We start from the raw sequence: 57,201 nt of genomic DNA on the forward strand, positions 1-57,201 counted from the left end.
GCATGGTCGTTGTTGGTCGACAGCACCAGCTTGCGGCCTGGGGCCACGCCGTAACGGCGCACGTAGGTCGATACGGCGCCAGCAAGCATGTTGCCCGGCAGGTCGTTGTTGCCGTACACCAGCGGGCGCTCGTGGGCACCAGCCGCCAGCACCACGCGGTTGGCGCGCACGCGATGCACCCGCTGACGCACCTGGCCTATCGGGGCGCGGTCGCCGAGGTGGTCGGTGAGGCGTTCGTGGATGGTGAGGAAGTTGTGGTCGTGGTAGCCGTTGACCGTGCTGCGCGGCAGCAGGGTGACTTCCGGCAGGCTCTCCAGCTCGGCCACCACGGCGCTGACCCAGTCGGCGGCCGGTTTGCCGTCGAGGGTTTCGCGGCTGTCGAGCAGGGTGCCACCGAACTCTTCCTGTTCATCGGCGAGGATCACCCTTGCACCGCTACGCGCGGCGGCCAGCGCAGCGGCCAGGCCGGCGGGGCCGGCGCCGACGATCAGCACGTCGCAGTGCTGGTTCATGTAGTCGTAGCTGTCGGGGTCGTTCTGCAGCGGCGCGCGCCCAAGGCCCGCCGCCTTGCGGATGTACTTCTCGTAGGTCATCCAGAACGACTTGGGGTACATGAAGGTCTTGTAGTAGAACCCGGGCGGCATCATGCTGCCGCCGACCTTGCCGATGATGCCCATCATGTCGTTGTTGACGTTCGGCCAGCCGTTGGTGCTGGTGGCCACCAGGCCTGCATACAGGGCCTGCTGGGTGGCGCGCACGTTGGGGATCTGGGTGGCTTCGCTGGCGCCGATCTGCAGGATCGCATTCGGCTCTTCGGTGCCGGCGGCGATGATCCCGCGGGGACGCGAGTACTTGAAGCTGCGCCCGACGATATCGACGCCGTTGGCCAGCAGCGCGGCGGCCAGGGTGTCGCCGGCATAGCCCTGGTAGGTCTTGCCGTTGAAGGTGAAGTTCAGCACCTTGCTGCGGTCGATACGGCCGCCGCTGGCGAGGCGATAGGTCTGGCTCATACTTTTTCCCCTTGGCCCTTGGCGGTCGCTGGCGCGCTGCTCTGTTTCGAGGCGGCGGTGACCTGAGGCTTCTCGCCGATCTTGTAGGTTTCCAGAATCTCGTAGGTCACGGTGTCGCGGGTGACGTTGAAGTACTGGCGGCAGCCGGCAACGTGATCCCACAGCTCGTGGTGGATGCCACGCGGGTTGTCGCGGAAGAACATGTAGGTGCCCCACTCCTCGTCGGAGCAGGCGTTCGGGTCCAGCGGGCGGGCGATATGCGCCTGGCCGGACGCGTGGAATTCTTCCTCGGAGCGCAGCTCGCCGCAGTGGGGACAGAAGATGTGCAACATGACGGTTGTCTCCGGGGTCAGTGGGCGACGGCAGCGGCGCCGTGTTCGTCGATCAGCGCGCCGTTGTAGAAACGGTCGATGGAGAATGGCGCGGCCAGCGGGTGCATCTCGCCCTTGGCCAGGCTGGCGGCAAACACGTTGCCCGAGCCCGGGGTGGCCTTGAAGCCGCCAGTGCCCCAGCCGCAGTTGAAGAACATGTTCTTCACCGGGGTCTTGGAGATGATCGGGCAAGCGTCGGGGGTGGTGTCGACGATGCCGCCCCACTGGCGGTTCATGCGTACGCGGGAGAGGATCGGGAACATCTCGACGATCGCCTGCAGGGTGTGCTCGATGACCGGGTACGAGCCGCGCTGGCCGTAGCCGACCCAGCCGTCGATGCCGGCGCCGATCACCAGGTCGCCCTTGTCGGACTGGCTGATGTAGCCGTGCACGGCGTTGGACATGATCACGCTGTCGATGATCGGCTTGATCGGCTCCGATACCAGCGCCTGCAATGGGTGCGACTCCAGCGGCAGGCGGAAGCCGGCGAGCTTGGCCATGTGCCCGGAGTTACCGGCGGTGACCACGCCGACGCGCTTGGCGCCGATGAAGCCCTTGTTGGTCTCGACGCCGATCACCGCGCCGTTTTCCTTGCGGAAGCCGATCACTTCGGTCTGCTGGATCAGGTCCACGCCCAGCGCGTCAGCGGCACGGGCATAGCCCCAGGCCACGGCATCGTGGCGAGCCACTCCGCCACGCCGTTGCACGGTGGCCCCGAGGATCGGGTAGCGGGTGTTCTTCGAGCAATCCAGATAGGGGATCTCGGCCGCTACCTGTTCGGTACGGATGAGCTCGCCATCGACGCCGTTGAGGCGGTTGGCGTTGACCCGGCGCTCGGAGTCGCGGATGTCCTGCAGGGTATGGCACAGGTTGTAGACGCCACGTTGGGAGAACATCACGTTGTAGTTGATATCCTGCGAGAGGCCTTCCCACAGCTTCATGGCGTGCTCGTACAAGTGCGCAGACTCGTCCCACAGGTAGTTGGAACGCACGATGGTGGTGTTGCGGGCGGTGTTGCCGCCGCCCAGGTAACCTTTCTCGATCACTGCGACATTGGTGATGCCGTGCTCCTTGGCCAGGTAGTAGGCGGTGGCCAGGCCATGGCCGCCACCGCCGACGATGACCACGTCGTAGACCTTCTTCGGCGTTGGCGTGCGCCACATGCGCTGCCAGTTCTCGTGGTGGCTGAGGGAGTGCTTGAAGAGGCCGAAGCCCGAATAACGTTGCATGGTGTTCTGCTCCACTCAGCGGTAGACCGGGAAGTCGGCGCACAGCGCGGCGACGTTCTTGGCCACATCGGCCTCGACATCGGCGTCGCCCAGGTTGTCCAGCACATCGCAGATCCAGCCGGCCAGGGCCACGCACTGGGCGACCTTGAAGCCGCGGGTGGTGACGGCCGGGGTGCCGATGCGCAGGCCCGAGGTGACGAACGGCGACTGCGGGTCGTTGGGCACGGCGTTCTTGTTGACGGTGATATGGGCGCGGCCCAGGGCGGCGTCGGCGTCCTTGCCGGTCAGGCCCTGGCGGATCAGGCTGACCAGGAACAGGTGGTTGTCGGTACCGCCCGACACCACGTCGTAGCCGCGCTCGATGAACACCTGGGCCATGGCCTGGGCGTTTTCGATGACTTGTTTCTGGTAGGCCTTGAACTCGGGCTCCAGTGCTTCCTTGAAGCACACCGCCTTGGCGGCGATCACGTGCATCAGCGGGCCGCCCTGGGCACCGGGGAACACGGCGGCGTTGAGCTTCTTCTCGATCTCTTCGTTGGACTTGGCCAGGATCAGGCCGCCACGCGGACCGCGCAGGGTCTTGTGGGTGGTGGTGGTGACCACGTCGGCGAAGGGGATGGGGTTTGGGTACAGGCCGGCGGCGACCAGGCCGGCGACATGGGCCATGTCGACGAACAGCAGCGCGCCGACTTTATCGGCGATCTGGCGGAAACGCGGGAAATCCAGGGTCTTGGAGTAGGCCGAGAAGCCGGCGACGATCATCTTCGGCTTGTGTTCCACGGCCAGACGCTCGACTTCGTCGTAGTCGATCAAGCCGGTTGCGGTGTCGATTCCGTACTGCACGGCGTTGTACAGCTTGCCCGAGGACGACACCTTGGCGCCGTGGGTCAGGTGGCCGCCGTGGGCCAGGCTCATGCCCAGGATGGTGTCGCCGGCCTGCAGCAGGGCCAGGTACACGGCGCCGTTGGCCGAGGAGCCGGAGTGCGGCTGGACGTTGGCGTAGTCGGCGCCGAACAGCTGCTTGGCACGCTCGATGGCCAGCGCCTCGACTTTATCCACATGCTCGCAGCCGCCGTAGTAGCGCTTGCCCGGATAGCCTTCGGCGTACTTGTTGGTCAGGCCGCTGCCCTGGGCCTGCATGACGCGCTTGCTGGTGTAGTTCTCCGAGGCGATCAGCTCGATGTGAGCTTCCTGGCGCTGTTCCTCGGCATTCATCGCCGCCAGCAGTGCGTCGTCGTAACCCTGGATCTGGTCTTGCTTGCTGAACATCGTGTATCTCCCGGCAGCGATCGTTTCTTGTCTGGTGAGGGTTTTCCCACCCTTTGCAGCGATGGTATGACCGGGCACGGCGGTACAGATGCCTGCGCGCGCCTTGCAATGGCGCGTTTACGACATTGTTCAAGGCACTGTGGAAAACAGCGCGGGAGCGGGCTTGCCCCGGATGGCCTCATCGCGGGCAAGCCCGCTCTCACGAGGCCTGCGCTGCCTTTGGACAACCTGTATAGGCAACCGCCGAATCGATGGTTTAGAGTGCGTGCCTGCGTCGTAAAAAGGACAGGCGTCATGACCAACAACAACCAGCAATTCGCCAGCGACAACTATTCCGGCATCTGCCCCGAAGCCTGGGCCGCGATGGAAAAGGCCAACCAGGGCCACGAACGCGCCTACGGCGACGACCAGTGGACCGAACGGGCCTCGGAGTACTTCCGCAAGCTGTTCGAGACCGACTGCGAAGTGTTCTTCGCCTTCAACGGCACCGCCGCCAACTCCCTGGCCCTGGCCTCGCTGTGCCAGAGCTACCACAGCGTGATCTGCTCCGAGACCGCCCACGTCGAGACCGACGAATGCGGCGCGCCGGAGTTCTTCTCCAACGGCTCCAAGCTGCTCACCGCGCCTAGCGTCAACGGCAAGCTCACCCCCGAGTCGATCCGCGAAGTGGCGCTCAAGCGCCAGGACATCCACTACCCCAAGCCGCGGGTGGTGACCCTTACCCAGGCCACCGAAGTGGGCACCGTCTACCGCCCCGACGAGCTCAAGGCGATCAGCGCCACCTGCAAGGAGCTGGGCCTGAACCTGCACATGGACGGCGCGCGCTTCACCAATGCCTGCGCGTTCCTCGGCTGTTCGCCGGCCGAGCTGACCTGGAAGTCTGGCGTCGATGTGCTGTGTTTTGGCGGCACCAAGAACGGCATGGCGGTGGGCGAGGCGATCCTGTTCTTCAACCGCGACCTGGCCGAGGACTTCGACTACCGCTGCAAGCAGGCCGGGCAGTTGGCGTCGAAGATGCGCTTCTTGTCGGCGCCATGGGTCGGGCTGCTCGAAGACGGCGCGTGGATGCGCCATGGCCAGCACGCCAACCACTGCGCGCAGCTGCTGGCGTCGCTGGTGAGTGACCTGCCGGGGGTGGAGCTGATGTTCCCGGTTGAGGCCAACGGGGTATTCCTGCAGATGCCGGAACCTGCGCTGGAGGCGTTGCGCAACAAAGGCTGGCGTTTCTATACCTTCATCGGTAGCGGTGGTGCTCGGTTCATGTGCTCGTGGGATACCCAAGAATCCCGCGTGCGGGAGTTGGCGGCGGATATCCGCGCCATCGTTGGTGCCTGACAGACCCTAATCGCGGGGCAAGCCCGCTCCCACGCAACTGTCGTGGGAGCGGGCTTGCCCCGCGATTGTTTTACAGCCTGAACCCACCCATCTGTCGCGCCAGGTCATCGGCCAAACCACGCAGCGCCTGGCACTCCTCGCGGCAATCCTGCACCTCGGCCGCCGTCTGCCGCGCCAGGTCGGAAATGCCCTGTACCGTCCGGTTGATCTCCTCGGTCACCGCCGACTGTTCCTCGGTGGCCGTGGCTACCTGCTCGTTCATGCCGCTGATGCGCTCGACCTGATCGGTGATCGCGCCGAGCGAGGTACCAGTGCGCTGGCTCGACTCGACACCGTTGCCGGTGGCCGTTTGCCCGGCCTGCATCGACGCCACCGCCATGCCTGCGCCCTGCTTGAGACGCTGGATCATCTGCTGCACTTCGTCGGTGGACACCTGGGTGCGGCGCGCCAAGGTGCGTACTTCATCGGCGACAACCGCGAAGCCCCGGCCCATCTCACCGGCCCGCGCTGCCTCTATGGCGGCGTTGAGCGCCAGCAGGTTGGTCTGCTCGGATATGCTGCGGATCACCGCCAGCACCTCATCGATCGAGGCAACCTCGTCGGCCAGCTGGGTCACGGCCTCGGCGGCGCGGCCGATCTCCCCGGACATGCCCTCGATGTTGTGGATCGAGCGGCGCACCACCTCCCGCGCCTGCAGCGCTTCGTCCCGCGCCGATTGCGAGGCGTGGGCGGCGGAGCCGGCGTTCTGGGCGATATCCTGCACGGTCAGGCCCATTTCATGCACCGCGGTGGCGACCATTTCGGTCATCTCCTGCTGGCGGCCCGAGCGCTCGGCGGTGTTGTCCACCACCTGGGTCACCTGCTCCACCGACCGGTGCAGGCGTTCGGTGGTGCGCAGCACCTCGCCAATCAGGCCGCGTTGACTGTCGAGAAAGCGGTTGAAACCCCGGGCCAGATCGCCCAGTTCGTCCTGGCGCGCATCGTCCAGGCGATGGCTGAGGTCGCCCGCGCCACCGCCGATCTGCACCAGCGCCGCTGTGACCTGGCGGATCGGCCGTACCAGCCCGCGCGCCAGCAGCACCACCAGCAACAACGAGATCAGCGCCACGGCGCCGCCAATCAGGCAGGTCTGCCAGATGGCCTGGCGCGCCTGGGCGTAGATCTCGGTTTCCGGCACCTCGGCCACCAGCGTCCAGTTCAGGTCGCGCAAGGGCAGGCCCAAGGCCAGGTAGTCCTCGCCATCACGTTGGAAACGGCTGCTGCGCAGGCCCTCGCCGCCCATCAGCACAGCGTTTGCCGCCTCGACGTCCAGCTGCTCGGCAAGTTGACGCTTGCCGCTGAACTGCTGGTCGGGATGAACCTGGATCAGCCCGTCGTTGCGCACCAGGAACACCTTGCCGTGCTCGCCGAAGCTGAAGTCGTGGATCAGCTTGGACAGCTCGGTCATGCGCAGGCCCATGCCTGCCACGCCCACCAGCTGGCCGGCCTTTTCCACGCGATAGTCGATGAACAGCGCCAGTTCCCCCGTGGAGCCATCGATGTCGATGTTCAGCATGCGTTCGGCGCCGCTGTCGATATAGCCGTAGAACCAGTTGTCCTTGGGGTTGGCGCGGCTGAGGGTGCGGTCAAGGCCTTTTTCGTTGTAGTAGTTGCCACTCACCGTGGAGGCGAACAGGGTGGTAAAGGCGTGGTTGCGCTGCTTGGCGGCGTCGAGGTACTCGATGAACGCCGGCAGCGCGGCGGGATCTTCACCGGCAGCCAGCCAGTCGCGCAGGAGGGTGTTGCCGGCGATATCTGCGGCCGCCACCAGCGGGCGGCCGAGCATGCGCTCGATATCGTTGCGGATGGCCTCGATACTGGCCGGCAAGGCCGTATCGACTAGATAGCGCTCGGTGAGGCGGTTGAGCGCCACCGTATAGATCGCCACCACCACCAGGATGCTCGCCAGCAGGGCGGCGCCCATGCTCGCGATCAATTGCCACTGGATGCTCCGCTGCCAGATGCGCATGTGCCACTCCCCGATAATTATTGTTTTTCGGGAAGTGTATACACTTAAGTATCCAGTTGTTCCAGTGATCTGCGACAGACTGGACGCCCGCATCGCGGGGCAAGCTCGCTCTCACGAAGGCGCACGATGACGTCAGTCAGACGTCGGAGACGGCCTTGCTGATGGCATCGACCGTAGCGTCGATCTGCGCCTGGGTGCGCTCGAGGGTGCGGTCGTGCTCGCGCTGCAGTTCGATCTGCTTGGAGCACAGGTTCAGGGCTGCCAGCACCAGCAGCTTGTCGCCGATCAGGGTCGGGTAGCTGCGCTTGGTCTCGGCCAGGGCGACATTGAGCATGCGCACGGCCTGGTTCAGGGTTTCTTCCTGGCCCTCGGGGGCCTTCAGCGAATAGTCGTTGCCCAGGATCGACACGACGTTGACCGGCTGCGCTTGCAGTCTCATGCGTTCACGACACCTGCGCTGGCGCGCTCGACCAAGGCCTGGATGCGCGCGGCGGTGGCGCCGTGCTTCTCTTCCTGCTCCATGAGCGACAACTGCAGGCTGTCGTTCTCTTCCTTGGCTTGCGCCAGTTCCTGGCTGAGGCTGGCGTTCTGTTCGGCCAGCTGTGCGTTCTTGTGCATCAGGTCGCTGACCAGTTGCTCGAGTTGATTCAGGGAAGTTTCCAACATGCGTCTATCTCGGTTGTTGCAAAGGGCGCACACGATAAGGAAAAACCTGCGCCCCCGCCATTAAATATCGGATTCAAAAGGTGTTTGCCGGGTTGAGGTTGACCCAGGATCAGCCCCCTTGTTCCGACCTAGGTCAACCGCTGGTCAGGAAAATAGTTAGCTGCCTCACAATTTCATCAAGTCAGCCTAAAGACTGGCCGGTCACGACCGATAGGCAGGCAGGTCTTCTTCCGTCGCATGGATCGCGGCACCTCCTCTGCCTTGGAAACCGCCTCCATGTCCTTACGCAATATGAATATCGCGCCCCGCGCGTTGCTCGGGTTCGCCGTGATCGGTGTGCTGATGCTCGGCCTGGGTATCTTCTCGCTGATCCAGATGGGCAACATCCGCCAGGCCGGCGTGACCATCGAAGAAGTCAGCGTGCCCAGCATCAAGACCCTCGACGAGCTGACCGCACTGAACCTGCGCCTGCGCACCCTCTCCTACCGCCTGCTGCTCAACCGCGAGCCGGCCACCCAGCAAGACACCCTGCGCCTGCTGGACGAGCGCAACGCGCAGATCGACAAGGCGCGCCGCGCCTACGAGCCGCTGGTGACCGCCGCCGACGAGAAGGCCGCCTTCGACCAGTACGGCCTGCTGCTCAACCAGTACCGCCAGCTCGAGGCGCGCATGCGCAGCCTGAGCCAGGCCGGCGACCTCGATGCCCTGCGCGAACTGCTCAACCGCGACCTGCTGGACAACTCCGAGCAGATCAACAAGGTCATGGACGCGCTGGTGCGCATCAACACCGAGCAGACCAGCGCCACCAACGCCCAGGCGGCCGAGCAGTACAGCGGCGCCTTCGCCCTGGTCATCAGCCTGCTGGTAGCGGCCACGGTGCTGACCTTGCTGTTCGCCTTCCTGCTCACCCGCAGCATCGTCAAGCCCATCGACGAGGCGCTCAAGGCCGCCGAGCAGATCGCCGAAGGCGACCTGACCCACAGCATTCACGCCGACGGCACCGACGAGGCCGCGCGCCTGCTCAAGGCCATGGCCAAGATGCAGGACAAGCTGCGCGACACCCTGCAGCTGATCGCAGGCTCCGCCACCCAGCTGGCCTCCGCCGCCGAAGAGCTGAACAGCGTCACCGACGAAAGCGCCCGTGGCCTGCAGCAGCAGAACAACGAGATCGAGCAGGCCGCCACCGCCGTTACCGAGATGACCAGTGCCGTCGAAGAAGTGGCCCGTAACGCGGTCAGCACTTCGGAAGCCTCCAGCGAAGCCAGCCGCTCGGCCGGCGATGGCCGCGACCTGGTACTGGAGACCGTGGGCGCCATCGAGCGCATGAGCGGCGATGTGCAGGCCACCGCCAAGCTGATCGCACACCTCGCCGAGCAGTCCCGTGATATCGGCAAGGTGCTCGACGTGATCCGCGGCCTGGCCGACCAGACCAACCTGCTGGCGCTCAACGCCGCCATCGAGGCCGCCCGCGCTGGCGAGGCAGGCCGTGGTTTTGCCGTGGTTGCCGACGAAGTGCGTGCCCTGGCTCACCGCACCCAGCAGTCCACCAGCGAGATCGAGCGGATGATCGGCAGCATCCAGGGTGGCACCGAGCAGGCCGTGGACTCGATGCGCACCAGCACCGAGCGCGCCGAATCGACCCTGAACATCGCCCGTGGCGCGGGCCTGGCACTGGACACCATCGCCGGCGCGGTGGCGCAGATCAACGAGCGCAACCTGGTGATTGCCAGCGCCGCCGAGGAGCAGGCCCAGGTGGCCCGCGAGGTGGACCGCAACCTGGTGAACATCAACGACCTGTCGGTGCAGAGTGCCACCGGGGCGCACCAGACCAGCGCGGCAAGTGCCGAACTGTCGCGGCTGGCGGTGGATCTGAATGGGTTGGTGGCGCGATTCCGTACCTGATCCTCAAACGCATCGCGGGGCAAGCCCGCTCCCACCAGCCTCACTGCGTGGGAGCGGGCTTGCCCCGCGATCGCATCCGATCGAGGATCAATACTCGATCCGCACATCCCCCTTTGGCACGCTGCAGCACGACAGGATGTAGCCCTCGGCCTCGTCCTCCTCGGTGATCCCGCCGTTGTGCTCCATCTCCACCTCGCCGCCGAGCTTGAGCACCTTGCAGGTGCCGCAGATGCCCATGCCGCAGGCCTTGGGGATCATCAGCCCGACCTTGGCCGCCGCCGCATGCACGGTTTCGCCCGGGGCCACGCGGATGCTCTTGTCACTGCCGACGAACTCCACCAGGTTGAGGTCGGCTGCATCCACTTCCGGCGCATCGGCCGCCGCTTCGGCGTGCTCCACTGCGTCGGCCTTGGCTTCAGGCGGCGTCGCGCCGAACGATTCCTCGTGGTAGTTCTTCATGTCGAAGCCGACCGCTTCGAGCATGCGCTTGACCGCGCTCATGTAGGGCGTGGGGCCGCAGCAGAAGATGGTGCGCTCAAGGTAGTCCGGGGCGATCAGCTCCATCAGCCGCTGGTTGAGGTAGCCGCGATAACCCGCCCACGGCTCGCCCAACCCGTGCTTCTCGCAAATGATATGCAGGCTGAAGTTGGGGATGCGCGAGGCCATCTGTTCCAGCTCGCGGTGGTAGATGATGTCTTTCGGCGAGCGGGCGCTGTGCACGAAGACCATGTCGACATTGGCGTTGGTGTCGTAGAACCAGCGCGCCATGGACATCACCGGGGTGATGCCGACGCCGCCGGACAGATAAAGGGTCTTGCCGGCCGGGAAGTCGATGGCGTTGAACAGCCCCACCGGCCCGTGCACCGGCAACTCGGCGCCTTCGTGCATGGTGTCGTGGAGGAAGTTGGAGACCAGCCCGCCCGGCACCCGCTTGACGGTGATCGAGAAGCTGTAAGGCACCGACGGCGAGCTGGAGATGGTGTACGAACGCATCACCGGCTTGCCTTCGATCTCCAGCTCAAGGGTGACGAACTGCCCGGGCTTGAAGAAGAACATGATCGGCTGGTCGGCCATGAAGCAGAAGGTGCGCACGTCCCAGGTTTCCTGGATGACCTTGACGCAACGCACGATGTGGCGGCCATTGGCCCAGGTCTGGGTGGTAACCGGATTGAGGAAGGTATCGGACATGTTCATCTCCAGCAGCCGACTGTCGGCCTTTCTTATGGCTCCGATAATGCGCATAGCGCCGTCTACGTACATTCCCATCCGCGACATCGGCGTGCTTATCGCGACCAGCCCCGCGCTACAAGGGCTGGCGCGTCGGAATTCGATGCGGCCATGTCGCCCGTGGATATGGTCCTTTCCCGGCCCGGACGCACACTCCTCGGCAAAACAACACGCTGTTTATCCCAAAGAACAGCCTTGCGGCACTACAACAACGATTAGCCACTTCAGCCGGCCGCACGCGGCCACGAGGACCACACGATGGACGTCACCGCAACCCTGAGCCTGGGCGATCCACTGGAACCTGCACGCAAGGCCACCGCCAAGATGCTGCAGACCCGCGAGCGCACCTACTCGCTGCCGCAACCGTTCTACTGCGATGAGCGCCTGTTCCAGATCGACATGCAGGAGATCTTCCACAAGGAGTGGCTGATCGCCGGCATGGTTTGCGAGATCCCGACCAAGGGCAACTACATCACCCTGCAGATCGGCAAGAACCCGATCATCGTGATACGCGGTGCCGAAGGTAAGGTGCATGCCTTCCACAACGTCTGCCGCCACCGCGGCTCGCGCCTGTGCGTGAGCGACAAAGGCAAGGTGGCCAAGCTGGTCTGCCACTACCACCAGTGGACCTATGAACTCGATGGCCGCCTGCTGTTCGCCGGCACCGAGATGGGCGCCGACTTCGACATGAACCAGTACGGTCTGAAACCGGTGAACGTTAAGGTGGCCGGGGGCTACATCTTCATCAGCCTGGCCGAGAATCCGCCGGCCATCGACGAGTTCCTCGCCACCCTCGACCACTACATGGAACCGTACGACATGGAGAACACCAAGGTGGCGGTGCAGACCACCTTGATGGAAAAGGCCAACTGGAAGCTGGTGCTGGAGAACAACCGCGAGTGCTACCACTGCAACGGCTCGCACCCGGAGCTGCTGAAAACCCTGCTGGAATGGGACGACACCAACGACCCGCGGGCCAGCCAGGAATTCAAGGACCACGTGGCCGCCTCGGCCGCCGCCTGGGAGGCCGAGAAAATCCCTTACCTGCACAAGAGCCATGGCCTGCGTAACCGCATCGTGCGCATGCCGCTGCTCAAGGGCACCGTGTCGATGACCATGGACGGCAAGGTGGCTTGCAAGAAGCTGATGGGGCGCATCAAGAACCCGGACCTCGGCTCGATGCGCATCCTGCACCTGCCGCATTCGTGGAACCACTGCATGGGCGATCATATGATCGTGTTCACCGTGTGGCCGATCAGCGCCCAGGAAACCATGGTCACCACCAAGTGGCTGGTGCACAAGGATGCGGTGGAGGGGGTGGATTACAACCCTGAAGAGATGCGCAAGGTGTGGGATGCCACCAATGACCAGGATCGGCGGTTGGCCGAGGAGAACCAGCGGGGGATCAATTCCACGGCTTACCAGCCGGGGCCGTATTCGAAGACTTATGAGTTTGGGGTGGTGAATTTTATCGATTGGTATAGTCAGCGGTTGTTGAACAACTTGGGGGCGGAGCCGGCACCCTACCTGAAGGAAGTGCTCGCTCAGTGAAAGAAATCGACCACGCCTGGCGCACCAGCCAAGGCGTGGTCGGTTCAGGGCGCAATTTCTCCATCCTCGACAAGTATAAGCGTCGCCATCATTTATACGTCGGGAATACGTACCTGCACATTCTATCTATGGGTCAACCACATGATTCCATAAACCCAATAAAATTGGGTCAACCAGAATCTCAGGAAAACTCACAGACCAGCATCCGCACCACTTGACGTATCTAACATCGCAATATCCGCGGCAGCACCGAAGTCATGTCCAGCCTCGGGATCCTCTCCACTACGCATATTCTTATTTAGATTATTCTTCATTCTTGCTCTATCCAGATCCACGCCCGCGATAAAAGTCTCAATTATAACAGACGCGGTCCCTGTTGCTGCTGCTGCGGCCTTAACAATCAAGGCCTGCGTCAAATCATCGTCCCGGTTTGATTGCTGAAACATGTTTTCAGGATCTGTAACTTTAGAAGCAAAAAATTTTCTTAACTCACTTGCACCTAACAAAGTAATAGTTGAGACTTTCAGGAATTGCGAGACTAACTCAGGTAGCTTTAGCGGATCTGTCCACGGACGTTTCGCCCCAGTGACTTCAGACCTCCAGTGCTTAAGCCCCATATTTATACCATCAAATGTAATCTTAGCTCCTGTAGCATAAACAATTACATTGACCGCTGATGTCACAGGGGCAGTCATTGGAAGTCTACCGCTAGGATCAGTCCTATTTACAGGATCACGACTACAATAGGCATATGTATTTATCCCTCCCTTGCCAAAAGGGCTTAGCCTGTCAGGAGAGTGAAAACACTTCAGTACTGTATTGTAAATTCTATGGCCGTTACCCAGTAGGTAAAAACCTACGGCGGGCTCGCATAGCTGGCCGGTGAAACCGAGACTTGGCTTCGCGGTGAGCCCATGCTTGTAACCATGTGGCAAGTACGCGGCAGTGCTAGTGCATGCACCAAAACGGGCAAGTGGACTGTGAAGGCGATCAACTGCCAGTAGCGTGCTCGACATTAACTAGAACTCCTAAGAGGAAATGACAGCCGATAAGGTCGATGCCTGCCCCGCGAAGGCCTGCACAGCCCTGTAGAAGGGCTACTGGAAGTACGCTATCACCGACGCGAAATTGTGATAACTGGTAAAAATGCCAGGTCAAGGGCAAGCTTCTTAACCTTCAGCCCCACTTTTATCCATAAGATGCCTATGTGGCGGCTGCCGCTAGCCGATTGATCAAAAAACGATCAACCAAATGGACGCCACGTAAATTAACGCCTGTAGCGTTCATCCAACACGTTATCCACAGGGACGCCAACAGCATCTGTTGAAAACAACAGGTCAACCATCACACCGCTGTGGATATCATGCGCCAGACCTATCGATGCATGGCTCTACAGCATGCTGCATAGCTTTGATCATTTTCTGATCAACTGCATGCAAGGCACCGACAGCGTGGGCTTCAAGCAACTCTTTACAAATTATCCACAGGTCGATCAACAGTATTTGTGGGCAAATACTTGCTTAAGCTATCCAATCCGGATTTCTGGCTTTCAATTCGCCAAAACCTGGGCTGATCAATTTTCGAACGACTGCCCGTGCGCCTTGAGTTTCGTGCTCTCCAGCAAATGGCGAACACTTTATCCACAGTTTGGCAAACAGAAACGGTGGGCAAAAAGCAATGATCGCTCCTACAGGCGATACGCAAGGCCAGTAGGAGCGGAGCTATACGGAGACGACGTGCCCCTGGTGGCATCAGCGCAGGACACCCTCCTCCACCAATAGCTTCAGGATCGCTTCGGCCCCCTCCTGAGCAGAAACATCCTTGAGCACCTTGCCGCCTCCGCCACTGGCCTTGGCCGTGGCGGCCTTCATGCGATCGGCGCCGCTCTTGGCCTTGATCACCTTGAGCCGCTTGGGGCGTGGGCGGGCCGGTTGCAGGGCATCTTTGGCCAGCAACGGATCGTCCACAACCTCTGCAGTGCGCGCCGCCAGCACCCCACGCCGGGCCGGGCCGAAGGCTGATTGTCGTGGCTTGGGCGCGGCGTTATCCACAGTCGCCAGCAATGGCAGGCGCACTTTCAGGCGACGCCGCTGGCCGCGTGGCAGTGCTTGCAACACTTGGGCGGTGCCATTCTCGATCGATTCCACCTCGGCCAGTCCTACCACCAACGGCCAACCCAGCTTCTCGGCCAGCAGGAACGGAAGCATGCCCGAGCCCTCGCCGGTTTCGGCCTGGCTGCCGGCCAGCACCAACTGGGCGCCGGCATCGCGCAGGTAATCGCCCAGCACGCCCAGCACATCGGCGCCAGCGGGTTGCTCCAGCACATCCAGGTGATCCAGCCCCATGCCCAGGTAGCCACGCAGCGCTTCTTCGCGGGGATCGCCGGCATGCACCACCTGCAAGTTATCCCCAGCCAGTTGCAGGCCCAGTTCGACGGCGCGGGCATCCTGCTCGGCGCGACGGGCGCGCCCGGAACTGGGGTGGGCACCGATGGAAACCAGGCTGATGACTTTCGTACTCATGCGCGTGCCCCTATGCCGCGTCGCGCTGGCCGCCGCTGCGGAAGTTATCCACAGCCTCGATCAGTGCCTGGAGAATCGCCGAGCTGTCGCCAATCACCGACAGGTCGGCCCGTTTGATCATGTCGCATCCCGGGTCCATATTGATCGCCACCACCTTGTCGCAGGCGCCGATGCCCTGCAGGTGCTGGATGGCGCCGGAGATACCCACAGCCACGTAAACCCGTGCGGTAACCCAGGTGCCGGTAGCGCCGACCTGGCGGTTGCGCGGCATGAAGCCGTCATCCACCGCCACCCGCGAGGCGCCTTCGGTGGCGCCCAAGGCAGCGGTGGCCTGGTGATACAGGTCCCAGTCCTTGACGCCGTTGCCGCCGGATACGATGAACTCGGCCTCTGCCATGGCGATGGCCGCCGGGTCCACGGCCACCGAGCCGAGGTCTTCGATGCGCGACAGGCTGCGCGCCACGCCTGTGGACAACTCCACTGGCAGGGCTTCATGGCGGGTTTCACTGACCGGCTCGGCGCATTCGGCGGCGGCCAGGATCAGCCTCGGCATGGCGCGCTGGATATCTTGCTGGCCCGCGCCAGCACGGCCGATGCACTGGCCATCCTTGACCTGCCACACCCTTGTTGCCGGGCGCTCACCCAGGGCCGCGGCGAAGCGTCGGCCCAGCTCTCCGCCGCCGCTGCGGCTGTCAGGCAATAGCCAGTGGCGTGGTGCGAACTGGTTATCCACAGCCCGCAGGCCCTGGACCAGTTGTTCCGGTGCATAACCCTCGAAGGCCTCACCCTCGACGACCAGCAGGCGGTCGACGCCGGCTGTGGAAAAGTTGCTTTCCTTGTGCTCGCCGAACACCACGGCCAGCACCGCACCGTCGCTACCGGCCAGGCTGTGGGCCAGGCCCAGCAGGTCGCGGTCGTGGCTGCCGAGACGACCGCCGACCATGTCCGGGACCACGGCGATATAGAACGCAGGCGCGGCAACTTGGTGCAGCGGCAGCTGCACCTCGGCGGCGGCTGTGCGCCGCCCACCCACACCGGTGCCCTGCTGGGCGCCGCTGCGGTCGATACGCTTTAGGCCGTTGGGGCCTATGAAGCCAGCAGCAATCGCATGGGGATTCTTGCGCATCAGCCCATTGGGGCCCATCCAGCTGGTTTGTTGCGTCTGCATGGCCGCATGCAGCGGGTGCAGGCGGTTACGGGCGATCCACTCGGCGCGTGGGTCACGGCGGATGATGTCGCTCATCAGTGCACCTCCGCAGGTTCACATTTGGCCGCTGGCGACTTTGCGCTGGCTGGGGCCTCATCTTCGATCAGTACATCGGCGACCAGCTCGGCCAGGTCCTTGATCTGCGGGCGCGGTTCGACCACGCCTTCGAGCATCGCCGTGCACTGCGGGCAGCCCACGGCCACCAACTCGGCCTCGGTCTCGCGGATATCGTCCATGCGCATGTCGGGGATACGCTGCTTGCCGGGGATATCGGTGATCGGCGCACCGCCGCCTCCGCCACAGCAACGGGAACGGAAGCCCGAGCGCTGCATTTCGCGTACCTCGATACCGAGGGCCTTGAGCACGTCGCGCGGGGCTTGGTACTCGCCGTTGTAGCGGCCCAGGTAGCAGGGATCGTGATAGGTGACGCTGCCGCCCTTGTGCTGGCCGAGGTTGAGCTTGCCGGCGGCGATCAGTTCGGCGATGTAGGTGCTGTGGTGCTGCACCTGGTACTCGCCGCCAAGGGCGCCGTATTCGTTCTTCAGCACATGGAAGCTGTGCGGGTCGCAGGTGACGATGCGCTGGAACTGGTACTTGGCGAGGGTCTGGATATTGCGCTTGGCCAGTTGCTGGAAGGTCGCTTCATCGCCCAGACGGCGCGCCACGTCACCGCTGTCTCGCTCTTCCAGGCCGAGCACGGCAAAGTCCACTCCGGACGCCTTGAGCACTTTGACGAAGGCGCGAAGGGTGCGCTGATTGCGCATGTCGAAGGCGCCATCGCCGACCCAGAACAGCACCTCGGTGGTTTTCACCTCTGAGAGCAGCTTCAGGTTGAGGTCAGCCGCCCAGTTCATCCGCCCGCCGGGGGCGAAGCCGCCGGGGTTGTCGGTGGCAATCAGGTTGTCCAGCACCTCGGCGCCCTTGTTCGGCGTGGCGCCCTTTTCCAGGGTCAGATGGCGGCGCATGTCGACGATGGCATCGACGTGCTCGATCATCATCGGGCATTCCTCGACGCAGGCGCGGCAAGTCGTGCACGACCACAGCGTCTCGGCATCCACCAGGCCGTTGACGATCGGCTGGTGCGGGTGGCCGCCATGCTCGCCGATCGGCTTGCCCGGGTACGGGCTGCCGGCGAAGCGCGCGTCGGTGCCACCGGCCAGGCCGATGACCATGTCCTGGATCAGTTTCTTCGGGTTCAGCGGCTGGCCAGCGGCGAACGCCGGGCACATGGCCTCGCATTTGCCGCACTGCACGCAGGCGTCGAAACCGAGCAACTGATTCCAGGTGAAGTCCACCGGTTTTTCCACGCCCAGCGGCGCATTCGGGTCTTCCAGATCCAGCGGCTTGAGGCCCGTGGAGCGGCCACCGCCAAAGCGTTCGGCGCGGCGGTGCCAGGCCAGGTGCAGGGCGCCGGCGAAGGCGTGCTTCATCGGCCCGCCCCAGGTCATGCCGAAGAAAAGCTCGGACACGCCCCACAGCACACCGATACCCAGCAGTGCCACCAGTACCCAGCCGCCCGTGCCTTCAGGCAGGATTCCCGCCACCGGCAAGGTGGCAATGAAGAAGCTCGCCGCGAACATCAGCAGGCTCTTGGGCAGGCGCATCCACGGGCCCTTGGACAGCCGGGAGGGCGGGTTCAGCCGGCGTTTGAAGACAAACAAGGCGCCACTGAACATGACCACCGTGGCCACCAGCAAGGCGTAACCGAGGATCTTGCTGTGCAGGCCAAAGCCATGCACCAGGATCGCCAGCACGGCCGAGAGCACGAAGCCGCCGGCGGTGGCCACGTGGGTCTTGGACATGTACTTGTCACGCTCGACCACATGGTGCAGGTCCACCAGGTAGCGCCGTGGCATGGCCAGCAGGCCGCCAAGCAGGTCGACCTTGCTCGGCCGCCCGCGCCGCCACATGCGCACCCGGCGCAGGGCGCCGAGCACCGCCAGGGCGAGGGCGGTGAACAGCAGGATGGGTAGAAGGGTGTTCAACATGGGAGGCTCCCACAACAGCGGTAAGCGTGCGTCGGTCCCTGTGGGAGAGCTCGGTGGGAGCGGGTTTGCCCCGCGATAGCGTCCGGTCGGCCAATCAGGTTGCACCTGCTGGCGCTATCGCGGGGCAAGCCCGCTCCCACCGTGTTCTCCCTACAGGAACCGCGTTGGTCCTGGGCTCAAAAATCCTTGCACAGCCGCAAGGCGTCATAGATCGCCGCGTGCACGTTGCGCTGGGCCACGCAGTCGCCGATGCGGTACAGCAGGTAACCCTCGCCCGGCTGGCTGAGGATCGGCTGCGGCTTGATGGCGAACAGCGCCTCCACGTCGATCTGGCCCTTGTTGCGCGAACCGTCCTTGAGCGCGTAGTACAGCTGCTCGTCGGGACGCACACCGTTTTCCACCACCACCTGGTCGACCACCCGTTCTTCCTTGGCGCCGGTGTACTCGTTCTCGAGCACCGCCACCAGCTTGTCGCCTTCGCGGTAGACCTTCTCCAGCATCATGTCGCCGGTCATGATCACTTCTTTCGGGTACATGCTGCGGTAGTAGGTCGGGAAGGTGGTGCCGCCCATGGCCACGCCCGGCTTGATATCGTCGGTGACGATCTCGACCTGGCTGCCCTTGTCGGCAATGAAGTCGGCCACCGACATGCCGGTGAATTCGCAGATGGTGTCGTACACCAGCACGTTCTTGCCCGGCGCGACCTTGCCGTCGAGCACGTCCCAGCTGCTGACCACCAGGCCTTCGGCAGCCCCCCAGTGCTCGTTCTGTTCAAGGAACGAGTGCCCGCCCACCGCCAGCACGATCACATCCGGGCGCAGGTCCTGGATGGTCACCACGTCGGCGGCAGTGCCCAGGCGCAGGTCGACCTTCAAGCGCGCCAGCTCCAGCTGGTACCAGCGGGTGATACCGGCAATCTGGTCACGCTGCGGGGCCTTGGCGGCGATGGTGATCTGCCCGCCAATCTGCTCCTTCTTCTCGAACAGGGTCACGTCGTGGCCACGTTCGGCTGCCACGCGGGCCGCTTCCATGCCGGCGGGGCCAGCGCCAACCACCACCACCTTGCGCTTGACCCCGGTGGTTTTCTCGATGATGTGCGGCACGCCCAGGTATTCGCGGGAGGTGGCCGCATTCTGGATGCACAGCACATCCAGGCCCTGGTACTGGCGGTCGATGCAGTAGTTGGCACCGACGCACTGCTTGATCTGGTCGATCTGGCCCATCTTGATCTTGGCGATCAGGTGCGGGTCGGCCATGTGCGCGCGGGTCATGCCGACCATGTCGACGTAGCCGCCTTCGAGAATGCGCGTGGCCTGGTTCGGGTCCTTGATGTTCTGCGCGTGCAGCACCGGGACCTTGACCACTTCCTTGATGCCGGCCGCCAGGTGCAGGAACGGCTCCGGCGGGTAGCTCATGTTGGGGATGACGTTGGCCAGGGTGTTGTGGGTGTCGCAGCCCGAGCCGACCACGCCGATGAAATCGAGCATGCCGGTGGCGTCGTAGTAGGCGGCGATCTGTTTCATGTCCTCGTGGCTGAGGCCATCGGGGTGGAACTCGTCACCGCAGATGCGCATGCCCACGCAGAAGTCGTCGCCGACTTCCTTGCGCACAGCCTTGAGCACTTCCAGGCCGAACTTCATGCGGCCTTCGAAGGTGCCGCCCCATTCATCGGTACGCTTGTTGACCCGCGGGCTCCAGAACTGGTCGATCATGTGCTGGTGCACGGCCGACAGCTCGACGCCGTCCAGGCCGCCCTCCTTGGCACGACGCGCAGCCTGGGCGTAATTACCGATCACCCGCCAGATCTCTTCCACCTCGATAGTCTTGCAGGTGGCGCGGTGCACCGGTTCACGGATCCCCGACGGCGACATCAGCGTTGGCCAGTTGAAGCCGTCCCAACGCGAGCGCCGGCCCATGTGGGTAATCTGGATCATGATCTTGGCGCCATGCTTGTGCATGGCGTCGGCGAGGTTCTGGAAGTGCGGGATGATGCGGTCGGTGGACAGGTTGACCGAGGCCCACCACTCCTGCGGACTGTCGATGGCCACCACCGACGAGCCACCGCAGATCGCCAGGCCGATCCCGCCCTTGGCCTTCTCTTCGTAGTACTTCACATAGCGGTCGGTGGTCATGCCGCCATCGGTGGCATACACCTCGGCGTGCGCGGTGCTGAGCACGCGGTTGCGGATGGTCAGCTTGCCGATCTGGATCGGCTGGAACATTGCTTCGAAGGCCATGACGCTATCTCCGGCTTACAACGGCTTTGTAACGAACAGGCCATCTTCGTGGCCTTCTTCCGACCCGCCGTAGACCTGCTCGGCCACGGTGCGGATCGAGCTGCCGCGAGCGGCGAGAATCTGGTCCATGGCGCCGGCGAACCAGCCGGTGAACATGTAGTCGACCTTGCGGCCGCACTTGCCGTACACGTACACGAACGCCGAGTGCTTGAGCTTGACGCTGCAGGTGCCTTTGTCCAGGTCGATGTCCTGGATCTCGAACAGGCCCCAGCCACGCTGGCTCAGGCGCTTCATGTAATGCTCGAACACCGCCACGCCTTCGAGGCCATGGCATTCGGCTTCCTTCTCGCACCAGTGCCAGGCGGACTTGTAGCCGGCCTTGTAGAGGATCTCGGCATAGGCGTCGGCGCCCAGCACTTCCTCGATGCCCATGTGGTTGTTGACGAAGAAATGCCGCGGCACGTAGAGCATCGGCAGGGCGTCACTGGTCCAGACACCGGTCTCGCTGTCGACTTCGATTGGCAATTGCGGGGCGATCTTGGCCATGGAAACTCAACTCCATACAAATTTTTTTTGGTGTGCCCCGGCGTTGCTGGCAGGGGCTTTCAGGCTTGGAGAGCGGCTTACTCGCCCCAGACGTCTTTCAATACGTTGACCCAGTTTTCGCCCATGATCTTGCGTACCACGCGCTCGGAATGGCCACGCTTTAGCAGCGTCTCGGTCAGGTTGGGGAACTCGCCGACGGTGCGGATGCCCAGCGGGTTGATGATCTTGCCGAAATTGGTCAGGCGCCGGGCGTAGCCCTTGTCGTGCGTGAGGTACTCGAAGAAGTCCTGGCCGTGGCCCTGGGTGAAGTCGGTACCGATACCGATGGCATCTTCACCGACGATGTTCATGGTGTACTCGATGGCTTCGGCGTAGTCGTCGATGGTCGAGTCGATGCCCTTGGCCAGGAACGGCGCGAACATGGTCACACCGACGAAACCGCCGTGGTCGGCGATGAACTTCAACTCTGCGTCGGACTTGTTGCGCGGATGTTCCTTGAGGCCCGAGGGCAGGCAGTGGGAATAGCAGACCGGCTTCTTCGACTCGAGGATGACTTCCTCGGAGGTTTTCGAGCCGACATGGGACAGGTCGCACATGATGCCTACCCGATTCATCTCGGCGACGATCTCGCGGCCGAAGCCCGACAGCCCGCCGTCGCGCTCGTAGCAGCCGGTGCCGACCAGGTTCTGGGTGTTGTAGCACATCTGCACGATGCCCACGCCCAACTGCTTGAACACCTCGACGTAGGCGATCTGGTCCTCGAACGCGTGGGCGTTCTGGAAGCCGAAGAGGATGCCGGTCTTGCCCAGTTCCTTGGCCTTGCGGATGTCGGCGGTGGTACGCACCGGCATCACCAGGTCACTGTTTTCGCGGATCAGCTTCTGGCTGGAAGCGATGTTGTCGACAGTGGCCTTGAAGCCCTCCCACACCGACACCGTGCAGTTGGCCGCGGTCAGCCCGCCCTTGCGCATGTCCTCGAACAGCTCGCGGTTCCATTTGGCAATGATCAGGCCGTCGATGACGATGCTGTCGGCGTGAAGTTCGGCTGGGCTCATCAGGCTGTCCCCTTTTATTGAAGTTTGCAGACGCCGAACCTTGTGCCGACGCTTTGGGGCCAGCATATGCCTGCGGCCCGAGGCGCCCCGATGCAAAAACGACAGGGGGTTTGCCGAAAGCGTCAATGGCTGACCTGGCACGCTCTAACGCGCCCCTCGGCAATGAGAGCGAGTCTCGACAACGCTGTTTCATGAACATTTTCTCGGGGAGCTATCGCCCGGGCCTGGGCTGAGCGAGAATCCAGCGACTCGCAGCCTCTTCAGGAGAAACCCGATGAAATCAATGGCATGGCTGGTCTTGCTGGCAGTGGCTTTCGGCGCGCACGCCGCCGAAGAGGAGAGTACCCCCTGCGACAACGTCGAGACCGACCAGCAGGGCTATGCCTGCGCCGCCTACAACAAGCAGACCGCCGAACGCGAGCTGAAGGCGGCCTATGACGACCTCATGCAGCGCATTCGCGACCAGTACGCGGATGAAAGCGACAAGGCCGCGGCGCTGAGCGGCAAGCTGGAAGCCGCCGAGAAACTCTGGACGCAGCTGCGTGACGCCGACTGCAAGGTCGAGACCTGGGCCGAGAAACCCGGCAGCAAGGCGTTCGAGGCGGCGTGGGACACCTGCGTGGCGCAGCGTAGCGATGAGCGCTCTGAGTACCTGCAGGGCATCGGCCAGCAATGACCTTTTGCCCGCGACGGGCCGCCAAGCGGCCCCCGGGGAGTTTCTGCGCCGGGCGCTAGCGCCTGAAGTCAGGCCGCAGCTCCTGGCCATCGATGCTCAGCGTCTTGTAACGCGGCGCCACCAGCTTCACCGCCCCCTCGCGAATACCGTTGGCCAGGCCTTCGAGGTTTTCCATGTTGCCGCTCAGGCTGCCCACCTCACGCCACTCGCGGTCCTCCCAGGTGAAGACGAACAGCTGCGATGCATAGGTGTGCCGGGGGATCATCAACACCTCGTTGTGCCCGTCGCCATCCAGGTCGACTGCCCACAGGTAGCAGCCCTTGCCACCGCACTGGCTTTGCGCAAGCGTGGCGTCGGCCAATGACTCGCTGCTCGATTGCACCGACCCGAGCCACTCGAACTTCGGGCCATGGTCTTCGGCCACTGTCGGTTGACGCACCTGGGCCATCTGCGCCAGCAACTGCTGGCGGCGGCCCGCATCGAACAGCTCATCCGTCTGCAGCCGCTGCTCGAGCTGCTCGAAGGCTTCACGCCCCGGCTGGCCGAGGTCGCGATACAAGGTCTCGGCGTCGAACTCGGTGATCGGCGTGTGCCCGTTGACCAGGCGCTGCACCTGGCTCCTCGCACTCAATGCCTGCGGATCGAGCAGAGGCGTATAGAACACCACCACCAGCAGCGCACTGAGCAGGGCGATCCATGGATTGCTCAGCCGCAGGCTGTGCAGCCAGGCCTGGCGCGAACCCAGCACCGCCCATACCGCCGCCAGGCCATGCGCCAGCATTACGGCCACCAGCATCGACGCCATGATCCGTGTCGGTGTCAGCCCGTACTGGTCGATACGCAGCCAGCTCGCATAGGCCGCCAGGCCCACCAGCACCGGCAGGCACAGCAGGCTGGCCTCCACCAGGCGCTTGAGCGGCGCGGGGTAGACGCTACCTTGCCGGCCATCCTGGAACACGCCGTTGACCAGGAACAGGTTGATGCCCGCCAGTACCAACAGAAGAGTGGTCGAATAGCCGGTGTCCCACACCGGTTGCAGGCCGGAGAACGGCAATGTCAGGGTGAACAGCACGGCGATCAGCGCGCTGAGCGGCAGCAAGAAGCGGCACAGCGTCAACAGGATGCCGCGCAGCAGGCCGATGATCTTTTCGTTTTCCCGGCCCATGCGCATGCCCAGCGAAAACACCACCGGCAACACCAGCCAGAGAAACACCGGTGACTCCACCGCGTCCTTGACCTGCGCAACGCCCAGCATGCTGAACAGCAGCGCGCACAACCACAGCAGTTGCCAGAACAGTCCGGTCAGCAGCTGTGCCAGGAAGACGATGAAAACGTTGTTCCAGGCATGCCGGAACAGGTCTTCGTAGCGCGGGCGCAACCCTTCGCCGGTCGGCCAGGCGAGAATGAACGCGGTTCCGATATAGGCCAGCACGATGGCGGCCAGGCACCAGGTCTGCTGCAGCCAGTCCATATGCCCGGTATCGAGGAGCCAGGCACTGATCCCGCTGAGCAGCACGGTCAGGCCCAGTACCAACCAGCCGGTGCCACGCTGCAGCACCGCGCTGCCAAGCAACTGCAGGTTCACGCCCGCTACCGCCACCGCGACGCACAGGGCTACCGACAGGCTGAAACCCAGCAGCTGACCCTCCCCCTTCACGGTGGTGAGCCACACCAGGCCCTGGATCAGGCCGATGACGACGTAGAACAATAAGGAGCGACTTGGCGCTGGCATTGCAAATCCTTTTGGCCAGTGAGGTAGGAGGCGCGCAAGTCTACCGAAACCGGCTCGTACCACGCCAAGGCCTTTACCTTGCGGGCTGGCGGAAGCCAATTATCACAACGCCATTCCCTCACGAGCGCGGCGGTGTAGAATCGGGCTATTCATCGCCAGACATCCCCGGCGGGTTTATGAGCTCTGGTCGAGCCTGCGGCGATCCCGCGCGGTCCTTCGACCCCCATCCGTGCCTGTGGCAACCGGCCTTCGGCGTTTTTAGGACAAGAGAAGCTCACTCCCTTATTTGGCTTTGCGCGAAAAGTCGCCGAGCGGCGATCAGGCAAGGCGAGAACAGGCGAGGAAGCGGAGTTGACTGGTTGTCAATGCGCATTCCGAGCCTGTTTTCAACGCAGCATGATCGTCGCGCAGGCATTTTTCGCGCAAAGCCAGTGACCTGATTAAGCCGCCAGGAGCGCTATATGCCTGATTATCGTTCCAAGACCTCCACCCATGGCCGCAACATGGCCGGCGCCCGTGCCCTGTGGCGCGCCACTGGGATGAAGGACGAAGACTTCAAGAAACCGATCATCGCCATCGCCAACTCGTTCACCCAGTTCGTCCCGGGCCACGTGCACCTGAAGGACCTGGGCCAGCTGGTTGCCCGCGAGATCGAACGCGCCGGTGGCGTGGCCAAGGAATTCAACACCATTGCCGTGGATGACGGCATCGCCATGGGCCACGACGGCATGCTGTACTCGCTGCCCAGCCGCGAGATCATCGCCGACGCCGTCGAGTACATGGTCAACGCCCACTGCGCCGACGCCATCGTCTGCATCTCCAACTGCGACAAGATCACCCCCGGCATGCTGATGGCCGCCCTGCGCCTGAACATCCCGGTGATCTTCGTCTCCGGCGGCCCGATGGAAGCCGGCAAGACCAAGCTGGCCAGCCACGGCCTGGACCTGGTCGACGCCATGGTCATCGCCGCCGACTCCTCGGCCAGCGACGAGAAGGTCGCCGAGTACGAGCGCAGCGCCTGCCCGACCTGCGGTTCGTGCTCCGGCATGTTCACCGCCAACTCGATGAACTGCCTGACCGAGGCCCTGGGCCTGGCCCTGCCGGGCAACGGCTCCACGCTGGCGACCCACTCCGACCGCGAGCAGCTGTTCCTTACCGCCGGCCGCACCATTGTCGAACTGTGCAAGCGCTACTACGGCGAGGGCGACGCGTCCGTGCTGCCGCGCAGCATCGCCAACTTCAAGGCGTTCGAGAACGCCATGATGCTCGACATCGCCATGGGCGGCTCGACCAACACCATCCTGCACCTGCTGGCCGCGGCCCAGGAAGGCGAGGTGGACTTCGACCTGCGCGACATCGATCGCCTGTCGCGCAAGGTGCCGCAGCTGTGCAAGGTGGCGCCGAACATCCAGAAGTACCACATGGAAGACGTGCATCGCGCCGGCGGCATCTTCAGCATTCTCGGCTCGCTGGCCCGTGGCGGCCTGCTGCACACCGACCTGCCGACCGTGCACAGCGCCAGCATGGAAGAAGCCATCGCCAAGTGGGACATCACCCAGACCGATGACGAAGCCGTGCACACCTTCTTCAAGGCAGGCCCGGCCGGTATCCCCACGCAAACCGCGTTCAGCCAGTCGACCCGCTGGGAAACCCTGGACGACGACCGCGAAAACGGCTGCATCCGCAGCTTCGAGCACGCCTACTCGCAAGAGGGCGGCCTGGCCGTGCTGTACGGCAACATCGCCCTGGACGGCTGCGTGGTGAAGACCGCCGGCGTGGATGAGTCGATCCACGTGTTCGAGGGCAACGCGAAGATCTTCGAAAGCCAGGACAGCGCGGTACGCGGCATCCTCGCCGACGAAGTGAAGACCGGCGATATCGTCATCATCCGCTACGAAGGCCCGAAAGGCGGCCCGGGCATGCAGGAGATGCTCTACCCGACCTCGTACCTGAAGTCCAAGGGCCTGGGCAAGGCCTGCGCGCTGCTCACCGATGGCCGCTTCTCCGGCGGCACCTCGGGCCTGTCCATCGGACATGCCTCGCCGGAAGCCGCCGCAGGCGGCGCCATTGGCCTGGTTCGCGATGGCGACAAGGTGCTGATCGACATCCCCAACCGTTCGATCAACCTGCTGGTCAGCGATGAAGAGCTTGCCGCGCGTCGTGTCGAGCAGGACAAGAAGGGTTGGAAGCCGGCGGAAGTGCGTCCACGCAAGGTTACTACCGCATTGAAGGCCTATGCCCTGCTGGCCACCAGCGCCGACAAGGGCGCGGTGCGCAACAAGGCAATGCTCGAAGGGCTGTGAGGTTCTAAAGGCATAAAAAACCGGCGCCTGGTGTGCCGGTTTTTTCTTGCCGATCTGACTCGGTCAATGTACTGGTGAAGCACTTTGAACGTGGAATGCCGAGAGCTTTTTGAGCGCCACTGACAAAGAGTCATCATCGAACAAGGCACTCTTGCGGGTGGCAGCTTCCTTTCCGCCGGACCAGTTCTTCAACCCATCCCGAATGGCATCGACCGTTGGTGCCACCCCATCCCGATGAAGCAACCAGTCAACCGTGGCCAGAAGCTCCATACCAAACGGAGACTCAAAGCCATCAATCAGCTCAGCTGTGAACTCCAACGCAGGTAAATAGGCCTTGGCCTCGCTGTGCAAGTAAGTATCAACGAAAGCCTTACGGCCCTCATCGAACCAAATCACATCCAAGGGGCCAGCATCACCGATACGCTTGTCACAATGCAGATAACTACCATCAAGGTTATTCAGCAGATGCTCCAGCCGGTTAGTGTATGGACCGTACTTGTGAGCACTGAACTGCAGGTTGAGCGGGTTGTCATCGGGAGTAAAGCGCTCGATTGAACGTTCCAGGAACCACGCCAGCTTCTGGATCTCCAGCAAGCTGCACTCCATGCCAAGTACCCAATAACGACGCACCAACTCGGCTATGAGCGCTCGGGCAGGGGTAAGCTTCTCGACCCCTGTGCGCTTGGAGACATTCTGATATTTGCTCGTGGGTTCGAAAACCAGCACGTCGGTATCCAGATCCCCCAGCACCACTTCAATCTGCTCGCGCACAGCAGCCCATGGCAACCCACCATTACCCGCACCCAGTGGGGGGATTGCTATGGAGCTCACAGCATTGGCAAGGATGAAACGCCGTAAGTCATAAAGGCCATCCGTGATCCAGGCAAGCTGTGATGGAGAACGCCAATGACGCTTGGTCGGAAAGTTCACAACCCAGCGCGGGCCGTCCAGCTCGCGAACCTCAGTGATGAACATCTTTCCAGTGACGACTTCGTCCGCTTTGCAGGCAGCCGCGTACAGACGATAGTTCTCTACAAAGCGCTCCTTGAACATCAGCGCAATGCCTTTACCCATCACCCCTACGGTGTTTACTGTGTTAACCAGCGCTTCGGCCTTGGCCTCCAGCAGGTTACCTTGCGTAAAGCGAATCATCAGAAATACCACCCAGGTCGAGCATGCACGGGAAGATCCAGCTGACGTTGCCGGACCTCCTGATCAACACGACGTTGCAAAGCTTCGTTGTAGCAGACAATCCCCAGAAGGCCAGCGACCGGAACGTGCCCGTGGATCAAGGCTTCAGCCTGATAGCGTTCCATTTTTCGTGGATCGTCTGGGTCGCGCTTGAAATCCCTGGACTGCAGGATCTGCCAGTCGATCTTGTCCAGATGTTCCAGATCGCTGTAATAGCCTGCCCAGTCCGGATACGCATGAGCATCAGTAAAGACAAAGGGCAGGCCCAGGGAGCGCACATGGTACAGGCTGGAGACAAGAATCACGATCTCCTCGTTCCGACGTTGCTGTACGCCTCGTCCTGAATGGATGTTCTTCATCATCACAGAGAACGGTGTGAAATAGAACGGTACGTAGTCTGCCAGCGTCCCACCGGGATCGATGGGCACCGCTCGCCTGGAACGCTTGCTGATCAGGTCAGGATTGCCAATTCCGACGTAGCCACTGGAGAGGTTCCCTCTGGAAACCGCACACAAGCCGTTGTCCAGCAGCCACGGGAGGTTGTCGCGATGGACGATTCGCCAGATCAGGGCTTTGCTTGGGTTAAGTCTGGTATACGTCATCGGGCAGGGAACATATTCCTATTGGCATCGATCCAGAGGTTCCTGAACCCGGCAACCACAGCTTGCGACCTTACATATCTCCAGATGTCATCGGAAGGTGTGTAGATTTGCGAACTGAGAAACGGGGACGGGCCCGGGGGCAAGACATTCTGCCATACAGACATGCTTGCATTCCTGATCATGGTAATCCCGCCGGTCCATAAGATCCCAATCTATAGCTTCGACACCTTCGTCATACCCTAACAGCTCAAAACGACTACCCGATAAGGGATGTCGAGCTATGACGTTCCAGTTATGTGTCTGCGCATGTCTCCTTTCCACAGCGACCAGCACAAACTCTTCATCAGGTCGATTCTGATAGACCCTTCCATCAAACGGATTCTTGGCAAACCAATGAAAGGGCACATACTGCTCAAGGCCCTGCTGACGGCGGCCCAGAATGATTTCCGCATCAGCAATATCGGTGAACTGCTCCTCCTCCAGCACGTTCCGTGGGAGCAGTCCACGCTGAAAAATCGAGGGGACGTTTGCAACACTTGTTAGGTGATAAAGAAATCGTTGAGTGCGGATTGCCATGCCAGGGCTGCCCCAATGATGCCATTAGGACATCATTGATATTGGATCCAATAACATGGCAAATACAAGCTGAATCCGTACTCGAAGTCCTTACTGAATCTGCTCCGGCGTCACAATCACCCAGTTCTTGTCCGCCGTCACCGGCAAACCTTCCTTGGCCTGGGCCGCTGCATTCTTCGCGATCATGCCGTTGAGCTGATCCATGTACTTGGCCTTGCGGTTTATCCACAGGTGGATGCCGCCTTTGTTCACATCGACGCCATGGAACTGCATGTAGCCATCGCTCGTCGGGGTGTCGCCCCCCACCAGCACCGGTTTCTTCCACTCATCGATGTAGGTCAGGATCGCCGCCTGCTTGCCCGCCATCCAGGTAGCCGGCGTCCACAGGTACGGGGTCAACTCCAGGCCCTCGTTGGCCTTGGGATCGTACTGCCCGGCGCTGATCTGCTTGCGTGCGGTGGTCAGTTGGCCATTGGCCCGGTCCTTGAGCAGCAGGCTCACACCGATCACGTTCTGTGGTTTGACGTTGTAGCCGTACTTGGGATCGGAGGCGACCATGCGTACCAGCTCTTCGGACGCCGCCGAGATCACATAGACCTCGATGCCGTTCTCCATCAGCTTGTTGTACAGCTCGGCCTGGCCAGTGAACACCTTCGGCGGCTGCACCTCGATACTCTTGACCTGGTCGCCCTCGAAGTAGGTGCTGGGGATCGGCTTGCCCGAGGCCATCAGCTCGTCGACCTGCTGCTTCAGTTCCTTGAGAGTGAAGCCCGAGAACACTTGGGCCACCCAGGGGTAGCAGACCATGTCGTCGAGTTCGCACAAGCGGTAGTAGTAACTGAACAGGCTCTCCTTGTGCTCGGCGCTGTCCTTGAACGGAATCAACTTGAGCGAGGGATCGAGCTTGTCGCGGGTCAGCAGGCCCTTGTTTTCCATGAACGGCAGCAGCGCCTCTTCGAGGTCGAAGCGGTAGCTGGTGTTGTCCATGTCGAATACCGCGTAGTTACCCTTGTTGGCGTTGGCGGCAATCATCGCGTCGAGCTTCTGTGCGGCTTCGGCCGGCCAGTGCTTGAGCTCGGTGGCCGCCCAACTGCTGGCACTGAGCAACAGGGCAAGGCCGCCGGCAAGGATTTTCGGAGCTGACTTCATATGCGGTTCTCCCAAGGACGTGGCCGCTCAACCCTAGACCTGATTTGTGACAGGCAGGCATGCGCCACCGACCTCGAAGCAACCGCAAACGCCATGTGTATTGCCAAAAACGACCAGGCGTTATTCCATAAACGACTATGCAAATTCCTTTTAGGTATAAATTCGTTTGTTTTCAGGCTGTTAGCATTTCCGTTCGTAATCGCTCACAGAGGCGATGCCTCTTTTGCCTTTTTCCGGAGCTTCAATGAACCTGCCGCTGTCACTCAACCTGCTGGCGTTCCTGACCCTGCTGCTGGGCCTGGCGCAAACCCGTCGCACCGACTGGAGCCTGGCCAAGAAGGTGCTGCTGGGCCTGGCCTTCGGCGTCGGCTTCGGCCTGGTGCTGCACACCATCTACGGCGCCGGGCACCCGGTGCTCAAGGCCACCATCGGCTGGCTCGACCTGGTCGGCAATGGCTACGTCGGTTTGCTGCAGATGATCGTCATGCCGCTGATCTTCGCCTCGATCCTCAGCGCCGTGGCCCGCCTGCACAACGCCTCGGCGCTGGGCCGCATCAGTGTGCTGAGCATCGGCACCCTGCTGCTGACCACCGCGATTGCCGCGCTGCTCGGTATCGCCCTGACCAACCTGTTCGGCCTGAGTGCCGAGGGGCTGGTGGCCGGTGCCCAGGAAAGCGCCCGCCTGCAGGCCATCCACAGCGACTACGCGGGCAAGGTCGCCGACCTCAACATCCCGCAACTGCTGCTGTCGTTCATCCCGACCAACCCGGTCGGCGACCTGGCCCGGGCCAAGCCGACCTCGATCATCAGCGTGGTGATCTTCGCCGTGTTCCTGGGCCTGGCCGCTTTGCAGTTGATCAAGGACGACAAGGACAAGGGCGAGCGCGCCCTGTCGGCCATCGACGTACTGCAGGCCTGGGTCATGCGCCTGGTGCGCCTGGTGATGAAACTCACCCCCTACGGTGTGCTGGCCTTGATGACCAAGGTAGTGGCCAGCTCCAACCTCGACGACATCCTCAAGCTGGGCAGCTTCGTGGTGGTGTCGTACATCGGCCTGGGCCTGATGTTCGTGGTCCACGGGGTGATCCTGGCGCTGACCGGCGTCAACCCGCTACGCTTCTTCCGTAAAGTCTGGCCGGTGCTGACCTTCGCCTTCACCAGCCGCTCCAGCGCCGCCAGCATCCCGCTGAACATCGAGGCGCAGACCCTGCGCCTGGGCGTGCCGCAGTCGATCGCCAGCTTCAGCGCGTCGTTCGGTGCCACCATAGGCCAGAACGGCTGCGCCGGCCTGTATCCAGCGATGCTGGCAGTGATGGTCGCCCCGGCAGTGGGCATCGATACCTTCGACCCGCTGTGGATCGCCACGCTGGTGGCCATCGTCACCCTCAGCTCGGCAGGCGTTGCCGGCGTCGGCGGCGGCGCGACCTTCGCCGCGCTGATCGTGCTGCCGGCCATGGGCCTGCCGGTGGAACTGGTGGCGCTGCTGATCTCGGTGGAACCGCTGATCGACATGGGCCGCACGGCGTTGAACGTGAACGGTTCGATGACTGCCGGCGTTGTGACGAGCCAGCTCTTGAAGCAGACCGACCAGCAGGTGCTGAGTGGGGACCAACATGCTGAGCTGAGTCACTCCTGACACATTACCGGGGGCTGCTGAGCAGCCCCATTTTCAGACCTGGTCCCAGACTTCGAAGTGATAGGCCGGCTTGTCCGCTTCGGACTGCGCCTCGCTTGAGGTCAACTGCCACTGCCCGTTGTCGAATTCCGGGAACCAGGCATCACCCTGCGGCGACAATTCCACCCGGGTCAGGTACATCCGGCTCACCAGCCCTTTCTCCAACGCCTGCCCATACAGCTGCGCACCGCCAATCAGCATCAATTCCCCGACGCCCTGCTGCCGCGCCCACTGCTCGGCGCGCACCAGTGCCGCCTCCAGCGAGGCGAACACTTCGGCACCGGCCAGTTGCAGCCCCGGCTGACGGCTGACGACGATATTCAGCCGCCCCGGCAATGGCCGGCCCAGCGAATCCCAGGTCTTGCGCCCCATGATGATCGGCTTGCCCAGGGTAGTGGCCTTGAAGTACTTGAAGTCCCCCGGCAGGTGCCAGGGCATGGTGTTGTCGATGCCGATCACACGGTTCTCGGCGAGCGCCGCGATCAGGCTTAGGGGGAGTGATGTATTCATGCCGGCGAGGATAGCACCGGGCGCGTGGGTTATGCTTGCGGCCAGACCTGTGCAATGGAAGAGCTTGTGACTGCACCCACTCCACTCGACAAGCGCTGGCTCACCGAAGCGGTACGCCTGCGCGAGGAACACGCCGGCCCCCTGGAAGACCAGGAAGCCAACCGCCGCGCCCGCCACCAAGGCGGCGACCTGGCCACGCGCATCGAGGCACGCGCCTTGTGGCTGGCCGAGCGCGACGGCATGGACACGGCGCTGCACCACTGGAAGCAGGGCGCACGGCTGGCATTGCTGAGCTTGATGGTCCTGGCCTTGTTCAGTGGCGCCGGCCTGGGGCTGGCGGCCCTGGGCGACGGCCAGCGGCCGGTGAACGTGTTCTGGGCCCTTGGCAGCCTGCTCGGGCTGAACCTCGTGCTGCTGCTCGGCTGGGCCGTGGGTTTCTTCTTCGCCGGTGAGCATGGCGCGGCGCTGGGCCGCCTGTGGCTGTGGCTAAGCGAGCGTTTTGCCCGTGACGCCAAGGCCGCGCAACTGGCCCCCGCGCTGCTGGTGCTGCTGCAGCGCCAGCGCCTGAACCGCTGGCTGCTCGGCCTGCTGGTGCATGGCCTGTGGTCGCTGGCGATGCTCGCGGCGCTGGGCATGCTCCTGGCCCTGCTGGCGACCCGACGCTACGGCTTCGTCTGGGAAACCACGCTACTTGCCGCCGAACCCTTCATCAGCCTCACCCAGGCCCTGGGCGCACTGCCCTCGCTGCTGGGTTTCGCCGTGCCGGACGAGGCGATGATTCGCGCCAGCGGCGACACCCTGCCGGCACTCGACCTGGCGCGCCAGGCCTGGGCCAGCTGGCTGCTCGGCGTGGTCCTGGTCTACGGCCTGCTGCCCCGCCTGCTGCTGGCCGCGCTGTGCCTGTGGCGCTGGCGCCAAGGCCGCGAGCGCCTGGCGCTGGACCTCAACCTGCCCGGCTACGCGCAGCTGCGCGAAGCGCTGATGCCGCGTAGCGAGCGCCTCGGCGTGCAGGACCCAGCCCCCGACACCCTGCCCCGCTTCGAGGCCGGCCAGCTGGAGCGTGACAGCGGCGGTGCCCTGCTGGTCGGCCTGGAGCTGGACGACCAGCGCCCCTGGCCACCGGCCCTGCCCGGATCGGTCACCCACGCGGGCGTGCTCGACAGCCGCGAGTCGCGCAACAAATTGCTCGAGCAACTCAGCCGCTTCCCCCCGGCGCGTCTGGCCATTGCCTGCGACCCGCGTCGCTCGCCCGACCGTGGCAGCCTGGCCTTGCTTGCGGAACTGGCGCGCAACGCCGGTGCCACGCGCATCTGGCTGCTGCAGGCGCAACCCGGACAGGCCCTGGACGCGGCACGCCTGGGCGACTGGCACGAGGCCCTCGACCGCCTGGGCCTGTCCCATGCCGACACCTCGCCCTTGACCTGGCTGGAGCATGGCCATGACTGAGCCGCTGAAACTGGCCGTGGTCGGCCACACCAACGTCGGCAAGACCTCGCTGCTGCGCACCCTCACCCGCGACGTCGGCTTCGGCGAGGTCTCGCACCGCCCCAGCACCACGCGCCATGTCGAAGGCGCCCGCCTGTCGGTGGAAGGCGAGCCGTTGCTGGAGCTGTACGACACCCCTGGCCTGGAGGACGCCATCGCCCTGCTCGACTACCTGGAGCGCCTCGAACGCCCGGGCGAGCGCCTGGACGGTCCCGCTCGGCTTGAACGTTTCCTCCAGGGCAGCGAGGCGCGCCAGCGCTTCGAGCAGGAAGCCAAGGTGCTGCGCCAGCTGCTGGCGAGCCATGCCGGGCTGTACGTGATCGACGCCCGCGAACCGGTGCTGGCCAAGTACCGCGACGAGCTGGAGGTGCTGGCCAGCTGCGGCAAGCCGCTGTTGCCGGTACTCAACTTCGTTGCCAGCAGCCAGCACCGCGAGCCCGAGTGGCGCGAGGCCCTGGCGCGCCTGGGCCTGCATGCGCTGGTGCGTTTCGACAGCGTGGCCCCACCCGAGGATGGCGAGCGCCGCCTCTACGAAAGCCTGGCCCTGCTGCTGGAAGAGGCCCGCCCTGCCCTGCAACGGCTGATCGATGACCAGCAGGCTCAGCGTGAAGCCCGCCGCCACAGTGGCAAGCGTTTAGTCGCTGAGCTGCTGCTCGACTGTGCCGCCTACCGACGCAGCGTAGAGGCCGAGCCCGCCGCCGAAGCACAGGCCGTCGAAGCCCTGCGCCAGGCAGTGCGCCAGCGCGAGCAACGCTGTGTCGAGGCACTGCTCAAGCTGTATGCGTTCCGGCGCGAGGACGCCAATGCCGGCGACCTGCCGCTGCTCGATGGGCGCTGGGGCGACGACCTGTTCAATCCGGAGACCCTGAAGCTGCTCGGTGTGCGCCTGGGCAGCGGCGTGGCGGCGGGCGCGGCGGCAGGTGCTGGCGTCGACCTGCTGGTTGGCGGCCTCACCCTGGGTGCCGCCGCGCTCGCCGGGGCCATTGCCGGCGGCGCCTTGCAGACCGCACGCAACTATGGCTCGCGCCTGATGGGCAAGCTCAAGGGCCAGCGCGAGCTGACGGTGGATGACGCCGTGCTGCGCCTGCTGGCCCTGCGTCAGCAACAGTTGATACTGGCCCTGGAGGCACGCGGGCACGCGGCGCAGGACAGCATCCGCCTGGCGGCGCCGGAGGACAAAGGCTGGCGCGAAGGCAAGCTGCCCGAGGCCTTGCGCAAGGCGCGGGCGCATCCGCAGTGGTCCACGCTCAATCCCGGGGCACGGGTCAACCAGGCCGAGCGGCAGGAGCAAATCGACGCCCTTGCGGCGGACCTGTAGAAACGGGCTAGCACCTCTTCTTGCGCAGTTCCACCAACAGCCGGCGCATCTCCCGATGCCGCTGGCTGTTGAACACCAGCATTGCCAGTAATGGCAGCACCAGCGCCGCGAGCTGCAACACTGTATGCAGACTGCTCTCGATCAAGCTCAACGCCGTCAGCAAGGCAACCGCCAGCACTGGCAATATCATCCACAGTGCCCCATTCAGCCCGCGAACCATCGCGATATGACCCAGGCACAACAGCACTACCAGCCCACCAGTGACCATCACGGTGTAGAGAGGGTTGTCCGGATGGTTACGCCAGTAAGTGCCGAACCAAAGCGTCGCCGTCATGGCCACCGGAAGGATCGACATGAAAATGCCCAGCAAGAAGACAGGAAAGTAACGGGCCATGAACCGTGCCGAGCTATCCGAGCTCATCGGCGCGCCTGTCGCGCCAGGCGTCTCTTCGCCCGATACTCCGCCAGGCGGATACGCATCTCCCGGTATCGTTGGCAGTTGAGCAACAGCAAGGTCACCAACGCAGCCAACAGGCTGCTGGTATAGATGAACAGGTTGGGACGATGCCCATAGGTCGCAAGCGTGAGCACCATGCATCCCACGCACAGCCCTGCCACCAACCACGCGCCCCATGCGCGCCCGCGAACCACGGCGCCGTGTCCCAGCATGAAGACTGTCAATGTCGCCAGCAGGCTCCAGGGAAGTACCCCGTCCTTCGAGCAGCTTCGGCAATAGGTGCTCCACACCAATGCAAAGGTCCAGGCGACGGCGATGATCGACGAAAAGTAGGCAGCGATGAACACACCGAAGTAACGCTGGAGAAAACCCTTCAGCTCAGGATGCCGGGTCATTCGGTGATTTCCTCGTAAAGCCCTACGGCCATCCCCTGCACAGTACCGCTGCCGGCAAGGCCAATGAAGCCACCCAGTGAGTCCTTGATCAGCGTCTGCGTGGAATGACTGATCTGCGTAGGCGTGAAACGTTTGACCAGCTCACCCGCACTTTGGCGGAGCTTCAACTGCTTGGCCGTCAGGGTCGGATGCTTGATCATCAGCAATTCCGTGGTGAGTGCCTTGCGTTGCTGTCGACTCAGCGAACGGGTCAGCTGATACCAGCTGTTGCCGGTCGCCGCCTTGCGCACCTGGAGAAACTTCAGCGTCGTAAGCCCTGAAGCCCCCACGCCCATCAGCGACACGGCATCGAGCACAGGAGTGGCCGCCTGGTACCACGCCTCCTGGTCCAGCGCGTCATTGAGCGAAGGGTCGGTTGCCTCGAAAGCGGTCCGCACCAGGCCTATCCCGCATTGCGCGGTACTGGCGGTTGCCGCGGCATAGCCTGCGACAGTCAACGCCAAGCTGGCTCCGCCGGAAAACGGCACGGCGATGGTGCCGCTGAACATGACGATCCAGCCCAGCACGGCGCCGGCGCAGGATAATGTGGTGTTGACTGCTTCCTTCACCACCCGAGCTTCGCGTGGGTTGGTCTGCAACTGGTTCATGAACTGCTCGGGCGAGGTGTAGCGAGGCGCCTCGCGCAGAATGATGCGCTTGGGCTTGATGCTGCAGATAGGCTGGAACTCGCGCAGGGTGATGACGTTGTAATCGGCATCGATGTACACGACACCTGCGCCGACGATGCCGGGGTCGGCGTCGATGGCCTTGAACAGCTTCTGCTGATCGATGCGGCCCTGCATGCGCTGGCGCGCCATGAATTGCGAAGTACTGCCCAGGGGATTGGAGAGCAGGTCTGTCACGAATCGTTTTCCTTACACAATGCTCGGTGTCCTCGGGGCTGCTTCGCAGCCCATTCGCTGAGGCTTGTCGTGGCGACGAACCGCAGCGAATGGGGCGCAAAGCGCCCCCTGCTGCGGTATCACACGTTCGGGCACGGCACCGGCGCCCAGTCACCCATATCCGGGTTGCGGCACATGGCGTTGACCTGGTCGGTACCCGCCTTGGCCACCTGCTGGGCCTCGGCTTTCTTGCCGTTGGCGTTCTGCAGGGTCTTCTCGGTGGCCACCGCTTCCTGTGGCACCTTGGTGTTGGTCTTGGCCGGCTGGACCTTCTTCACATCCTTCTTCTTGCCGGTGGTCGCCACCTTCGGCGGCTCGGCCACGGCGACCACTTCGGTGCGCTGCACGCCCACCTGCTTGAGGTCCTGCTCGTAGGCCTGGGTGTAGTTGTTGAGGTTTTCACCCAGACGCCCATTCACGGCAGTCAGCAGGTTGTTCGACTCCTGCAGGCCGGCGACGATCTCGGCCAGGCGCTTGCGGCCCTCGGTGTCGTTGATGCGGCCAGCCTTGCGGTTCTGGATCAGGCTGGCGAACTCGCGCTGGTAGCAGCTCTGCGACGACTTGGCGTAGGCAGTGGTGCGGTCCATGTCGGCCGCGCTCTTGTTGATGTCGGTGGCGTACGAAGCGATGCGCTGCTTGTCGTCGCTGATCTGTTTCTGGCGCTCGGTGTAGTAACCGGCGGCACCACCGACCAGGGCGCCGCCAGCGGCACCGATGGCGGCATTACGGCCGCGTTTTTCCTTGTCGACCAGGGCGCCGGTGAGGGCGCCGCCGACCGCGCCGAGCAGCGCGCCAGTGGCGACCGAGCGGGTCATGTCGCCGTCGGTGGAGCGCAGGTGCTGCACCGGCTCGTAGCAGTTGGGGTAGTACTCGACCTTGGTCGTGGCGCCAACCTTGGACGCCGGCGAGCTGGCGCAACCGCTCAACAGCACGGTGCTGAAACCGGCTGCCAGCAGCAGTGCGGTACGGGCCTGGGATGCGGTAATCAGGGGTTTGCGGGTGAACATGGTCTGGTTTCTCTTCTTGGGTTTCTGGGTGACCGGGGGCTTCGTGCCACCCGGGAGTCCTTTCTGTCGAAGCTGTCCTTAGGGTCGCGGGGCGGCCGATGCCAGCAGCTCCTTGAGGATCGTCGCCGGATCGGCCCGCCGGTTCTGGCGGTACTCCCCAACGTGGCGGACGAACAGGGTGGCGCGGGTGACCAGGCTGTTGCCCAGCACAGGCTTGCGATTGAGCTCTTCCTTGACCCGCTGGAACTGCGCCTGGATCACCGCGTCGGTGTAGCGCGTGCCGCTGGCCAGGTTGTCGATGTAGATCGCCACGGCGCCGTCGAGGGCGGCGCGGCCATTGGCGATGGCCGCGCCGTACATGCGCGCGCTGGTCTGGTCGCCGGCAGCCTCGGCCTTGGCCTGGGTGTTCTGCAGGTTGGTCAGGCGAATGTTGTAGTTATTGACGGTTTCGGCCACCAGGGCGGCGGACTGGATCAGGTTGCCGGCCGCTTCCTCGCGCTGGCGGGCGATCAGCGACACATTGCGCTTGAGCTCTTCGTTGACCAGCCCCAGCTCGGCCTGCTGGCGCGGGTCGGTGGCGGCGGCGATGATGCTGTCCAGGCGCTTGGTCGGATCCTGGGCGGCGTCGATGTCGTCGGTCAGGCCGGCCAGGCGACCTTCCTTTTGCCACTGCTCGAACAGTTCCTGGTAGCGCGAGCGCGGCGCCGACAAGGCGCCGATGGCCACGCGGAAACCAGTGGTCTCGTTGCGCTGCTCGGTGCCGTCGACGCCGAACAGCGGGTACTCGCGGCGCATGCCGGTGAACAAGGTGCCCTCGCCTTCGAGGTAGTTGCCGCCCTTGACCACGAAGCCGCCGTAGGCGCCTTGCAGGCGCCCGGCGTTGACCAGCTGGAACGACTCCTGGACCATCTCGGCGGCATTGCCGATCACGTCGAACAAGCCCAGCGGATTGGGCTGTTTGGTGCCGATCGGCATCAGCCGCGCCGCCTGCCCGGTACCACCGGCGACCTGGTTGAATACCGCGAAGTCGCCCAGCGGCCCTTCGCTGTCGGCGCCTTCGACCTTACGCGGGAACAACCGCCCTTCCAGCTCCTGGCGGCTGACCGCCGAACCGCCACGGGCGGCGAACTCCCATTCCACCTCGGTGGGCAGGCGCACGAAGCCCACGCCACCATCCTCGGCCTTGCTGCCTCGGCCGCTGACCGGCAGCAGGTCGCGGTGATGCTTCATCAGCCAGGCGCTGTAGACGGCGGCGAAGCGTTCGGCCTCGAAGCGCGACAGTTTTACCTTGGGCAGACGCCCCGCCGCGTCGTTGTTCGCCTCGCAGGCCGGTGCCGCGTCACCACCGGCCAGCGACGGCGCCTGGGCCATCACCTGGGCGTATTGGCGGGCAGTCACTTCGTACTTGCCGATGAAGTACATCATCGGCGTGAGCGGGCCACCTTTCTCGACCTTCGGCAGGCTTGGCGCAACCGCCTTCTGCCACTGTGGCGCCAGGTCCTGCAGGCTGAACTGGCCATTGATGAAGTCGCGTCGGTAACCGGAGATGAACGACTGCTTGTAGCCGGCCTCGCCTTCGCTGAACGGGTAGCCAAGGTTGACCTCGCGGTCGTCGAGGCTGCCCTGGGCCAACACATAGACACTGCGCAGCACCAGCTCACCGCCACACGGCAGCGGCAGGCTGACATCGCCCGGCAACGGCTTGGGGTTGTCGAACTTGCTTTCAGTCCCCGGCTGCGCCTGGGCAACTGGCTTGGCTTTGTCGTCACCATCGGCCGGGGAGCAGGCGCCCAGGCTCAAAGCGGTCAGGAGCAGGGCGGCAGCCCCGAGGCGGCGATCAGACATCACGTATTCCTTGGCAAGCCTCGATGCGCGCCACCCGCCAGCCGCCCAAGGCGGCGGCGGCGGTGCTGGCCAGCAGCACGGCACACAACGCAACGAGGTAGTGCATGGGCAGCAGGTGGCTGGCGAACTCGCCGGGCACCTGCATGAAAAGTCGGTTCAGGCCATGTTCGGCCAGCAGGTACAACAGCCCCGCCACGGCGGCGGCCAGCAGCCCGCTGTAGAGCGCCTGGAGCATCACGAACAACAGCAGTGCGGCCGTGCCGAAGCCCAACAGACGCAGCACTGCCAGCTCGCGCTGCTTGCGCTCGACCGCCGCCACTGCGCCTGCGGCGATTGCCGCTACGGCGCCGGCCACGGCCAGGCTGGCAATGATCCAGAACACCAGGTCGAGATTGCGGCTGAGCGATTGCACCTGGGCGATCTGCGCGGCCTGTGTGGAAACCAGCAGCTTGCGTTCGGCGAAGAACTGGCGAAGCGGCTCGACATCGTTCAGTTCGCGGGCATACAGGCGCAAGGCCGGGTACACCCGCGCTGACGCGCTGCCTTGCTCCTCCCCCTGCCAGCCCAGCGCAGCCACGGCGCGGCCATCGCGGTAATCCTCGACGGCTTCGAGCAGTTGCAGCGAGGCAAACAGGCCATCGCGCTCGAACGCTGCCAGAGGCAGCACGCTGCTGACCTGCAGGCGCGTGCGTCGCCATTGCATCTGCCCGGCCTGTTGGCGGCTGAAGCTGGCCTGCAGTTCGTCCCCGGCCCTGGCACCGAGCTTTTCCGCGGCGGTAAAGCTCAGCACCACCTGTTGCAGGCCGTCTGGCGGAGCTACCTGCGCCAGCAAGGGGTCGCCCTCGGCGGTGGGCAGCATTTCCACCGTCAGGCCACGCCCATGGGCCGGCAGCAACAGCTCGGCAGTGGCAGCAATCTGCCGGGTGCGCGGAATGGCAAAGGCCACTCGCGGGTGCTGGGCCAGTTCCTCGATGAACTCGGCGCGAAAGCGTCCACCGCCCAGCGGAATGATCTCGCGCACACCCGGGTCGCGCTGCAGCCGCTCGGTCAGGCTGCCGACCAGGCCGAACTTCAGCCCGAACAGCACCAGCAACGGCGCGATCACCGCCACCAGCGCCAGCACGGCGCACGCCGACAACCGCGCATCGTTGCGGAAGTCCTGCCAGGCCAGCCCGGCGATCAGCAGCGGGCGCATCAAGCGGCCCTCTCCAGGCTCGCCGTGACGCCGCCGTCGGTGTCGCGCCGGCAGGCCATGCGCAGCACCGTCAGCCCGGCCTTGTGAGCCAGGGCTTCGTCATGGGTGGCGACCACGCAGGTCACCTGGCACGCCTCGGCTTCGCGCAACAGCAATTGCATCACCCTATCGGCGTTCACCGGGTCCAGGGACGCCGTGGGTTCATCGGCCAGCAACAATGCCGGGCCATGGGCCAGGGCACGGGCACAGCTGACCCGCTGGCGCTGGCCGATGGACAGGGTCGCGGGCTTCTTGCCCAGCTGGTCGTGCACATCCAGCGCTTCGGCCAGACGCTCGACGCTGCCGTCATCGCCGAGCCCCAGCAACTGGCGTGGCAGGCGGATATTGCCGCGCACATCGAGAAAACCCAGCAACCCACCGGCCTGCAGCACATAGCCCAGGTGACGGCTGCGCCAGCTGGCCAGGCGGTCGAGCTGCCGGGCACGCCACAGCCCGGCGACATCCTCGCCGCCCAGGGCAAAGCCCTGCGCCGCGTCCGGCGCCAGCACCAGCGCCAGCAGGTCGAGCAAGGTGCTCTTGCCACAGCCGCTGGGCCCGACCAGCGCCACCCGCTCGCCCGCCGCCAGATGCAGCCGGTCAATCTCCAGGCTGTAACGCTGGGCACCCTGCCCGCGTGTCTTGCGCACCCCGTCCAGACGGATCATCACGGCAGCGTCGACAGCGGGACACGGTACAGGGCGTCGCCCGGCTCGGCCTTGCCGAAGCGCACCCAGTTGGCCATGTCGTTGTGGAAGGTTTCGTACAGGCGGATCTTCGAGTCCAGCTCGTCGATGAAGTCCTCCTGCTCGGCCACCGACAGCGACAGCCACAGGTCCTGGGTCATGCTCAGGGACTTGCTGCGGTACGGCAGGCCGTCGAGGTATTCGCCGAGCACGCCGCCCTGGGCCAGGTTGGCGCCCTTGCGCAACGCGCCGGGGTCGCGGCTCATGTAGGCACTGGCGCTGGCGATTTCGTTGAAGAAGTCGCCCGGCGAGCTGCGGGTCTTGCGCGCGGCATCGACGATCAGCTTGAGCGACTGCTGCAGGTCGTTGAGCTGCAGCTTGGTCAGCATCACGCACACCTGCAGGGTCGGCAGCGTCGGGTTGGTCAGGTCGCGGTCGGCGGTCCAGGCGCTGACCAGTTGCGGCGCCTGGCTGGCGCCATGGCGGCCCAGGAAGTCCATGTGCATGGCGTAGCCGATGGCCTGCGACTTGGCCGCCAGGCTCGAGGCCGAGGTCAGCAGCGGTACGGGTTGCGGTTGCTGGTTGCGCACCTGGTGCACCAGCTCGGCGAAGGTCGAGCCGATCTCGCGCACGCGGTCGCCGAAAGCACCGACTTCACCGCCCGGCACGCTGACGTAGAGGTCGCCGATCTGCGGGTTGCTGTCGGCGGTAAGCACGCGGTACTGGGACTCGGCCGCGCCGTGGTTCTTGACCCCGGCGGGGGTGCGCAGGTGCAGGGCGTAGATCTTGATCTGCTTGCTCAGCGCGGCCTGGCGCACTTCGGCTTCGTTCATCTGGGTGCTGCTGAACGGGTCGTTCTTGCGCAGTGCGCCGGCATCGCTGACCAGCAGGATCAGGCGCCCGCCGTAGCCGGACCAGTCCATGCCCTCGACCGCCTGCATCACGCCGGCGAAGGCGTCCTCGTTGAACGAGTGGCTGGAAACACTGGTGGCCTTGACCTGCGAGGCGGCCTTGAGGAAACGCGCCGGGTCGCGGCCCTGCTCCAGGCTGACCAGGGTCTTGCTCAGGTACTCCAGGCCCGGGGTGCGCTTGACGCTGTTGCGAAAGCCGACCAAGCCGAAGCTGACGCTGTCCAGCTCGCCACGGGCCGCCAGTTGCTGCTGCAGCTCGCTGACCACCTGGCGTACCCGATCGATGTACGGCTGCATGGACACCGAGGTGTCCACCACCAGGACGATGCCGGTACGGAAGCTGTTGTCGCCGACCGCCGCGACGCCGGCCACCTGGGGCGCGCTGTCGCGGGCGCTGGCACCGGGGTCGATGGAGGCGATGTTGAGCAGTTGCACCGGCTGGCCACCGGCGTCGAAGCTTTCGCGGTAGTCGAAGATCGGCATCAGGTAGAACTGGTTCTGCGGCACGGCGCTGGCCGCCGGTTCCAGGGCCATCACCTGGGGCACCTGGTCGGGGTTGTTCTGCGCCTTGAGCAGGCTGTCGCGAGCCAGCGGGGTGTCGTCGAGCAGATGCTGCACATCGTCCACCTGGCGCATGAACATCACCGGCGAGCGGCCCGAGCGTTCGGTGAACTTGAGCACCAGGCTCTGTTTCCAGTCGCTGGTCTGCGCCGCCGGCAGCCAACCCTCGCGCTGGCCGTCGCTGGCGGCGCCGACCTGGACCCAGGCCTGGCCGCCGACGTCCTTGCGCTGGTAGACATAGAGCACGGAGAAAGCCGGCAGTGTCTCGCCCGAGGCATCGCCGGGCTGGGCAACCAGCTGGGCATCGGGCTTGGTCAGCACACGCTGGAACAGGGTCTTCTTGCCGGGCATCAGCAGTGGACGACCGTCGTCCGAGGCGGCCACCGGCGTGACTTTGGGTTGGGTGGGGACCACGCTGTCGGCGGGCGCCTGCACCACCGGCGTTTCAGGCGCGGGCGCGTCATTGCCGCCAAGCAACCAGAAGAACGCGCCCCCCAGACCCAGCGCCGCCGCTATCGCCACCGCCAGCACGGCCTTGGCCGGCTTGTTCGAGGCGGGCTTCACAGCAGGCGCGGGCTTGGGTTCGGACCGCCGGGCAGGCTCGCTCACGGGAGCGGTAACGGCCTGCGAAACATCGATGGACACCGGCAGCGGGATGGCCGGTGGCGGGATCGGCAGCGGGCGAACCAATGTGCTGTCGTTGTCCTCGGCCGGCGCCTGGACCGTCAGACGGTCCAGCGCGGCCAGCAACGCCGCCGCGTCGGCGAAGCGCTCGTTGGGATCCTTGGCCAGCAGACCGCGCAGGATGTCCTGGTAGCGGCCATGTTCGATGGGCAGCTCCGGCAGCGGCTCGGTCAGGTGTGCCAGCGCCGTGGACAACGCATCGGTGCCGTTGTACGGCAGCTTGCCGACGAGGATTTCGTACAGCACCACACCCAGTGCATACAGGTCGGCGCGCCCGTCGATCTCCATGCCGCGCGCCTGTTCCGGGCTCATGTAGCTCGGCGTGCCGACGGCGAAACCGGCCTGGGTGAACTGGGTGCGGTCATCCAGCGACTTGGCGATGCCGAAGTCCGACAGCACCGCGGTGCCATCGGCGCGGAACAGGATGTTGGCAGGCTTGACGTCGCGATGCACCAAGCCCTGGGCATGGGCATAACCCAGCGCCTGGGCGATCTGGCGTACGTAGGCCAGGCCCTGCTCGGGCGTCAGCCCCTCGGCGATCCGCTCCTTCAGCGTGCCGCTGGGCAGGTACTCCATGGCCATGTAGTACAGCTCGCCGACATTGCCGATGTCATGGATGGTGGCGATGTTCGGGTGCGCCAGCCGCGCCAGGGTGCGGCCCTCGCGCAGGAAGCGCTCGCAGAAGGTCGGGTCGGCGGCCAGGCTCGCCGCCATGATCTTCAGCGCCACCTTGCGCTCCAGGGAGCGCTGGGTAGCGAGGTACACGCTGGCCATGGCGCCCTGGCCAAGCTCGCTGTCGATGTCGAATCCGGGAATCTGCATGTCCATGATGTCTTCAGCTGGCCTTCACGACGACGGCGGTGATGTTGTCGGGGGCGCCACGGGTCAGCCCCAGGTGTACGAGGCTGCGCACCACCTCATAAGGATCGGCGTGGCCGAGCACCTCGGCGATCTCGTGGTCCTCGGCGGTCTTGTTCAGGCCGTCGCTGCACAGCAGGTAGGTGTCGCCGGGCTGCACCTGCAAGGCGACGGCCTGCAGCTCGAGGTGGTTCTCGACGCCGATGGCGCGGGTGACGATGTTGCCGCGAGGATGCACACGGGCTTCGGCTTCGTTGAGCAGGCCGCTGTCCTGCAGCTCCTGGACGTAGCTGTGGTCGTGGCTCAGGCGCTCGATACGGCCGTCGCGCAGGCGGTACAGGCGGCTGTCGCCGGCCCACAGGCCGATGGCCTGGTCGCCTCGGGCGGCCAGCACCACCACGGTACTGCCCATCATCGCCACGCCACGGCGCGCGGTTTCCTCGCGCACGATGCCGTTGACCCAGGCGAGGCCGTCGCGCACTTCGCCGGCAAAGTCGTCCAGGGAATCGAGCCTCGGCAGGCTGCGCAGGCTATCGACCGCCAGGCTGCTGACATAATCGCCCGCCGCATGGCCGCCCATGCCGTCGGCCACCGCCCACAGGCCTGCCCAGGTCAACTCCAGGCAGGCGTCCTCATTGATCTTGCGCACCATGCCGACATGGCTGTAGCTGGCCGCTGTGTACTGCATGCCGGTCATCCGATCCGCGCCTCGCTACCCAATAGAAAACCGGCGAAATCCTCGCTGCGCGGCAAGCCCGCGCAGCGCATCAGCCCCGGGGCGATCCGTTCGGAACCCCTGCCCCACCAAAGGCTCTTGCCTTCACAGGCGCATTCGGCCAAGGCCAGGGCGCGCCCCTGCGGCGTGGTCGCATCCAACCGCTGCAACCCGCCCACCGTCGCACGCGGCTCTTGCACAAGCGGCCTCGCACCGCGAAAAGGCTGCAAGGCAGCCTCGAAATCCTCGAAGGCGGCACCCGGCTCAAGCGTCGCCAGCAGGCTCTCCTCGACCGCCTCGAACCACTCCTCGGCCCCGGCCACCACAGGCGCCAACGGCTCCCCCGGTTCCAGCACCTGGGCCACGGTCAGCGGGAAGTACCGCCCCACCCGGTCGATGCTCGGCATCAGCACCCCGACCACCGCCTCTGGCCCACAAAGCCCCGGCGCCAGGGCGAAACGCCACAAGGGGCTGACCAGATAGGCCTCGAGCCAGCGCTCGCCCAAGGCCTGCTGGCTCGCCTGGAGCCCCGCCGCCAGCCACTGGTCCCAGGGCTGGATGAAACCGTGCGGCAGGCCGCGACTGACAAAGTCGCCGCGGCAGGCCAGCTTTCCGTAGAAACCCACGTCGTTCACAGATGCTCCGGCAGGCTGAAACCGCTGAGCACTCGGCTGCGGAACGGGTTGAAGGCGCTGCTGGCACGCAGCTCGTAGGACACGCTGGCGCCGTCGACGCGCAGGCGCAGGTTGAAGCGCTCCGGCGAGCCACCGGCCACCAGGTCGGACTGGTCGAGCAGGCGGAACCAGGCCCACGGCCCCTCCACGGTCAGCCCCGAACGACCGCTGGCCGAGGGCGGCGAGATTGACAGGCGCACCACGCCAATGCTGTTGGGGTTCGGCCACTGCAACGCCACCGGCCGGCTCGGGCCGTGGTCGTAGCTCACCTGCTGGCCGTCGAGGTCGAGCAGGAACTGGGTGATGGTCGCGTCCATCGCCACCGGCTTGAGCTCGAAGCGCACCCCCGGCTGCACGCCGTTGCTGTTGCGGAAGAACGCGTCACGGATGCTCGCCGCGCGCTGGAAGGTGTAAAGCACGTTGCTGTTGATCCCCAGCTTCTGCGCCGCGCCCGGCTGCCAGCTCCAGGGGGTGCTGGAGGTGTTGACGTAGGGTTGCAGGTACTTGCGGAAGTAGTTGTCCATCACCCCGCCGACGCCGAAGAACAGGCCGAAGTCCTCCAGGGTCGCATCCCGAGAGCTGCCGGCCACCAACGGATAGCGACCGCTGAGGGACTGGCGATAGACGTTCACCACCTCGCTGGTCCAGGCGGCGTTGAGCTGATTGCGCACCCCGCCCATGACCAGGTTGTGGGTCGAGCCAAGCACCGAGCTCACCAGGTTCTGCACCACCTTCGGCTGACGCGCGGCCCCCAGGGCAACACGCTGCGCCGCAGCCTGGGCCTGGTTCTTGGCCTCGCCCAGCAGCGCATCGCCACTGGCGCCGACCATGGCGCTGACCTGAACGTACAGGGCATTGAGGTCGGTAAGCAGGCCGTCGATGGCGGCAGGCTGGCCTTCGCCGGTTTCCACCAGCGCGGCCAGTTCAGCGAAGTGCGCGGTGACCGGGTCCACCTCGCGGGCGGCCGGGTTGTCGCTGGGCAACGGGGCATCGCCGAGCAGGCCGCCGAGGCGCTGGCGCAGTTGATCGACGCCCGCCTGTTCAGCCTTGGCCTGGACCTTGTCGAGGGTGGTCGGCTGCTCCAGGTTGGTCTCCTTGGCGACCGCCTGCAGCAGCTTCTTCATCGGCGAAGTCGGCCCGGACAACACCCGCAGCACATCCGCGGCCTGGCCGACGCTGGTGATCGGCACGAAGTCCAGGTCGGCCAGCAAGGCATCCCAATGGCGGATGTAGTCCTGGTAGTACAGCTGCAGCACATCGTCGGACAGGCGCTTGGCATCGGCCGATTCGCTGGCCTCGCGACCCAGCACCCAGCGCTCCTCGGCCAGGGTCTCGCTGTGGGCCAGGCTGGCGGCGAGGAAGGCCTTGCGGTAGCCCTCGACAGTGAAGATGCCCGGCAGCGGTTCGCTCAGCGGCTTGCCGTCCTTGAAGCGGAACACCAGCGCGGCGTCACGCCCGGCGGCATCGCTGACGCGGAAGTCGCTGACCCCGGCGGGCAGCTTCTGGCGCTTGACCCGATCGTAGACCCGTTGCGCCACCGGCAGTTGCTGCAGCTGGCGGCGGGTATCGTCGATCAGGCGCTGGTCCAGGCGGGCGTTCGGCGGACGCTTGTCGAACAGCGCCGCCAGGTGCTGCTCCAGGGCCTGGCGCAGGTCCGGGGCCAGGTCGCGCGGCAGGCTGCGCTCCCAGTCGAGGGTGACCCAGGCCTTGATGAACTCGGCGTCATAGTGTTCGCCGTCGGCCAGCATCAGGTAGGCCTTGAGCCCCTCGTAGAGGTAGTCGGACGGACCACCGCCATACAGCTGCTCCTCGATGCGGGTGACCAGGCGCGGGGCGAAGATGGCGATCAGCAGCTTGCGGTAGACGCTGTCCGACTCGCCTTCGAGCATGTCGCCCTGGTACAGCCCCAGGCCCTCGGCCCAGCCGGGCGGATCCTCGGCCAGGCGGCGCACGCCATTGAGCAGCGGCAGCACCTCGACCACGTTGCGCTGCGCCGGGCTCAGCTCCTGCACGCTCTTGCCCAGCGGCTTGAGGCGGCTGTCGACCTCGGCGATGTATTGCTGGTTGGCGCGGTAGCTCAGTGTCCACAGGGTACCGACCACCAGCACCAGGGCCACGCTCAGGGCCAGGGCGCCACGGGCGATCCACTTGCGCCGCTGCTCGATCTTCGGGTTGCTGCCAACCAGGCCACGCTCGGCGAAGGCCACGGCGCTGAACAGCTTCTCGATGAAGTAGCTGCGCCCGGTGCCGTTCTGTCGTGCCAGATGGGCACGGTCCAGGCCCATGCTCTGGGCCATGCTGCCGATCAGGCGGTCGATGGGGCTGCCTTCCTGGGTACCGCTGGTGAAATACACACCGCGCAGCAGCGCACGCTCTTCGAAGGCGTTGGGCTTGAAGATGCCGTCGAGGAAGGTTTTCAGGTTGCCACGCAAGGCGGCGAACTGCTGGACGAAGCCGTAGACCAGGTCGCGCCGCGCCGGATCGCGCTCCTGCTGCAGGCGCTCGACCAGGCGTTGGTTCAGGCGCTGTTCCAGCAAGGCGAATTCATTGCCGAACTGCGCCAGCGGCCCGTCGCCCTGCTGGCCATCGTCGAGCGGGAAGGTCATGCCCCAAACCTGGGCGCGTTCTTCCTTGCTCAGGGTGTCGAAGAACTCCATGAACCCCGGCACCAGGTCGAGCTTGGTCAGCATCAGGTAGATCGGGAAGCGTACGCCCAGCTGGCTGTACAGCTCCTGGATGCGGGTACGGATCGCCGCCGCGTGGGCAGCGCGCTCGGCATCGCTGCCCAGCAGCAGGTCGGACAGGCTGATGGCGATGAACGCGCCGTCGATGGGGCGGCGTGAGCGTTGGCTCTTGAGCAGGTCGAGGAAGCCCAGCCAGGCCGCCTTGTCCACTTGGGCATGACTGTCCTGGGTGGTGTAGCGGCCGGCGGTGTCCAGCAGCACGGCCTGGTCGGTGAACCACCAGTCGCAGTTGCGCGTACCGCCAACCCCACGGATGGCGCCCTCGCCCAGCTGCGCCGCCAGCGGGAAGTGCAGGCCGGAATTGACCAGCGCGGTGGTCTTGCCCGAGCCGGGCGGGCCGATGATCACGTACCACGGCAGTTCATACAGGTTGCGTCGCTCGTCGCCACCCAGGCGTGCCTTCTTCAGCAGCACCAGGGCTTCGTCCATGCGCTGGCGCAGGGTCGCCAGCTCTTCAGCGGTGGCCACGCTGGCGGGGTCCGCCGCGGTCTCTGCGGCCAGGCTCTGCATGACCTTGGCCGCCTGACGGCGGGCCTGGACGATGCGCCACACGCGGTAGGCGACCCACACCGCGAACAACAGGCCGATAAGCACCAGGCGCGGAGCGGCAGGCACCAGCATGTCCAGCAGCGGGCCGAGGAACCAGATGATCAGGCTCAGGGCCAGCAGGCCCAGCAGCGGAACTACCCAGCGAATGACAAAACTGAAAAACGCCTTCACTCGACGCCCTCCGCCAGAACGGTGATTTCAACCCGGCGATTCTTCGCCCGGCCTTGCGCGCTGTCGTTTGACGTCAGCGGTTCGGTGTCGCTCAGGCCCTGCGCGGTAAAGCGCTCGGGCTGGCCGGTGCGGGCGGCGAGGAGGTTCTTCACCTCTTCGGCGCGGGCCTGGGACAACGCCCAGTTGGACGGGAAGCGCAGCGTGGCGATGCGCTGGTTGTCGCTGTGGCCGGTGACTTTCACGTTGCCTTTCACTTTCGCCACGGCTTCGGCGATGCGCAGCATCAACGGCTCGAAGTCGCCCTTGATGCTGGCGCTGGCCGAGGCGAACAGTTCGTCGCCACGGATGGTCACCACCGAACGGTCCACCGCGTCCTGCACGGCGACCCGGCCGGCCTTGATGTCTTCGACGAGGAAACCGGCCAGGCGCGGACGCTCCACGGGCTTGGGCTGCACCACCGGACGATCCATGGCCTGCACCGGGATCTCGCCCAGGGCATGAATGCCGCGGAACACAGGCTCCGCGTCGGCCGCCAGCTTCAGGCGCAGGCCGAACAGCACCAGCAGCAGCAACGCCAGGGCCACCGCCAGGCCGACCCAGGGCGGCACGAACTGCGCCAGGCGATCGCGGGCCACGGTGACACCGCGCCAGTGCGGCGACAGCTCGCGCTCGAACTCGCCACGGGCGCTGCGGATGGTCGCGGCGGTGCGTTCGCGCAGGGCCTCGAGCTGGGCGCGGCCACCGTTCATCACCCGGTAGCGGCCTTCGAAGCCCAGGCTGGTGCACAGGTACAGCAACTCCAGCAGGTGCAGGCGTTCACGCGGGCTCTGCAGGCAATGCTCCATCAGCTGGAACACCTTCTCGCCGCCCCAGGCCTCGTTGTGCACGGTGATCAGCAGGCTCTGCTTGCCCCAGTCACTGGCGCTGCCCCAGGGCGTGCTCAGCACCGCCTCGTCGAGCGCGGTGCACAAGGCATAGCGCGCCAGCAGCACCTCGTTGCGCGGCACCCCGGCGGCCTCGGCACGCTCTTCGAACTGGCGCAGGTAGGCCAGCAGTTGCGCACGCAGGCTGGCCGGGGCCGGATGGGCGATGGTGTTGCGCAGGCGCGTGAGCAGCGCCAACAATGGACCGGCCGCCTGCTCCAGCGGGTTCAGGCCCGCCGCCTGGCCCGGCGCCAGCGGTTCGGCCGGCACGTTCAGGGGTGGCGGCGGCGCAGCTTGCGCAGGCCCCGGCGCGGCCGGTTGCGGGCCACGGCCACCGGGGCGCGGCATGAACTGGGTGCGGTCGTTGGCGAGCGGATCGTCCGATTGCATCGCGGCTTATCCTCGAATGGCCCAGAAGGCCAGGTTCAGGCCGGGGAACTCGCCAGCGACGTAGAAGGCAAAACCACCGGAATGCTGCAGTTGCTTCCAGTGTTCGCTGCCCCGGTCGAGTTCGAAGTAGGTGGAACCGGCGTGGAACGGAATCTGCCGTGGCGCCACCGGCAGCGGCAGCAGGCCGATGCCCGGCAGTTGCAGGTTGACCAGGTCGCGGATGTGCTCCACCGCGCCGATCTTGCTCTGCTGGCCAAAGCGGCTGCGCAGGGTCTCGCTGGGCACGTCGGCGCGCACCACCAGCACGAAGCTGGCGCTGTCGAGCAGGCTGCGGTCGGCGAGCATGCCGACATGGATGCCGTAGGCCTTCTCGACCAGCGGGATGGCCACGGCCTTGCTGTCGATCAGCATCGACAGCGCCTCGCGCAGCGCGGCCATTACCGGGGCGAAGGTCGCCGCCAGGTCGTCGTGCTGGTACACCGGGTAGCTTTCCGGACGGCGGCCATCGCGGGTGAAGGTGGCGAACTCGCCGGCCAGGGCCACCAGCTCGCTGTACAGCCGCTCGGGGTGCAGCGGCGTCAGCTGGTTGAGGTGCTCGACCAGCGGCTGGGCGCGGTTGACCAGTTGCAGCAGCATGAAGTCGGCGATCTCCGAGGCGCCGCCATTGGCCGAGGCGACCACGCGCCCGGCCAAGGCTTCGCCGCGCTGGTGCAGCAGGCCCAGCAGCTCGCCACGAAAGCCCGAGAGCTGGTTGCTGGTGGCCACATCGAGCAGCGGCGGGATGTAGCTGTCATCCAGCACCAGTGCGCGGTCGGCACGCTTCTCGCGGATACGCACCACGCCCAACGCGGCATAGTCGCTCAGGCCATCCTCGGCGCGCAGCAGGCGCAGGGCACGGCTGCCCAGGGCAAGCGGCGCGCGGTTTTCGAACGGGGCGTTGTCGTCGCGCACTTCGCTGACGCGGCTAACGTACCGCGCACCGTCAGGCACCTCGCCGTCGTCGACGGTATCGCGGGCGCCGGCACGCTTGAGCGGCAGACCGAGGTGGATCACACCGTTGCGCAGGTCGTCGGGAATCTCCAGCGGCGCGGGCGGCAGGTCGTCACGGGGAATATCGAACGGCGTGCCATCCGGCAGCAGGCCACGGGCGCTGAGGATCGCCAGCTTGCCCTGGGCCAGCAGGCCCTGATCGATCAGCAGTTCGGAAAAGCCCCAGGCGGCGGCACTGAGCGGCCGGCTGCGGGCATCGACGAAGTTTTCCAGGTAGCGGTCGTGCTGCTGGAAGTGCTGGGTGGTGATGAACATCCCTTCCGACCAGACCACGCGATTGTTCCAGGACATGCTTTCTCCGATTGCCTAGCGGGCAGGCTCAGGTTGTGGGGTGGCCACGGCGCTGCGCACGGCGCGCACATCGAGGCTGATCTGATAGTCACGGGGCGGTACCGGCAGCACGCTGCGCCACTGGGCGCGGTCGACCTCGCGGTAACCGACCACCAGGCCGACCTGGCGCGTGGCCGGGTCGAGCGGGCGCTCCAGGCGCAGCTGCTCGCCGGGCTGGAGCAGGACTTCATCCTGGTCGATCAGGTCGGCGGCCAAGGTGGCTTGGGCGCGTTCGGCCAGGGCGAAATAGTCGGCACGGGCGAAGGCGGCGCTGTTCTTCAGCTCGTAGATGCGCACCCGTACCGGCGCGGGCATGCCGCTGGCACCGGGGTTGAGCCCGGCGGCGGCGCTGAAGTACAGGGTGACTCCCGTGGCGGGCGCCGCCTCGGGGGCAGGCTCGCTTGGCGTGTCCTTGCTGCAGGCACTGAGCAGCACCATGGCCAGGGCTGCGATCAGTCTTGTTGCACTCATCCTCGTCCTCATGACGTCTTGTGTTCTTCCTGTATCCCGGGCGCTGGCCTCAGGAACGTTGAATGCGTTGGCTGTGGGCCTCGTAGGCGCGGCTGAACTCGCGGCCGAACAGGTCCTGGAAGTCGTCTTCGGCCTCTCGGGAAATCTGGCTGTAGAGCTCGGTGAACTGCTGCCAGCAGTGGGCCTGGCGCGAACCGCCGAACAGCTTGGCCAGCCCGGCGGCAGGTGCCAGACGCTCTTCCAGGCGGGCGGGTTCGAAGCGTTTGAGCAGGTGCTTGAGCGCCGCCTCGATGCCTGCCATCACCGCCAGTTGGTGGGCGCGCAGGTCGTCGAAGCTGTCGCGTACCGCCTGGTCGGGGGCCATGAACGCCTGGTTGCCCTCGCGCAGCAACAACAACAGCGCTTCGTCGGCATTGGGAGCGAACTTCAGCGGGTTGTTCTGTACCGGGGCGATGGTGGTCTGCTGCATGCGGAACTCGCCTTTCAGGCTGCTGCGCGCGCGCAACACATCGATCAGGCCCTCGACCATGAGCCGGTAGCTGCGGCCAATGGCCTCCATCTGCGCGGCGGCATCGACGGCGTCGATGCGCAGGTGCTCGATGCCTGCGCCACGCAGGAAAGCCTGGAGCAGCGCATCGCTGTCAGCAGGCGCGGCAGCCGTCACCACGGGCTGCGGCCGAACAACAGGCTCGCTCGGGGTCAGCGGCTCCGGCAGCGGCGGTGGCGGTGCTGGCGCCAGTACCGGGGCGGGCTGGAGAACAGGTGCCGGGGTTTCATCGAACAGGTTCCAGTCATCCGGGATCACGCCCGGCGCGCCGGGCGTGGCTGCCGGTAACGGCGCGGGCGGCGGCGCTACCGGCGTGGGCGGTCGAAAATCATGCTGCTGCGCGGGGACATGATCCGGCTGGCTGACAGGCGCCACGCTGGAAGGGCCGAGGAAATCGAACAGATCCGGCAGGGTGTCGTGGCTCGACGCCCCCTGCAGGAAGGCGGCAGGCGCACCGGCGATGGGCGCATTGGGGGTGGCCCCCTGGTTGGCCATCAAGGCCTCGAAACTATGAGCCTCGGGCTGCCCGGCAAACGGGATCGACAGGCCGGAATCAATACGTGCCTGGATCTCGTAATCGCCAATTCGAATAACTTCGCCGTCCATCAACGGCTCACTGTTACCGCGACGCAGGCGAATACCGGCATGCACCAACTCCACGCCATTGGTGCTGTTATCGGTCAAATAGTAGCGACCATCCTTGAACTGGATCACACAATGTTTCGAAGAAACAAGGCGTTCCGGATCGGGAAGTACCCAATCATTATCCGCAGCCCGACCGACGCTGATGGCACCGTTTTCCAGCAACTTCTCCGGGCACTGGCCCGGGGTGATCTTGTGATAACTGGTAATGGTCAGGCAAAGTGCCATCATGCCTCCTTGCATATATATGAAACACTCATCTATCCATTTGAGTGGATAAACGAGCCCGACCTGGCATTTCGACCAGACCCTTTGAAATCAAGGGCCCGATGCCAAAACACGCTTCCCGGAAGGTCGTATTAAACCCTATCGGCAAGGCACTTTGATGGCACCTGACCAATGGACGCCAAGGGTTGCCAACTGGTTCACAGTCGCCTTGCGCGGCGCGTAGCTTACCTTGACAGCAATTTGGAAATAAACCATAAATGCGCAACTTAAGAGTGCCAAAGTGATATCACCGTGATATCAACTTCGCATTCTTTGACAAGTTTGTGCGCCAATTCACATTTGTAACTTGGCGCATACGAAGCCCTCGCCAAGGGCCGATATGGAGATCGATTTCTGGTGAACTCACCGCAGCTGCTCGCCGCTATTTCCGCAGAATTCCCGTGCGGCGACGACCTCGAATACGACGCCGATTTCCTGCAACTGGAACGCGATGCCCAGGGCCGCCCCGAGCGCGTGATGGGCGATGCCGTGCAAGCAGCCGAACCGCCGCAGTGGCGTGCAATCGAACAGTCCTGCACCGACCTGCTGCAACGCAGCAAGGACCTGCGCATCACCCACTTCCTGGTCCAGGCCAACCTGGCCCTGCACGGCCTGCCGGGCCTGGCCGCCAGCCTCGAGCTGATCCGCGACCTGCTCGGCGAGTACTGGCTGCACCTGCACCCGCAGCTGGACGCCGCCGACGACAACGACCCTACCGTACGCATCAATGCCCTCGCCGGCCTTACCTGCGACACCAACATCGGCCTGCTGCGCGACGCCGTGCTGGTGCGCTCCCGGGCGTTCGGCCCGGTGACCCTGCGCGCCGCCCTGCATGCAGCCGGTGTGCAGCACTTCGCCAGCGAACAGCTGAGCGCCGAGGAACTGGCCGCCGCCCTGCGCGATGCCGACCCCGAGCAGCTCGAACAGTGCCGCCAGGCGCTGCAACTGGCCCGCGACGCCCTTGACGTCATCGAGAGCCGGGTCAATGACCAGGTCGGCTCGTCCAGCGGCGTCGATCTGTCTGCGTTGCGCCAGCCGCTGCGCCAGGTCCAGCAAGTGCTGGCCGACTACAGCCCGGAAGGCGCAGCGCCGCCTTCGGGCAGCGGCGAAGAGCAACCCGCCAGCAGCAGCGATGACGACCGGCAACCCGTTGCCAGCGCCGCCGCCCCCCGCCCGACGGCGCGGCCCGGCGAAGTGAACAGCCGCGACGACGTGCTGCAGAGCCTCGAACGCCTGCTCCAGTACTACGCCCGCCACGAGCCCTCGAGCCCGTTGCCGGTGCTGCTGCGCCGGGCGAAGAACCTGGTCAACGCCGATTTCGCGACCATCGTCCGCGACCTGATCCCCGAGGGTCTGTCGCAATTCGAGAACCTGCGCGGCCCCGAAGGCGACAACTGACGCCTCGACACCGCATCAACACCGACGCCCGCAACAAGCAACGCCGCCGTACCGGCGACCAGGAGGAACAACGTGGCGAAAGACAGCTCCCAGAAGTTCATCGCGCGCAACCGTGCGCCGCGGGTGCAGATCGAATATGACGTCGAGCTGTACGGCGCCGAGAAGAAGGTCCAGCTGCCCTTTGTCATGGGCGTGCTCTCGGACCTCGCCGGCAAGCCCGCCGAGCCACTGCCGGCGGTGGCCGACCGCAAGTTCCTGGAGATCGACGTCGACAACTTCGACTCGCGCCTCAAGGCCATGAAGCCCCGCGTGGCGTTCAACGTGCCCAACGAGCTGACTGGTGAAGGCAACCTGAGCCTGGACATCACCTTCGAGAGCATGGACGACTTCAGCCCCGCCGCCGTGGCACGCAAGGTCGACGCGCTGAACCAGCTGCTCGAGGCCCGTACCCAGCTGGCCAACCTGCTGACCTACATGGACGGCAAGACCGGTGCCGAGGACATCATCCTCAAGGCCATCAAGGACCCGGCCCTGCTGCAGGCCCTGGCCAGCGCGCCGAAACCCGCCGACACCGAGCCGAAGGCCTGAGGAGACCGACCATGAACGATCCGTTGCGCGACAGCCAGGCCCCGCAGGCGGCCACCCAGGACCCGAGCGAGTTCGCCAGCCTGCTGCTGCAGGAGTTCAAGCCCAAGACCGAGCGGGCCAAGGAAGCCGTCGAGAGCGCCGTGCGCACCCTCGCCGAGCAGGCCCTGGCGCAGACCAGCCTGGTGTCCAACGATGCCATCGGCTCGATCGAGCAGATCATCGCCGCCATCGACGCCAAGCTCACCGCCCAGGTCAACCAGATCATCCACCACGATGACTTCCAGAAACTGGAAAGCGCCTGGCGTGGCCTGCACTACCTGGTCAACAACACCGAGAGCGACGAGCAGCTGAAGATCCGCGTGCTCAACATCTCGAAGACCGACCTGCACAAGACCCTGAAGAAGTTCAAGGGCACCGCCTGGGACCAGAGCCCGGTGTTCAAGAAGCTCTACGAAGAGGAATACGGCCAGTTCGGCGGCGAGCCGTACGGCTGCCTGGTGGGCGACTACTACTTCGACCAGTCGCCGCCCGACGTCGAGCTGCTCGGCGAAGTGTCCAAGGTCTGCGCCTCGATGCACGCGCCGTTCATCTCCGCCGCCTCGCCGACGGTGATGGGCATGGGCTCGTGGCAGGAACTGAGCAACCCGCGCGACCTGACCAAGATCTTCACCACCCCGGAATACGCCGGCTGGCGCTCGCTGCGCGAATCGGAAGACTCGCGCTACATCGGCCTGACCATGCCGCGCTTCCTGGCGCGCCTGCCCTACGGCGCCAAGACCGACCCGGTGGAGGCCTTCGCCTTCGAGGAAGACACCGACGGCGCCGA

At 64.8% G+C, this 57,201-nt stretch carries 47 protein-coding genes and 3 pseudogenes (2 of these 50 running past the window's edge); 12 read left to right on the forward strand and 38 right to left on the reverse strand.

The window, feature by feature from the left end:
• The 4 genes in view from BMY03_RS15275 to BMY03_RS15290 are tightly spaced (at most 17 nt apart) and all read right to left on the reverse strand, a layout consistent with a single transcriptional unit that may run on beyond the window.
• Positions 1–1,010 carry the 5' portion of a sarcosine oxidase subunit alpha gene (locus BMY03_RS15275; RefSeq protein ID WP_094011555.1) on the reverse strand. The gene continues 2,008 nt to the left of window position 1, outside the view, so 1,010 of the gene's 3,018 nt are visible here — the first part of the coding sequence; the start codon lies at positions 1,008–1,010; its stop codon lies off the left edge, out of view.
• Positions 1,007–1,342, reverse strand: a complete 336-nt coding sequence (locus tag BMY03_RS15280) for a sarcosine oxidase subunit delta (RefSeq protein ID WP_023631299.1) — start codon at positions 1,340–1,342, stop codon at positions 1,007–1,009. Before BMY03_RS15280 ends, BMY03_RS15275 begins: the two co-directional genes overlap by 4 nt.
• A gap of 17 nt (positions 1,343–1,359) precedes the next feature.
• Positions 1,360–2,610, reverse strand: coding sequence for a sarcosine oxidase subunit beta family protein (locus BMY03_RS15285; protein ID WP_094011556.1), 1,251 nt, complete (start codon positions 2,608–2,610; stop codon positions 1,360–1,362).
• Between the two features lie 15 nt (positions 2,611–2,625).
• On the reverse strand, positions 2,626–3,879 hold the full coding sequence (locus BMY03_RS15290; protein WP_094011557.1) for a serine hydroxymethyltransferase: 1,254 nt from the start codon (positions 3,877–3,879) through the stop codon (positions 2,626–2,628).
• Between the two features lie 294 nt (positions 3,880–4,173).
• On the opposite strand from BMY03_RS15290, the gene BMY03_RS15295 reads away from it, so the two are divergent.
• The gene (locus BMY03_RS15295; protein WP_094011558.1) at positions 4,174–5,214 is read left to right on the forward strand and encodes a threonine aldolase family protein; all 1,041 of its coding nucleotides are present in this window, start codon (positions 4,174–4,176) and stop codon (positions 5,212–5,214) included.
• Positions 5,215–5,284: 70 nt separating this feature from the next.
• Here BMY03_RS15295 and BMY03_RS26995 read toward each other — a convergent pair whose 3' ends face one another.
• The 4 genes and pseudogenes from BMY03_RS26995 to BMY03_RS15310 form a co-directional block, all read right to left on the reverse strand.
• The gene (locus tag BMY03_RS26995; protein WP_371920594.1) at positions 5,285–6,022 is read right to left on the reverse strand and encodes a methyl-accepting chemotaxis protein; all 738 of its coding nucleotides are present in this window, start codon (positions 6,020–6,022) and stop codon (positions 5,285–5,287) included.
• A gap of 126 nt (positions 6,023–6,148) precedes the next feature.
• Positions 6,149–7,315: pseudogene (locus BMY03_RS27000) on the reverse strand (cache domain-containing protein); the annotation flags it as partial.
• Positions 7,316–7,358: 43 nt separating this feature from the next.
• Positions 7,359–7,661, reverse strand: coding sequence for a cell division protein ZapA (locus tag BMY03_RS15305; RefSeq protein ID WP_023630184.1), 303 nt, complete (start codon positions 7,659–7,661; stop codon positions 7,359–7,361).
• Positions 7,658–7,888 (reverse strand): hypothetical protein, encoded by a 231-nt coding sequence (locus BMY03_RS15310; RefSeq protein WP_011536153.1) that lies wholly within the window; start codon positions 7,886–7,888, stop codon positions 7,658–7,660. Before BMY03_RS15310 ends, BMY03_RS15305 begins: the two co-directional genes overlap by 4 nt.
• Before the next feature lie 291 nt (positions 7,889–8,179).
• Here BMY03_RS15310 and BMY03_RS27005 point away from each other — a divergent pair.
• A pseudogene (locus BMY03_RS27005) lies at positions 8,180–8,935 on the forward strand (MCP four helix bundle domain-containing protein); the annotation flags it as partial.
• Positions 8,927–9,790 (forward strand): methyl-accepting chemotaxis protein, encoded by an 864-nt coding sequence (locus BMY03_RS27010; protein WP_371920989.1) that lies wholly within the window; start codon positions 8,927–8,929, stop codon positions 9,788–9,790. The pseudogene BMY03_RS27005 and the gene BMY03_RS27010, both read left to right, overlap by 9 nt.
• An 87-nt stretch (positions 9,791–9,877) precedes the next feature.
• On the opposite strand, the gene gbcB is transcribed toward BMY03_RS27010, so the two are convergent.
• Positions 9,878–10,978: a glycine-betaine demethylase subunit GbcB gene (gene gbcB / locus BMY03_RS15320; protein ID WP_031314933.1), complete on the reverse strand. Its 1,101-nt coding sequence runs from the start codon at positions 10,976–10,978 to the stop codon at positions 9,878–9,880.
• Between the two features lie 297 nt (positions 10,979–11,275).
• Between gbcB and gbcA the strand changes: the two genes are divergently transcribed.
• On the forward strand, positions 11,276–12,568 hold the full coding sequence (gene gbcA, locus BMY03_RS15330) for a glycine-betaine demethylase subunit GbcA (RefSeq protein WP_094011560.1): 1,293 nt from the start codon (positions 11,276–11,278) through the stop codon (positions 12,566–12,568).
• 191 nt (positions 12,569–12,759) lie between these two features.
• Here the strand turns inward: gbcA and BMY03_RS26650 are convergent, their stop codons facing one another.
• From BMY03_RS26650 to BMY03_RS15365, 8 genes and pseudogenes are all read right to left on the reverse strand, one after another.
• A complete protein-coding gene (locus BMY03_RS26650; RefSeq protein WP_232888122.1) occupies positions 12,760–13,263 on the reverse strand; it encodes a hypothetical protein in 504 nt (167 codons plus the stop codon).
• A 21-nt stretch (positions 13,264–13,284) separates the two neighbouring features.
• Positions 13,285–13,584: pseudogene (locus BMY03_RS26655) on the reverse strand (RHS repeat-associated core domain-containing protein); the annotation flags it as partial.
• 735 nt (positions 13,585–14,319) lie between these two features.
• On the reverse strand, positions 14,320–15,090 hold the full coding sequence (etfB, locus tag BMY03_RS15340; RefSeq protein ID WP_094011562.1) for an electron transfer flavoprotein subunit beta: 771 nt from the start codon (positions 15,088–15,090) through the stop codon (positions 14,320–14,322).
• Positions 15,091–15,100: 10 nt separating this feature from the next.
• Positions 15,101–16,333, reverse strand: coding sequence for an electron transfer flavoprotein subunit alpha (etfA, locus tag BMY03_RS15345; RefSeq protein WP_094011563.1), 1,233 nt, complete (start codon positions 16,331–16,333; stop codon positions 15,101–15,103).
• On the reverse strand, positions 16,333–18,285 hold the full coding sequence (gene dgcB, locus BMY03_RS15350) for a dimethylglycine demethylation protein DgcB (RefSeq protein ID WP_094011564.1): 1,953 nt from the start codon (positions 18,283–18,285) through the stop codon (positions 16,333–16,335). The genes etfA and dgcB overlap by 1 nt, the downstream gene beginning before the upstream one ends.
• Before the next feature lie 176 nt (positions 18,286–18,461).
• The gene (gene dgcA / locus BMY03_RS15355; protein ID WP_094011565.1) at positions 18,462–20,522 is read right to left on the reverse strand and encodes a dimethylglycine demethylation protein DgcA; all 2,061 of its coding nucleotides are present in this window, start codon (positions 20,520–20,522) and stop codon (positions 18,462–18,464) included.
• 15 nt (positions 20,523–20,537) lie between these two features.
• Positions 20,538–21,068, reverse strand: a complete 531-nt coding sequence (locus tag BMY03_RS15360; RefSeq protein WP_012316656.1) for a DUF5943 domain-containing protein — start codon at positions 21,066–21,068, stop codon at positions 20,538–20,540.
• 77 nt (positions 21,069–21,145) lie between these two features.
• Complete coding sequence (locus BMY03_RS15365; protein ID WP_094011566.1) at positions 21,146–22,123, reverse strand: dipeptidase; 978 nt, start codon at positions 22,121–22,123, stop codon at positions 21,146–21,148.
• A gap of 274 nt (positions 22,124–22,397) precedes the next feature.
• Between BMY03_RS15365 and BMY03_RS15370 the strand changes: the two genes are divergently transcribed.
• The gene (locus tag BMY03_RS15370; protein WP_023629701.1) at positions 22,398–22,799 is read left to right on the forward strand and encodes a lysozyme inhibitor LprI family protein; all 402 of its coding nucleotides are present in this window, start codon (positions 22,398–22,400) and stop codon (positions 22,797–22,799) included.
• Between the two features lie 55 nt (positions 22,800–22,854).
• Here the strand turns inward: BMY03_RS15370 and BMY03_RS15375 are convergent, their stop codons facing one another.
• Positions 22,855–24,531: a DUF4153 domain-containing protein gene (locus BMY03_RS15375; protein WP_094011567.1), complete on the reverse strand. Its 1,677-nt coding sequence runs from the start codon at positions 24,529–24,531 to the stop codon at positions 22,855–22,857.
• Positions 24,532–24,992: 461 nt separating this feature from the next.
• Between BMY03_RS15375 and ilvD the strand changes: the two genes are divergently transcribed.
• On the forward strand, positions 24,993–26,834 hold the full coding sequence (ilvD, locus tag BMY03_RS15380; protein ID WP_094011568.1) for a dihydroxy-acid dehydratase: 1,842 nt from the start codon (positions 24,993–24,995) through the stop codon (positions 26,832–26,834).
• A gap of 63 nt (positions 26,835–26,897) precedes the next feature.
• Here ilvD and darG read toward each other — a convergent pair whose 3' ends face one another.
• The 4 genes from darG to BMY03_RS15400 form a co-directional block, all read right to left on the reverse strand.
• Complete coding sequence (darG, locus tag BMY03_RS15385; RefSeq protein ID WP_094011569.1) at positions 26,898–27,986, reverse strand: type II toxin-antitoxin system antitoxin DNA ADP-ribosyl glycohydrolase DarG; 1,089 nt, start codon at positions 27,984–27,986, stop codon at positions 26,898–26,900.
• Entirely contained in the window at positions 27,986–28,627 is a 642-nt protein-coding gene (gene darT, locus BMY03_RS15390; RefSeq protein ID WP_094011570.1) for a type II toxin-antitoxin system toxin DNA ADP-ribosyl transferase DarT, read from the reverse strand. The genes darG and darT overlap by 1 nt, the downstream gene beginning before the upstream one ends.
• Before the next feature lie 87 nt (positions 28,628–28,714).
• The gene (locus tag BMY03_RS15395) at positions 28,715–29,203 is read right to left on the reverse strand and encodes a DarT ssDNA thymidine ADP-ribosyltransferase family protein (RefSeq protein ID WP_244891326.1); all 489 of its coding nucleotides are present in this window, start codon (positions 29,201–29,203) and stop codon (positions 28,715–28,717) included.
• Positions 29,204–29,293: 90 nt separating this feature from the next.
• The gene (locus BMY03_RS15400) at positions 29,294–30,352 is read right to left on the reverse strand and encodes an HAD family hydrolase (protein ID WP_023629699.1); all 1,059 of its coding nucleotides are present in this window, start codon (positions 30,350–30,352) and stop codon (positions 29,294–29,296) included.
• Between the two features lie 244 nt (positions 30,353–30,596).
• Between BMY03_RS15400 and BMY03_RS15405 the strand changes: the two genes are divergently transcribed.
• Positions 30,597–31,988 (forward strand): L-cystine transporter, encoded by a 1,392-nt coding sequence (locus BMY03_RS15405; protein WP_038707193.1) that lies wholly within the window; start codon positions 30,597–30,599, stop codon positions 31,986–31,988.
• 33 nt (positions 31,989–32,021) lie between these two features.
• Here BMY03_RS15405 and BMY03_RS15410 read toward each other — a convergent pair whose 3' ends face one another.
• On the reverse strand, positions 32,022–32,537 hold the full coding sequence (locus BMY03_RS15410; protein ID WP_038707192.1) for a dihydrofolate reductase: 516 nt from the start codon (positions 32,535–32,537) through the stop codon (positions 32,022–32,024).
• A 54-nt stretch (positions 32,538–32,591) separates the two neighbouring features.
• Here BMY03_RS15410 and BMY03_RS15415 point away from each other — a divergent pair, with 54 nt between their 5' ends.
• Together BMY03_RS15415 and BMY03_RS15420 are read left to right on the forward strand one after the other, a co-directional pair.
• The gene (locus BMY03_RS15415; protein WP_094011571.1) at positions 32,592–33,983 is read left to right on the forward strand and encodes a DUF2868 domain-containing protein; all 1,392 of its coding nucleotides are present in this window, start codon (positions 32,592–32,594) and stop codon (positions 33,981–33,983) included.
• Positions 33,976–35,340 carry a GTPase/DUF3482 domain-containing protein gene (locus BMY03_RS15420; RefSeq protein WP_094011572.1) on the forward strand — a complete coding sequence of 455 codons (1,365 nt, stop codon included), beginning with the start codon at positions 33,976–33,978 and terminating at the stop codon, positions 35,338–35,340. The genes BMY03_RS15415 and BMY03_RS15420 overlap by 8 nt, the downstream gene beginning before the upstream one ends.
• Before the next feature lie 7 nt (positions 35,341–35,347).
• Here BMY03_RS15420 and BMY03_RS15425 read toward each other — a convergent pair whose 3' ends face one another.
• The 15 genes from BMY03_RS15425 to tagH form a co-directional block, all read right to left on the reverse strand.
• Entirely contained in the window at positions 35,348–35,734 is a 387-nt protein-coding gene (locus BMY03_RS15425) for a hypothetical protein (RefSeq protein WP_143067554.1), read from the reverse strand.
• Between the two features lie 23 nt (positions 35,735–35,757).
• Positions 35,758–36,192 (reverse strand): hypothetical protein, encoded by a 435-nt coding sequence (locus BMY03_RS15430; RefSeq protein WP_094011574.1) that lies wholly within the window; start codon positions 36,190–36,192, stop codon positions 35,758–35,760.
• The gene (gene ssp4 / locus BMY03_RS15435) at positions 36,189–37,049 is read right to left on the reverse strand and encodes an Ssp4 family T6SS effector (RefSeq protein ID WP_052062269.1); all 861 of its coding nucleotides are present in this window, start codon (positions 37,047–37,049) and stop codon (positions 36,189–36,191) included. The genes BMY03_RS15430 and ssp4 overlap by 4 nt, the downstream gene beginning before the upstream one ends.
• A gap of 164 nt (positions 37,050–37,213) precedes the next feature.
• On the reverse strand, positions 37,214–38,140 hold the full coding sequence (tagQ, locus tag BMY03_RS15440) for a type VI secretion system-associated lipoprotein TagQ (protein ID WP_038707189.1): 927 nt from the start codon (positions 38,138–38,140) through the stop codon (positions 37,214–37,216).
• Between the two features lie 78 nt (positions 38,141–38,218).
• The gene (locus tag BMY03_RS15445) at positions 38,219–39,985 is read right to left on the reverse strand and encodes a formylglycine-generating enzyme family protein (RefSeq protein ID WP_038707188.1); all 1,767 of its coding nucleotides are present in this window, start codon (positions 39,983–39,985) and stop codon (positions 38,219–38,221) included.
• The gene (locus BMY03_RS15450) at positions 39,978–41,180 is read right to left on the reverse strand and encodes an FtsX-like permease family protein (RefSeq protein WP_094011575.1); all 1,203 of its coding nucleotides are present in this window, start codon (positions 41,178–41,180) and stop codon (positions 39,978–39,980) included. The genes BMY03_RS15445 and BMY03_RS15450 overlap by 8 nt, the downstream gene beginning before the upstream one ends.
• Positions 41,180–41,884: an ABC transporter ATP-binding protein gene (locus tag BMY03_RS15455; protein ID WP_038707186.1), complete on the reverse strand. Its 705-nt coding sequence runs from the start codon at positions 41,882–41,884 to the stop codon at positions 41,180–41,182. The genes BMY03_RS15450 and BMY03_RS15455 overlap by 1 nt, the downstream gene beginning before the upstream one ends.
• A complete protein-coding gene (locus tag BMY03_RS15460; protein ID WP_094011576.1) occupies positions 41,884–44,886 on the reverse strand; it encodes a serine/threonine-protein kinase in 3,003 nt (1,000 codons plus the stop codon). Before BMY03_RS15460 ends, BMY03_RS15455 begins: the two co-directional genes overlap by 1 nt.
• Positions 44,887–44,893: 7 nt before the next feature.
• Positions 44,894–45,613, reverse strand: a complete 720-nt coding sequence (locus BMY03_RS15465) for a PP2C family protein-serine/threonine phosphatase (RefSeq protein ID WP_094011577.1) — start codon at positions 45,611–45,613, stop codon at positions 44,894–44,896.
• Positions 45,610–46,266, reverse strand: a complete 657-nt coding sequence (tagF, locus tag BMY03_RS15470) for a type VI secretion system-associated protein TagF (RefSeq protein ID WP_094011578.1) — start codon at positions 46,264–46,266, stop codon at positions 45,610–45,612. The genes BMY03_RS15465 and tagF overlap by 4 nt, the downstream gene beginning before the upstream one ends.
• Positions 46,263–49,769: a type VI secretion system membrane subunit TssM gene (tssM, locus tag BMY03_RS15475; protein WP_094011579.1), complete on the reverse strand. Its 3,507-nt coding sequence runs from the start codon at positions 49,767–49,769 to the stop codon at positions 46,263–46,265. The genes tagF and tssM overlap by 4 nt, the downstream gene beginning before the upstream one ends.
• Positions 49,766–51,082 (reverse strand): DotU family type VI secretion system protein, encoded by a 1,317-nt coding sequence (locus BMY03_RS15480; RefSeq protein WP_094011580.1) that lies wholly within the window; start codon positions 51,080–51,082, stop codon positions 49,766–49,768. The genes tssM and BMY03_RS15480 overlap by 4 nt, the downstream gene beginning before the upstream one ends.
• Before the next feature lie 6 nt (positions 51,083–51,088).
• Positions 51,089–52,423 (reverse strand): type VI secretion system baseplate subunit TssK, encoded by a 1,335-nt coding sequence (tssK, locus tag BMY03_RS15485; protein ID WP_094011581.1) that lies wholly within the window; start codon positions 52,421–52,423, stop codon positions 51,089–51,091.
• 15 nt (positions 52,424–52,438) lie between these two features.
• On the reverse strand, positions 52,439–52,933 hold the full coding sequence (tssJ, locus tag BMY03_RS15490; RefSeq protein WP_094011582.1) for a type VI secretion system lipoprotein TssJ: 495 nt from the start codon (positions 52,931–52,933) through the stop codon (positions 52,439–52,441).
• A gap of 49 nt (positions 52,934–52,982) precedes the next feature.
• A complete protein-coding gene (gene tagH / locus BMY03_RS15495) occupies positions 52,983–54,350 on the reverse strand; it encodes a type VI secretion system-associated FHA domain protein TagH (RefSeq protein ID WP_094011583.1) in 1,368 nt (455 codons plus the stop codon).
• 396 nt (positions 54,351–54,746) lie between these two features.
• Here tagH and tssA point away from each other — a divergent pair, with 396 nt between their 5' ends.
• The 3 genes from tssA to tssC all read left to right on the forward strand — a co-directional run.
• Positions 54,747–55,787 (forward strand): type VI secretion system protein TssA, encoded by a 1,041-nt coding sequence (gene tssA, locus BMY03_RS15500; RefSeq protein ID WP_094011584.1) that lies wholly within the window; start codon positions 54,747–54,749, stop codon positions 55,785–55,787.
• 72 nt (positions 55,788–55,859) lie between these two features.
• Positions 55,860–56,375, forward strand: coding sequence for a type VI secretion system contractile sheath small subunit (tssB, locus tag BMY03_RS15505; RefSeq protein WP_023632506.1), 516 nt, complete (start codon positions 55,860–55,862; stop codon positions 56,373–56,375).
• 11 nt (positions 56,376–56,386) lie between these two features.
• Positions 56,387–57,201, forward strand: partial view of a type VI secretion system contractile sheath large subunit gene (gene tssC, locus BMY03_RS15510; protein WP_023632507.1) — the 5' portion only. Its footprint extends 679 nt past the window's final position; the window shows 815 of its 1,494 coding nt (coding positions 1–815); it begins with the start codon at positions 56,387–56,389; the stop codon falls past the right edge of the window.

The organism is Pseudomonas soli (assembly GCF_900110655.1).
Lineage (GTDB): Bacteria > Pseudomonadota > Gammaproteobacteria > Pseudomonadales > Pseudomonadaceae > Aquipseudomonas > Aquipseudomonas soli.

Bases quoted from the DNA above. Each gene is read 5' to 3' on its own strand.
- BMY03_RS15280 (WP_023631299.1), bottom strand. From the start codon at position 1,342: ATGTTGCACATCTTCTGTCCCCACTGCGGCGAGCTGCGCTCCGAGGAA.
- BMY03_RS15285 (WP_094011556.1), bottom strand. From the start codon at position 2,610: ATGCAACGTTATTCGGGCTTCGGCCTCTTCAAGCACTCCCTCAGCCAC.
- BMY03_RS15290 (WP_094011557.1), bottom strand. From the start codon at position 3,879: ATGTTCAGCAAGCAAGACCAGATCCAGGGTTACGACGACGCACTGCTG.
- BMY03_RS15295 (WP_094011558.1), top strand. From the start codon at position 4,174: ATGACCAACAACAACCAGCAATTCGCCAGCGACAACTATTCCGGCATC.
- BMY03_RS26995 (WP_371920594.1), bottom strand. From the start codon at position 6,022: ATGACCGAAATGGTCGCCACCGCGGTGCATGAAATGGGCCTGACCGTG.
- BMY03_RS15305 (WP_023630184.1), bottom strand. From the start codon at position 7,661: ATGAGACTGCAAGCGCAGCCGGTCAACGTCGTGTCGATCCTGGGCAAC.
- BMY03_RS15310 (WP_011536153.1), bottom strand. From the start codon at position 7,888: ATGTTGGAAACTTCCCTGAATCAACTCGAGCAACTGGTCAGCGACCTG.
- BMY03_RS27010 (WP_371920989.1), top strand. From the start codon at position 8,927: ATGCAGGACAAGCTGCGCGACACCCTGCAGCTGATCGCAGGCTCCGCC.
- gbcB (WP_031314933.1), bottom strand. From the start codon at position 10,978: ATGTCCGATACCTTCCTCAATCCGGTTACCACCCAGACCTGGGCCAAT.
- gbcA (WP_094011560.1), top strand. From the start codon at position 11,276: ATGGACGTCACCGCAACCCTGAGCCTGGGCGATCCACTGGAACCTGCA.
- BMY03_RS26650 (WP_232888122.1), bottom strand. From the start codon at position 13,263: ATGACTGCCCCTGTGACATCAGCGGTCAATGTAATTGTTTATGCTACA.
- etfB (WP_094011562.1), bottom strand. From the start codon at position 15,090: ATGAGTACGAAAGTCATCAGCCTGGTTTCCATCGGTGCCCACCCCAGT.
- etfA (WP_094011563.1), bottom strand. From the start codon at position 16,333: ATGAGCGACATCATCCGCCGTGACCCACGCGCCGAGTGGATCGCCCGT.
- dgcB (WP_094011564.1), bottom strand. From the start codon at position 18,285: ATGTTGAACACCCTTCTACCCATCCTGCTGTTCACCGCCCTCGCCCTG.
- dgcA (WP_094011565.1), bottom strand. From the start codon at position 20,522: ATGGCCTTCGAAGCAATGTTCCAGCCGATCCAGATCGGCAAGCTGACC.
- BMY03_RS15360 (WP_012316656.1), bottom strand. From the start codon at position 21,068: ATGGCCAAGATCGCCCCGCAATTGCCAATCGAAGTCGACAGCGAGACC.
- BMY03_RS15365 (WP_094011566.1), bottom strand. From the start codon at position 22,123: ATGAGCCCAGCCGAACTTCACGCCGACAGCATCGTCATCGACGGCCTG.
- BMY03_RS15370 (WP_023629701.1), top strand. From the start codon at position 22,398: ATGAAATCAATGGCATGGCTGGTCTTGCTGGCAGTGGCTTTCGGCGCG.
- BMY03_RS15375 (WP_094011567.1), bottom strand. From the start codon at position 24,531: ATGCCAGCGCCAAGTCGCTCCTTATTGTTCTACGTCGTCATCGGCCTG.
- ilvD (WP_094011568.1), top strand. From the start codon at position 24,993: ATGCCTGATTATCGTTCCAAGACCTCCACCCATGGCCGCAACATGGCC.
- darG (WP_094011569.1), bottom strand. From the start codon at position 27,986: ATGATTCGCTTTACGCAAGGTAACCTGCTGGAGGCCAAGGCCGAAGCG.
- darT (WP_094011570.1), bottom strand. From the start codon at position 28,627: ATGACGTATACCAGACTTAACCCAAGCAAAGCCCTGATCTGGCGAATC.
- BMY03_RS15395 (WP_244891326.1), bottom strand. From the start codon at position 29,203: ATGGCAATCCGCACTCAACGATTTCTTTATCACCTAACAAGTGTTGCA.
- BMY03_RS15400 (WP_023629699.1), bottom strand. From the start codon at position 30,352: ATGAAGTCAGCTCCGAAAATCCTTGCCGGCGGCCTTGCCCTGTTGCTC.
- BMY03_RS15405 (WP_038707193.1), top strand. From the start codon at position 30,597: ATGAACCTGCCGCTGTCACTCAACCTGCTGGCGTTCCTGACCCTGCTG.
- BMY03_RS15410 (WP_038707192.1), bottom strand. From the start codon at position 32,537: ATGAATACATCACTCCCCCTAAGCCTGATCGCGGCGCTCGCCGAGAAC.
- BMY03_RS15415 (WP_094011571.1), top strand. From the start codon at position 32,592: ATGGAAGAGCTTGTGACTGCACCCACTCCACTCGACAAGCGCTGGCTC.
- BMY03_RS15420 (WP_094011572.1), top strand. From the start codon at position 33,976: ATGACTGAGCCGCTGAAACTGGCCGTGGTCGGCCACACCAACGTCGGC.
- BMY03_RS15425 (WP_143067554.1), bottom strand. From the start codon at position 35,734: ATGGCCCGTTACTTTCCTGTCTTCTTGCTGGGCATTTTCATGTCGATC.
- BMY03_RS15430 (WP_094011574.1), bottom strand. From the start codon at position 36,192: ATGACCCGGCATCCTGAGCTGAAGGGTTTTCTCCAGCGTTACTTCGGT.
- ssp4 (WP_052062269.1), bottom strand. From the start codon at position 37,049: ATGGCGCGCCAGCGCATGCAGGGCCGCATCGATCAGCAGAAGCTGTTC.
- tagQ (WP_038707189.1), bottom strand. From the start codon at position 38,140: ATGTTCACCCGCAAACCCCTGATTACCGCATCCCAGGCCCGTACCGCA.
- BMY03_RS15445 (WP_038707188.1), bottom strand. From the start codon at position 39,985: ATGTCTGATCGCCGCCTCGGGGCTGCCGCCCTGCTCCTGACCGCTTTG.
- BMY03_RS15450 (WP_094011575.1), bottom strand. From the start codon at position 41,180: ATGCGCCCGCTGCTGATCGCCGGGCTGGCCTGGCAGGACTTCCGCAAC.
- BMY03_RS15455 (WP_038707186.1), bottom strand. From the start codon at position 41,884: ATGATCCGTCTGGACGGGGTGCGCAAGACACGCGGGCAGGGTGCCCAG.
- BMY03_RS15460 (WP_094011576.1), bottom strand. From the start codon at position 44,886: ATGGACATGCAGATTCCCGGATTCGACATCGACAGCGAGCTTGGCCAG.
- BMY03_RS15465 (WP_094011577.1), bottom strand. From the start codon at position 45,613: ATGACCGGCATGCAGTACACAGCGGCCAGCTACAGCCATGTCGGCATG.
- BMY03_RS15480 (WP_094011580.1), bottom strand. From the start codon at position 51,082: ATGCAATCGGACGATCCGCTCGCCAACGACCGCACCCAGTTCATGCCG.
- tssK (WP_094011581.1), bottom strand. From the start codon at position 52,423: ATGTCCTGGAACAATCGCGTGGTCTGGTCGGAAGGGATGTTCATCACC.
- tssJ (WP_094011582.1), bottom strand. From the start codon at position 52,933: ATGAGTGCAACAAGACTGATCGCAGCCCTGGCCATGGTGCTGCTCAGT.
- tagH (WP_094011583.1), bottom strand. From the start codon at position 54,350: ATGGCACTTTGCCTGACCATTACCAGTTATCACAAGATCACCCCGGGC.